Here is a 49,910-nt window from a genome sequence, read left to right on the forward strand (position 1 = left end):
ATCCGGGGGTCGCGGGGGATCCGGGGGTCGCGGGGGATCCGGGGGTCGCGGGGGATCCGGGGGTCGCGGGGGCATGCGTTCGCTGTTCCATGGCGGGAGTCTCGGACCCTGCCCCCAGGGGCAAGGTCAAGCGGCGGGCATCCGGAGGGCGGTCGTCCGGCTGCGGAATCCGGCGAGGAAACCCGGCCGGGAATTCCGGTCACGGGTGTCCGGGCAGCCGTCAAACCTGTGCCGCATGGATGGGGACGGCGAGATGACCGGGGAGTCGCCCAGGTGCGGGGCAGGGACGGGGCCGGCAGGAGGACGGCGGAGCACGCGTCGCGGCCCTTGCGGATACGCGAGATGACGGAGGCCGATATCGACGCGGTCGCGGGGGTCCGGGTGCGCGGCCGGCAGGCGGCATACCAGGGGCTGATGCCGCGGGCGTACCTGGACGCGATGAGCGTGGCGGAGGACGCCCGGCAGCGGCGGGAGCGGTTCCGGCGACGGCGGCCCGGCGTCTTCGAGCTGGTGGCGGAGCGGTGCGGGGAGGTAATCGGCCGGGTCGCGGTCGGTCCGGTCCGGGATCCCGATGTCGCCCTGGAGGGGGGCGAGTTGCGCACATCCCCGCCCGCGGGCGAGCTCCTGGCCCTCTGTGTGGAGCCCGGTCCGATCGGCACCGGCGTCGGCCGCGCACTGCCGGCCGACGGGACGGACCGCGCCCGGGCGGGCGGATTCGGCACGCTGTACGTCTGGGTGGTGCACGGCAACCCGCACGCCCGGCGGTTCTACGAACGAGCCGGTTTCGCGCCGGACGGGGCGGAGGAGGCGTACGACGTGGCTGGCCGGCGCGTCGCGGAACTGCGCTACCGGCGTCGGCCGGCACCGGCCGCCTGAGCCACCGGGACGCTGCGCCGGCATCGTCCGCCCGGGCCCCTATGGCGCATCCGCCGACGTGCCGCCCCGCGGTCCGGCGTCGGCCGGAGCCCCCTCCCCCGGCGCGCCGCCGCCCGGCGCCCCCGCCGCGTCCTCATGGACGCCGAGTCGCGCCAGTGAGGCCGCGGCGGCTGCGGCGAGCCGGGGGTGGGCGGTGGCGGCCGTGAGTGCGGGGACCGCGCGCCGGTCGCCCAGGGCGCCGAGGCCCTCGACGCAGGCCAGGGCCACCCGCCAGTACGGGTTGTGCGGGGTCAGCAGCCGCTCCAGGGTGGCGATCAGCGCGGGGACGGACTGCGGGGCGCGGAGTTCGGCGAGCAGCCGTACCGGGTGCAGGGCGTAGGCGGTGCGCAGCGGGTTGGTGGCGAGGGCCGCGGCGGCGCGGGCGGTGCGCGGGTCGCCGAGCTTGCCGAGGGCGTGTGCGGCGGTGGCGCAGCGGACCGGTTCGCGGTAGTTCAGGAGCAGGACGAGGGTTTCGAAGGCGCGTTTGTCGCCGGCGCAGCCGAGGATGAAGGCGGCGATCTCGCGGGCCCACAGGGGGCGCTCCACGGCGACCAGCATGCGGGCCAGTTCCTCGCGCCCCGCGGGGGTGTTCTTGCGGGCCAGCCCGAGCAGCCGCTCGTAGGCGACCAGATCCTGTGGGGAGCGGAGTTCGGCCCGCACCCGGTCCGTCAACTCGTGGAATTCTTCTTCCATTTGTCGCTCCCCTCCCGCCTGGCCGCCCGGTTCCGCGCGACGTGGCCTGCACCACAGCCTAATGACCCGCATTACCCCTGGCGCTTCGGTTACCCACCGGTTAACCTGGCGGAACGAGCAGCACCCCTGCTCGGGCGGCCTGGTGACGCAGCCGCCGAAGAGTGAAGTCGGTTCGGCACCGCACAGCACGACGCGTACGCACGCTCCATCGCTACGCACCGCACGACACGTTCGGAGAAACGGCACGGCCCCGGGACAGGGCTCGCCGCGCCTCCCGCACCGCCGGCGCTGCCCGCAGTGCTGCGGCCCGCGGCCCCTCGCCGCCCGCCGCTACGCGCTGCTTCTCGCGCTCCGTGCGGCCCGTTCGTCCGCTTCGCGGACACCCCTCAGTCGTCACTTCTCCCCTGCCCCAGGGGAACACCCTCAGGAGTCTCGCGATGGGCCCTCAGTCCACCCCTGACCTCTCAACACCCGCTTCCTCACTGTCCCTTGCGACGATCGCCGTGGTCGGGCTCGGCACCATGGGCACCGGCATCGCCGAGGTGCTCGCCCGCGCCGGCCGTGAGGTCATCGGCATCGACACCGATGACGCCGCGATCCAGCAGGCCCGCGCCACCCTCGAAGCCTCCACCGCCCGCGCCGTGAGCCGCGAGCGCATCACCGAGCGGCAGCGGCAGGACGCGCTGGCCCGCTTCCGCACGTTCGGCGACCTCCAGGCCGCCGCGGACGCCGATCTCGTCATCGAGGTGGTGCCGGAGGACTACGAACTCAAGCGGCAGGTCTTCAACGCGCTGGACGGCATCGTCCGGCCGGAGGCGATCCTCGCCACGGGCACCAACGCGCTGTCCGTGACCCGGCTCGCCGCCGACTCGCAGCGTCCCGAGCGGGTGCTCGGTGTCCACTTCTTCAACCCCGCGCCCGCGATGAAGCTGGTCGAGGTGGTCTCGTCGGTGCTCACCGCCCCGACCGCGGTCGCCGCCGTCACGGAACTCGCCCGCGACCTGGGCAAGGACCCGATCGCGGTGGGCGACCGGCCCGGTTTCGTCGCCGACGGGCTGCTGTTCGGCTACCTCAACCAGGCCGCGGCGATGTACGAGTCGAAGTACGCGTCCCGTGAGGACATCGACGCCGCGATGAAGCTCGGCTGCGGTCTGCCGATGGGCCCGCTCGCGCTGCTCGACCTGATCGGGGTGGACACCGCCCGTACGGTCCTGGAGGCGATGTACGCCGAGTCGCACGACCGGCTGCACGCCCCGGCGCCGATCCTGGGCCAGCTGGCGGAGGCCGGGCTGACCGGCCGCAAGGCGGGCCGCGGCTTCTACACCTACGAGGCGCCCGGAAGCGCCACGGCGGTGCCGGACGCGGCGAGCCCCGCGGCCGGCAACGGCGGGCAGCCGGCCGGCCGTACGGTCCGCAGCGTCGGCGTCGCCGGGTCCGGGACGATGGCCAGCGGGATCGCCGAGGTCTTCGCCAAGGCGGGCTACACCGTCGTGCTGGCCGCCCGCAGCGAGGAGAAGGCGGAGCGGGCCAAGGCCCGGATCGCCAAGTCGCTGGGCCGCTCCGTGGAGAAGGGCCGGCTGACCGCCGAGGCGCGCGATGCGGCGCTGGCGGCGATCACCCCGGCCGGTTCGCTGGACGCGTTCGCGGACGTCGATCTGGCAGTGGAGGCGGTGGCCGAGGATCTGGCCGTCAAGCAGCAGCTGTTCACGACGCTGGACAAGATCTGCAAGCCGGGCGCCGTTCTGGCCACCACCACGTCCTCACTGCCGGTCGTCGCCTGCGCCCGCGCCACCTCGCGCCCGCAGGACGTCATCGGGATGCACTTCTTCAACCCGGCGCCCGCGATGAAGCTGGTCGAGGTGGTCCGCACGGTCCTGACCTCCGACGAGGTGCACGCCACCGTGCGCGAGGTCTGCGCCAAGGTCCGCAAGCACCCGGTGGACTGCGGTGACCGGGCCGGCTTCATCGTGAACGCGCTGCTGTTCCCGTACCTGAACAACGCGATCAAGATGGTCCAGGAGCACTACGCGTCGCTGGACGAGATCGACGCCGCGATGAAGCTGGGCGGCGGCTACCCGATGGGCCCGTTCGAGCTGCTGGACGTGGTCGGCCTGGATGTCTCGCTGGCCATCGAGAAGGTGCTGCACGCCGAGTTCCGCGACCCGGGGCTGGCGCCGGCGCCGCTGCTGGAGCACCTCGTCGCGGCGGGCTGCCTGGGCCGGAAGACCGGCCGCGGCTTCCGTGAGTACGCCCGGCGCTGACGCGCGGCGGCGCCCCGGGGCAGGGGGCGGATGGGGCGGACTGCTGGAACCGCCGGACGGTGGTCCCGGCGGTCCGCCCCAGGTCACAGGGCCGGAGCTGGTACCTCATGCCGCAGGCCGCGTGAATATGCAGTACCGTCCCCACATGTCCCAGCCCGCTCGCCCGCAGTCCTCCGACGCCTCCGAGACCTCCACTCCCGGCACCCGCCGGGCCGCCGCCCAGCGGCTCAAAATGCGCCGCGAACTGTCGGCCGCAGCAATGGAACTGTTCGCGACGAAGGGCTACGAGGCGACGACGGTCGACGAGATCGCGGCTGCCGCGGGCGTCGCCCGGCGCACCTTCTTCCGCCACTTCCGCTCCAAGGAAGAGGCGATCTTCCCCGACCACGACGACACTCTCGTACGCGCCGAGGCCGTCCTGGACGCCGCGCCGCCGCACGAGAACCCGCTCGACACGGTGTGCCGCGGCATCAAGGAAGTCATGCGGATGTACGCGTCCGCCCCCGCGGTGTCCGTGGCCCGCTACCGCCTCACCCGCGAGGTACCCACCCTGCGGGAGGCCGAGATCGCCTCGGTGGCCCGCTACGAGCGGCTGTTCACCCGCTATCTCCTGGGCCACTTCGACGAGGGGGCGCACCGCGAGGGCGACGACGACCCGCTGCTCGCCGAGGTGGCCGCGTCCGCGGTGGTCACCGCGCACAACCACGTCCTGCGCCGCTGGCTGCGGGCCGGTGCGGAGGGCGACGTGGAGGCCCAGCTGGACCACGCCTTCGAGATCGTCCGGGAAACCTTCGGCACCGGTATCGGCGCGGGCCGCGCCACCGCGGAGGCGCCCCCGGCGACGGTCTCGCGCGAGGGCGAGGTGCTGGTCGCGGTGGCCCGTACGGACGCCCCGCTGGACGAGGTCATGCGCACCATCCGCAAGGCACTGAAGGCTCACAAGTAACCGGCGTCCGCGCGATGCGGACGATCCGGTGCCGGCCCGGCGGGCCCGTTCCGGGCGCGCCGTCCCTCCCCACGTGGCGGAGGTGACGGCGCGCCCGGAGCGGGCCCGTTTCCGTCTTCCCGCGCCCCGCTGGGCCGGGCATTTCCCGTGCGCCGCCCGGCCCGTGACACGGACGGCCTAATCACATTTCCGGCCACTCGCTGCACGCCATTGACCCCATAACGCGACAAAGCACCCCACGAGCGGGGAGTCTGTTGCTCATGCGTGCCCACCAAATGACATCTGAGAGAAATTCTTGGCACTCAGTGTCTTGTCGAGTGGCACGCGGTGTCATACGTTGAGAGTGTCCGGGCGGCCGGCGCATCGTCCCAACAGTGGTGCGCCGGCTGTCCCCACAAGCACCTTGTGCGCCCGGACGCCTGCGTCACAGGCACCTTGATCCGCGCTCACCCGCGCGATGCCGAGCACCACCGGCCGAACCGACGGCACCGCCCCGCACCACCCCCGACGTTCCCTTGAGCCGTTCCCGTAGACGTTTCCCCAAGCTCTCAACTCCGTTCGAGCAGGGGACACCCCATGCGCCGGAGGCATACCGTGAACCACATTCTTGACGCCATCCTCGCGCCGGACAGTACGCGCGAAGACTTCGCCGCCCTGCCCCTCCCCGACTCTTACCGCGCGGTCACCGTGCACAAGGACGAGGCCGAGATGTTCGCGGGCCTGCCCACCCGCGAGAAGGACCCCCGCAAGTCCCTGCACGTCGACGACGTGCCGGTGCCCGAGCTCGGACCGGGCGAGGCGCTGGTGGCCGTGATGGCCTCCTCGGTGAACTACAACAGCGTGTGGACCTCGATCTTCGAACCGCTGTCGACGTTCGGGTTCCTGGAGCGCTACGGGCGGCTCTCGTCGCTCACCAAGCGCCACGACCTGCCGTACCACGTCATCGGCTCCGACCTGGCGGGCGTGGTGCTGCGCACCGGCCCCGGCGTCAACGCCTGGCACCCCGGCGACGAGGTCGTCGCGCACTGCCTGTCCGTCGAGCTGGAGTCCTCCGACGGCCACAACGACACCATGCTCGACCCCGAGCAGCGCATCTGGGGCTTCGAGACCAACTTCGGCGGCCTGGCCGAGATCGCGCTGGTCAAGTCGAACCAGCTGATGCCCAAGCCCCGGCACCTGAGCTGGGAGGAGGCGGCGGCGCCCGGTCTGGTCAACTCCACCGCCTACCGCCAGCTGGTATCGAAGAACGGCGCGGCCATGAAGCAGGGCGACAACGTCCTGATCTGGGGCGCCAGCGGCGGCCTCGGCTCGTACGCGACGCAGTTCGCGCTGGCCGGCGGCGCCAACCCGATCTGTGTGGTCTCCAGCGACAAGAAGGCCGACATCTGCCGCGCCATGGGCGCCGAGGCGATCATCGACCGCAACGCCGAGGGCTACAAGTTCTGGAAGGACGAGCACAACCAGGACCCCCGGGAGTGGAAGCGCTTCGGCAAGCGGATCCGCGAGCTGACCGGCGGCGAGGACGTCGACATCGTCTTCGAGCACCCGGGCCGGGAGACCTTCGGCGCCTCGGTGTACGTCACCCGCAAGGGCGGCACGATCGTGACCTGCGCCTCGACCTCCGGCTACCAGCACGAGTACGACAACCGCTACCTGTGGATGTCGCTGAAGCGGATCGTCGGCTCGCACTTCGCCAACTACCGGGAGGCCTGGGAGGCCAACCGGCTGATCGCCAAGGGCAAGATCCACCCGACGCTGTCGAAGACGTACACCCTTGAGGAGACCGGTCAGGCGGCGTACGACGTGCACCGCAACCTCCACCAGGGAAAGGTCGGTGTACTGGCCCTCGCACCCGAGGAGGGCATGGGCGTGCGCGACGAGGAGATGCGCGCCAAGCACATCGATGCCATCAACCGCTTCAGGAACGTCTGAGGTCCACTTCATGACAGAGCGTCAGAAGGATCGTCCGTGGCTGATGCGGACGTACGCCGGGCACTCCACCGCCGAGGCGTCCAACGAGCTGTACCGGCGCAACCTCGCCAAGGGCCAGACCGGCCTGTCGGTCGCGTTCGACCTCCCGACGCAGACCGGATACGACCCCGACCACGTCCTCGCCCGCGGCGAGGTCGGCCGGGTCGGGGTCCCGGTGTCCCATCTCGGTGACATGCGGCGGCTGTTCCAGGACATCCCGCTGGAGCAGATGAACACCTCGATGACCATCAACGCCACCGCCATGTGGCTGCTGGCCCTCTACCAGGTGGTCGCGGAGGAGCAGGGCGCCGACATCACCAAGCTGTCCGGCACCACGCAGAACGACATCGTCAAGGAGTACCTGTCGCGCGGGACGCACGTCTTCCCGCCGGGACCGAGCCTCCGGCTGACCACCGACATGATCACGTACACGGTCAACCACATCCCGAAGTGGAACCCGATCAACATCTGTAGCTACCACCTACAGGAGGCGGGGGCCACTCCGGTCCAGGAGATCTCGTACGCGATGTCCACCGCGATCGCGGTACTGGACGCGGTGTTCGCGTCCGGCCAGGTCCCCGAGGAGCGCCGCGGCGATGTCGTCGCCCGGATCTCCTTCTTCGTGAACGCGGGCGTCCGCTTCATCGAGGAGATGTGCAAGATGCGCGCCTTCGGCCGCATCTGGGACAAGATCACCCGCGAGCGCTACGGCATCGAGAACCCCAAGCAGCGCCGCTTCCGCTACGGCGTCCAGGTCAACTCCCTCGGGCTGACCGAGGCACAGCCGGAGAACAACGTCCAGCGGATCGTGCTGGAGATGCTGGCCGTCACGCTCTCCAAGGACGCCCGGGCCCGCGCCGTCCAACTCCCCGCCTGGAACGAGGCGTTGGGGCTGCCGCGGCCGTGGGACCAGCAGTGGTCGCTGCGCATACAGCAGGTGCTGGCGCACGAGAGCGACCTGCTGGAGTACGACGACATCTTCGCCGGGTCGCATGTCATCGAGGCCAAGGTGGAGGCGCTGGTCGAGGAGTGCCTGGCCGAGATCGACCGGATCCAGGAGATGGGCGGCGCGATGGCGGCCGTCGAGTCGGGCTACCTCAAGTCGCAGCTGGTCTCCGCGCACGCCGAGCGGCGGGCCCGGATCGAGGCCGGCGACGAGAAGATCATCGGCGTCAACTGCTACGAGTCGACCGAGCCGAACCCGCTCACCGCGGATCTCGACACCGCGATCATGACGGTCGACCCGGCCAACGAGGCAGGCGTCGTACGGGCGTTGCACGCGTGGCGGGACAACCGGGACGAGGTCCGCGCCCAGGAGGCGCTGTCCGCCCTGAAGAAGACCGCGGCGGGCGACGCCAACCTCTTCCCGGCCACCCTGGAGTGCGCCCGCGCCGGTGTGACGACCGGCGAGTGGGCCTGGGCGCTGCGGGATGTCTTCGGGGAGTTCCGGGCCCCCACGGGCGTCTCCAGTGCTCCGGTGGCGGTCACCGCCGAGGAGGGCTCGCCGCTCGCGGTGGTCCGGGAGAAGGTCGCGCGGACCGCGGCCGATCTCGGCAGCGGCCGGCTGCGCCTGCTGGTCGGCAAGCCCGGCCTGGACGGGCACAGCAACGGCGCCGAGCAGATCGCCGTACGCGCCAGGGACGCCGGGTTCGAGGTGGTCTACCAGGGCATCCGGCTCACCCCGGAGCAGATCGTCACGGCGGCGGTCGCGGAGGACGTGCACTGCGTCGGGCTGTCGATCCTGTCCGGCTCGCATGCCGCGCTGGTGCCGGACGTACTGGCCCGGCTCCGGCGGGCGGGTGTCGACGCTTCCCCTGGGCCTGACGGCCCGGGAGATGCCCCTATCCCGGTGATCGTCGGCGGCATCATCCCGCCGGCGGACGCCGCCGACCTGATCGACGCGGGCGTCGCCGCCGTCTTCACACCCAAGGACTTCGGCATCACGGAGATCATCGGCCGCATCGTCGACGAGATCCGCAGAGCGAACAACCTCGACCCTCTGGAGGTCCCCGCATGACGCCCGCCACGGCCACGGAGGGGCGCCGCCTCCGCCCGCGCCGGTCATGCCTCGCGGTCCCCGGCAGCAACCCGCGCTTCCTGGAGAAGGCCCAGGGCCTGCCGGCCGACCAGGTCTTCCTGGACCTGGAGGACGCCTGCGCCCCGCTGGCCAAGCCGGAGGCCCGGCACACCATCGTCAGGTTCCTCAACGAGGGTGACTGGACGGGCAAGACGCGGGTGGTGCGGGTCAACGACTGGACGACCGAGTGGACTTACCGGGACGTCACCACGGTCGTCGAGGGCGCCGGCCAGAACCTCGACTGCATCATGCTGCCCAAGGTCCAGGACGCCCATCAGATCGTCGCGCTCGACCTGCTGCTGACGCAGATCGAGAAGGCGATGGGCTTCGAGGTCGGCGGGATCGGCATCGAGGCGCAGATCGAGAACGCCAAGGGCCTGGTGAACGTCGACGAGATCGCCGCCGCCTCGCCCCGCCTGGAGACCATCATCTTCGGCCCGGCGGACTTCATGGCGTCGATCAACATGAAGTCCCTGGTGGTCGGCGAGCAGCCCCCGGGCTACCCGGCGGACGCGTACCACTACATCCTGATGCGGATCCTGATGGCGGCGCGCACCCACAACCTCCAGGCGATCGACGGCCCGTACCTCCAGATCAAGAACGTCGACGGCTACCGCGAGGTCGCCGGCCGGGCCGCCGCGCTCGGCTTCGACGGCAAGTGGGTGCTGCACCCGGGCCAGGTGGAGGCCGCCAACGAGGTCTTCTCGCCGTCCCAGGAGGACTACGATCACGCCGAGCTGATCCTCGACGCATATGAATGGTGCACGTCCGAGGCGGGCGGCAAAAAGGGTTCGGCGATGCTCGGCGACGAGATGATCGACGAGGCGAGCCGGAAGATGGCGCTGGTCGTCGCCGGAAAGGGCCGGGCCGCCGGCATGACGCGTACATCCAAGTTCGAAGCCCCGGAGGCATAACCGCGATGCAGTTCGGCCGTACCTACGAAGAGTTCACCATCGGCGATGTGTACAAGCACTGGCCGGGGAAAACCGTCACCGAATACGACGACCACCTCTTCTGCCTGCTGACCATGAACCACCATCCGCTGCACATGGACAGCAACTACGCGGAGAAGACCACCGACTTCGGCAAGAACGTGGTCGTCGGCAACTACATCTACTCGCTGCTGCTGGGCATGTCGGTGCCCGATGTCTCCGGAAAGGCCATCGCCAATCTGGAGATCGAATCGCTGCGGCATGTGGCGCCGACCTTCCACGGCGACACGATCTACGGCGAGACGACGGTGCTCGACAAGACCCCGTCGAAATCCAAGTCGGACCGCGGCATCGTCTACGTGGAGACCAAGGGCTACAAGCAGGACGGCACCCTGGTCTGCGTGTTCCGCCGCAAGGTGATGGTGCCGACCGCCACGTACATCAAGGAGCGCGGCGGCGAGCAGCCCGGCCGCCCCGAGTTGCAGGCCCCCGCGGCCAAGAAGGAGAAGTGACGGGATGGCGCGTCTCGCACAGACCGAGGGTCTGACCGACATCCAGCGGGAAATCCTCTCCACCGTCCGCGATTTCGTGGACAAGGAGATCATCCCGGTCGCCACGGAGCTGGAGCACCGTGACGAATACCCCACGCAGATCGTCGAGGGCCTCAAGGAACTCGGCGTGTTCGGGCTGATGATTCCCGAGGAGTACGGCGGCCTCGGCGAGTCCCTGCTCACCTACGCGCTGACGGTCGAGGAGATCGCCCGCGGCTGGATGAGCGTGTCCGGCATCATCAACACGCACTTCATCGTGGCGTACATGCTCAAGCAGCACGGCACGCAGGAGCAGAAGGACTATTTCCTGCCGAAGATGGCGGCCGGTGAAATCCGGGGCGCTTTCTCGATGTCGGAGCCGGCGCTGGGTTCCGATGTGTCGGCCATTTCGTCCAAGGGCGTGCGGGACGGCGACGCCTACGTCCTCAACGGCCAGAAGATGTGGCTGACCAACGGCGGTTCGTCGACGCTGGTCGCGGTGCTGTGCCGGACCGACGAGGGCCACCCGGAGGGCACGCCTCCGCACAAGTCGATGACGACCTTCCTGGTGGAGAAGGAGGCGGGCTTCGGCGAGGTGCGGCCCGGCCTGACCATCCCCGGCAAGATCGACAAGATGGGCTACAAGGGCGTCGACACCACCGAGCTGATCATGGACGGGCTGCGCATTCCGGCCGACCGGGTCCTCGGCGGCGAGACCGGGCGTGGCTTCTATCACATGATGGACGGCGTCGAGGTCGGCCGGGTCAACGTGGCCGCCCGCGGGTGCGGTGTCGCCCAGCGCGCCTTCGAGCTCGGCGTGTCGTACGCGCAGCAACGGCACACCTTCGGGAAGCCGATCGCCCAGCACCAGGCGATTCAGTTCAAACTTGCCGAAATGGCGACAAAGGTGGAAGCGGCCCATGCCATGATGGTTAATGCCGCACGCAAAAAGGACTCGGGCCAGCGAAACGACCTCGAAGCGGGCATGGCCAAGTACCTGGCCTCCGAGTACTGCAAGGAGGTGGTCGAGGACGCGTTCCGCATCCACGGCGGCTACGGCTTCTCCAAGGAGTACGAGATCGAGCGCCTCTACCGCGAGGCCCCGATGCTCCTCATCGGCGAGGGCACGGCCGAGATCCAGAAAATGATCATCGGGCGGCGGCTACTTGAGGAGTACCGGATCCAGGGGTGAACGTCCCGTTTGGGTCGTTTTCTGCTAGATAAAGATCACACCCTGTCATCGTTCTTCGGCCACGGATTGGCTCTGGCTCTTGGCCAGTTGCCGCTCGCAACCGATAGCATCCCAGGAAAGCCGCGCCGTCCCCCGCATCCATACGCGGCATCCTCCGCTACGAAGGTCATCCATGCCCCACAGCCAATCCTCTGCACAACGCGGTCGCGTCCGCCTCGCGCGCGGAGCGTCGCCGTGGCTCCTCCCGACCGTGGCAACGGCAGCGGTCAGCCTGGCCCGGTCCCGTCGCTCGGGACGCTGGGCTGCCGTCGCCGTGCCCGCCACCGCACTCGCGGCGGGCATGCTGTGGTTCTTCCGCGACCCCGAGCGAGAGATCGCTCAGGGGCGCGTCATTTCTCCGGCCGACGGCGTGGTGCAGAGCATCATGCCGTGGAAGGACGGACGCACCCGCGTCGCGATCTTCATGAGCCCGCTGAATGTTCACGTCAACCGCGCGCCGCTGGCCGGCACGGTGACGTCCGTGGAACACATCCCCGGCGGATTCGTTCCGGCGTTCAACAAGGAGAGCGAGAACAACGAGCGGGTCGTCTGGCACTTCGACACCGAGCTCGGCGACATCGAGATGGTGCAGATCGCCGGCGCGGTGGCCCGCCGCATCGTCCCTTACGTGCCCCGGGGCACCAAGGTCGAGCAAGGCGAGCGCATCGGCCTGATCCGCTTCGGCTCTCGCGTCGACGTCTACCTCCCGGAGGGCGCCGAGGCCGCGGTCGAGGTGGGCCAGGCCACCACCGCGGGGGTGACTCGCCTTGACCGTGATTGATCCTGAGACACAGGCGGGCTGGGCGCCCGAAACCGACGAGGACGAGGACGACATGCCGCTGTCCACGCGGCTGTCAATAGCGGACACCCTCACCCTCGGCAACGCCATCTGCGGCTTCATGGCCGTGTACTTCACCACCACTGGCGTCCTCATCCCGCATCTGACGGGCACCGAGGACGGCGGGATGGCCCGGCACAGCGCCGCGATGGCCGTGATCCTGATGCTGCTCGCCTCGGTCTTCGACCTCTTCGACGGACTGGTGGCGCGCAAGCTGCGGGCCTCGGCGATGGGAGCCGAGCTCGACAACCTCTCCGACCTGATCAGCTTCGGCCTGGCGCCCGCGTACTTCGTCGTGACCTGGGGCATGGTCGCCCAGGACGCGCACCAGCGGGTGTCGGTGGTCGCGGCGGTGGTCGTCCTGCTGGCGGTCGTCCTCCGGCTCGCCCGCTTCTCCTGCGTGACGATCCGCGACGGCATCTTCCAGGGCATGCCGAGCCCGTTCGGCGCCCTGACCGTCGTCGCCATCGTCCTGCTGGAGCTGCCGTTCCTGCCGACGCTGCTGGCGATCATCGGCGTGGCCTGGCTGATGGTGAGCCGGGTCGAGTACCCCAAGCCGCGGGGCCGACTCGCGGTGGCGATGCTCAGCTGGATCGTCCTCAGCATGGGCATGCTCGCCGCCTGGGCACTGGACGCGCCCGGCGGCCAGCTGCTGCTCCAGACCGGCTGCTCGCTCCAGGTGGTCATGGGCGCGATGATCCCGCTGTTCGCGACGGCCCGGAGGGTCAACACCTTCCGCGACAACCGACGCGAGTCCCGCGCCGAGTCGCGCGCCGCGCACCAGCCCTGACGGGCGGCGCCGACACGGCACAGCACGCCGAGAGGCCCCGAGCGGATCTTCCGCTCGGGGCCTCTCGGCATTCCGGGATACGTGGGGCGGAGCGGGAGCCGGTGCCCCCGATACGGGCCGGTGCTCCGGCAGGCGGGCCACCGGAGGCGCGGCTTCTGCCACGCGCGGGCCGGGACCCGCCGGGTCCTCCCCGCCAGGCCCCGGCCCGACGGGCTCAGACCAGGAAGTCGCGGGCCAGGCTCTCCGCCGCGCGCTCCAGCAGCGGCCCGGCCTCGGCCATGCAGCGGGCCGGGTCGGACTCCAGGTCCGTCAGGGCGTACGCCCGCTGGATACCGGCCGCGGCGAGCGCCTCCGGCGGCAGCTGGAGCCGGCCGCAGACCGCGACCACGTCGATGCCCGCAGCGCGCGCCGCCGCCGCGACACCGGCCGGCGCCTTGCCGTGCAGCGTCTGCTCGTCGAGGGAGCCCTCCCCCGTGATCACGAACGTGGCCCGGGCCAGCGCCGGCGCAAAGCCCAGCACGTCCAGCATCACGTCGATACCGGGCCGGAACGTCGCGTCCAGCCCGACCAGCGCGCCGTAGCCGATCCCGCCCGCGGCCCCCGCTCCCGGCGCCAGCGCATGCTCGGCGGCCTTGGCTCCGACGGTCCGCTCCAGCACCTCGGCGTAGTGCGCGAGGGCGGCGTCCAGGGCGGCGACGTCCGCCTCACCGGCGCCCTTCTGGGGGCCGTAGACCGCGGGCGCGCCCTTCGGGCCGGTCAGCGGATTGTCGACATCGCTCGCGAGCACGATCTCCGTACGGGCCAGCCGGGGGTCGAGCCCCGACAGATCCGCGGTGGCCAGCTCGCGCAGCGGCCCGCCACCGGGGCCCACCGGCTCCCCGTCCGCGTCCAGGAACCGCGCGCCCAGCGCCGCCAGCATGCCCGCGCCGCCGTCGGTCGTCGCGCTGCCGCCCACCCCGAAGACGATCGAGGTCGCGCCCGCGTCCAGCGCCGCGAGCAGCAGCTCACCGGTGCCGTAGGTGGTGGCCGTGAGCGGCGCGAACACGCCCTTCGGGAGGTGCTGGAGACCGGACGCCTCCGCCATCTCCACCACCGCCGTACCGTCGCCGCGCAGCGCGAAGGTGGCCGTCACCGGCTCGCCGGTGGGGCCGGTGACGCGGGCTTCGTGGCGGGTGAAACCCGCCGCGAGCGCCGCCGCCGTCGTCCCGTCGCCGCCGTCCGCGACCGGCACGGCCGCCACGTCGAGTCCGGGGACCACGCGCCGCAGACCGGCCGTGACATGCTCGGCGACCTCGACGGCCGTGAGCGAGCCCTTGAACTTGTCCGCGGCGATCAGCACATGTGCTGTGTTTGTCCTTGCTGCGTCCGCCACCGTGTTTCCCCTTGCTTTCGAACTGGCAGTCGCGCCGCTGCGACCTTATCCGGCCAGGGGGCCCGGCGAACAGAGCGGACGGTTCCGGAACGGGCGAAAGGGACGAAGAGGGGAACGGCGGAGCGGCGGGAACACCGCCCCGCACCCGCCCGGCACACCGGGACGGGCCCGCTCACTCCCACGTCGCGGACTCCGGGTCGACGCCGTGGGCCTCGGCATTCGCGAAGAACACATCACGCACCCAGACGGTGAGACCCGGCGCAAAACCCTCGTAGTACCCGGCGAACCGGGGATCGCCGACGAACATCCGCCCCAGGCACGCCTGCATCGCATGCGTGCAGTCGAAATACGTCGACATCAGCGCCCGGTGCCGCTCCGCGAGAGCGTTCGCCGCGTCGGAGCCCGGTACGACACCCGCGCGCTGCGCGGCGGCGAGATCGGCGTTCAGCGTCTCGGTGGCCGTCGCGACGCCCTTCCAGTCCTCGGGTGACATCCCGGCGGCCCGCTCGGCGTACTGCTCCCACTGCACGGTGTCGCCCCAGCGTTCCTCGGCCTCGTCGACCCAGGCGGGCTGCCAGTCGTCGCCGAAGATCTCGACCTGCTCCTCCGGAGTCAGCCGCATCCCGGTACGCGATGCCTCCATCATGCGGTCCACGGCGCCGAGCATCTGCTGCAAACGGGAGATGCGCTCCACGAGTTGCGACCGCTGCCGGCGCAGGTGGTCGCGGGCATCGACGGCCGGGTCGTCGAGGAGCCGGCCGATCTCCGCGAGCGGAAAACCGAGCTCCCGGTAGACGAGGACCCGGTGGATCCGGGCCACGTCATCGGCCGAGTACACCCGGTACCCGGCCCAGGTACGCCCGACCGGCCGCACCAGGCCGATCTCGTCCCAGTGGTGCAGCGTCTTCACGCTGACCCCGACGAGCGCAGCTGTCCGGCCTACGGTCAGCCCGTCCGGACCGATCTCTTCGGCGCCTGCCACAGTGGCTTTCGGTTCCTGCCCGCGGGAATCACTGGTCACCGGCTCAGTGTCGCGCACCTCGCCGGGAACCCGGGCCGCTGCGCGGCGGACAGCACCGGCCGGCACCAGTGCGCAGCGGCCACCGGAATCCGATCGGCACCCCGCCCCACCGGACATGTCCTAGGCTCGCGGCGTGACGACCACGGATTACGCCACCTACATCGCCGGCCTGCCCCGCGTGCTCGCGGGCGCGGCCGTCATCTGCCGGGACGCGGCGGGCCGCATCCTCCTCGTGGAGCCGAACTACCGCGACACCTGGGTCCTGCCCGGCGGCACCATCGAGTCGGACACCGGCGAATCCCCGCGCCAGGCCGCCCGCCGGGAAGCCCTGGAGGAGATCGGCCTGGACGTCGTACCGGGCCAACTGCTCGCCGTCGACTGGGTGCGCGGAGCGGCCCGCCCGCCCGTGGTGTCGTATCTGTTCGACGGCGGTGTGCTGGACGCGGAGCAGTTCGCGGCGATCCGGGTGCAGGAGGAGGAACTGCTGTCCTGGCGCCTGGTCCACTGGGACGAGGCCGAGACGATGCTGGCCGAGAATCTGCGGCTGCGTGTCCGCGGCGCGCTGGACGCGCTGGAGGACGGACGCGGCCCGGTGGAACTGGAGGACGGCCGGCCGCCGGCCGGACGGGCCGCCACCGGCGGGGCCATGGGCGGCCCGCGCGACGCCGCGGAGTCGTAGCACGTCGTACAACCCGGGTGTGGGACCACCGGGTTGACTCCCCCGCCGGACAACGAGAGCCGTGGGTTGGTTGCTCCCTCCCACCCACGATCTAGCCTTTTCCCATGAACGAAAACGCCACCCGCATCGCGCAGGTGCCGGGAGTCGTCGGGGTCATGCTCGGGGGCAGCCGCGCACGAGGAACCCACCGTCCCGATTCCGACTGGGATCTGGGCGTCTACTACCGGGGCGAGCTGGATCTCTCCGCCCTGGAGAGGCTGGCGGCAGAGGTGACCGGCGGCCCCGTCGAGATATTCGCGCCGGGGGCCTGGGGCCCCTGGGTCAACGGCGGGGCATGGCTGGTCATGCCGGACGGCAGCCATGTGGACTGGATCTTCCGGGACATCGACCGGGTGCGGCGCGTGTGGGAGGACTGCCGCGCGGGCCGCTTCGAGACGGGAATGCAGGCCGGGCACCCGCTGGGTTTCTGGTCTCCCGCCTATCCCGGCGAGGTGGCCCTGGGACGCGTACTGGCCGACGGCACCGGGGAGTTGGCCCGCCTCAAGGAGGAGACCCGGAGCTACCCGGAGGCGCTGCGCAAGGCGCTCACCGGCACCGCCGTCTGGGACGCGGGCTTCTCGGTGGCGATGGCCGCCAAATCGTCCTCGACCGCGGACGTCCTGCACGCGTCCCTGTGCCTGTCCCGGGCCGTCGGCGCCCTCGTCCAGAGCCTGCACGCCCACCACGGCATCTGGTGCCTCAACGAAAAGGGCGCCCTGGCCGCCGCCGTGGCACTGCCGCAGACCCCACCCGAATTCGGCCCCCGGGCCACCGCCCTGCTCGGCGAACTGGGCCGTACGGAGGACGAGTTGCGCCGCTCCCTGGCCGTGGCAGAACAACTCGTGGCCGAGGTGCGGGAGGTGGTCGGAGCACAGGGGTGACGATCCGGGGGGGGGCGAAGGGAGGGGTGCCCCCCATGGCCCCCATCGGCATGGCCCCCATCGGCATGGCCCCCATCGGCGAGGCGGGAGGCTCGGTCAGGCATGACGTCGGCGGCGCGTAGAACCCGCGGGGCGCAGGACCGGTGGGGCGCAGGGCCGGTGGGGGTCAGCTGCTCACGCCGACCGCGTGGGCGAAGGTCCGGGGGTCGGGAAGGAAGTCGAGCATGGCGCGGGCCACGTCGGCGCGGGGGATGGTGCTGCCGGCCGGACCGGCCTCGACGGCGTGGCGGTAGCGGCCGGTGCCCGGGGTGTCGAGCAGGCGGGGTGGGCGTACGGAGGTCCAGTCGAGGTCGCTGTCGCGCAGGACGGCTTCCATGCGTTCCAGGTCGGCGTAGACGTCCCTGAGGATCGCCCAGAGCAGGGGGCCGAAGACCCGGTGGGCGAGGAAGGGCTGACCGGCGCCGGTGCGGTTGAGCGGGCCGGCGCTGACCACGAGGAGACGGCGGACGCCGGTGGCCTTCATCGCCTCGGTCACGGCGCGGGCAGAGGTGGACGCGGGGCGGAGCGGGTCGCGCCGGCCGGCCTGCCCGATGCCGGAGACCACCGCGTCGGCACCGTCGATGACGGTCTTGACGGAGGCGGCGTCGAGGGCGTCCGCGCGTACGACCGTGAGGCGTTCATGACGGTCGGTCAGTTTCGCGGGGCTGCGGAGTGCGGCGGTGACCTCGTGCCCGTCGGCCAGGGCGTGCGTGACGAGTTGCCGGCCGACGCCGCCCGAGGCCCCGAGGACGGTGATCTTCATGTCTCCTCCGGTGGATTGCACAGCCGTGGACTGCGCAGCGGTGGATCGCGCAGCCCGCGGAGCGGCACGGCACACGGCCGCGGTGGGTGAGTGCTCACTCACCCACCAGTGTGGGTGAGTGCTCACTCACCTGTCAATGTAGAGTCGTCCCATGAGCCATGACGCCGCCGCTCCGCTGTCCGGGGGCGCGCTGACGCGCTCCCGCATCCTCGACGCCGCAGCCGCGCTGATGACCGGCGTGGGGCTGACGCGTACGACGACGAAGCAGATCGCCAAGGAGGCGGGGTGCTCGGAGGCGGCGCTGTACAAGCACTTCCGGAACAAGGAGGAGATCTTCGTCCGGGTGCTCCACGAGCGGGTGCCGCGGTTCTCGGAGGCGCTGGCGGAGCTGCCGGACCGTGCCGGGGACGAGCGCGGGCCGGCCGGGCTCCTCCAGGAGGTGACGCTGGCCGCCGTGCGTTTCTACCGGCGGACCTTCCCGATCGCGGCGTCGCTGTTCGCCAGTCCGGAGCTGCTGGCGACGCACCGGCGCAAGCTCGACGAGCTGGGGTCGGTGGGCCCGCAGAACGCGAGTCAGCAGCTGGCCGCGTATCTGGAGGCGGAGCAGAAGCTGGGGCGGATCGCGTCCGCGGTCGATCCGCGTGCGGCGGCAAATCTGCTGATCGGGGCGTGTTTCCACCGGGCGTTTCTGGATCTGTTCTTCGACGGGGAGGCGCCCGCGGATGCGCTGTGTCCGGCGAGCGAGGAGGAGTTCGCGGCGGAGACGGTGCGGGCGCTGCTGGGCGGGCTGATGCCGGGTGCCGGGCCGGGGCGCGGGGGAAGAGACCGGTCGTAGGTACCGCTCATGGGGAGCCGCGGAGGAGTGGCGCCGCTCACCCGCACTCGGCTGCCGGGAACAGTCCGTCGTCGGTGCGCTCGAAGGCCAGCAGACGGCGCTTGCGGTCGAGTCCGCCGCCGTAGCCGGTGAGGCTGCCGTCGGCGCCGACGACGCGGTGGCAGGGGACGATGATGCCGACCGGGTTGCGCCCGTTGGCCAGGCCGACGGCGCGGGCCGCGGTGGGGACGCCGAGTCGTTCGGCGAGCCGGCCGTAGGAGACCGTCTCGCCGTACGGGATGGTGCGCAGGGCGGCCCAGACACGGCGCTGGAACGGAGTGCCGTGCAGTGCCAGCGGCAGGTCGAAGGTGGTCAACTCGCCGCGGAAGTAGGCGCGGAGCTGGGTGATGGCCGCGGCGAAGGGCGGGTCGGCGGGGTCGGCCGGCGTGCCGAAGGCTTCCTGGGGCGGGCGGTGGCGCTGCTCGGTCATGTAGAGGCCGGTGAGGGCGTCGCCGCCGGCCACGAGGGTGAGCGGGCCCACGGGGGTGTCGTCGAGGACGGTGTGGGTGATCCGGTCCGTCGGAGTGGTGCGGGCGGCCGGGTCGGTGGTGCCCGCCGGACCCGTGGAGTCGCTCAGGTCGGCCTCGGTCAGGTCGGTGTCGATCGGGTCGGTGGCGGGCCGGGCCGTGGTGGGCCGGTCGGGGTGCGGGGTGGCAGGGGTCATGGCTGCGGCTCGGTTCGTCGGGAGGGGCTGGGGCTCAGTTCGCGGGGAGGTGGTTGATGGGGTGGTCGTCGGTCGCCCAGAGGTACTGGACGGCGTAGGCGCGCCAGGGGCGCCAGCCGGCGGAGTGGCGGATGAGGGCCGCGGGGGTGGCGGGCATGCCGAGACCGGCGGCGGCGCGGCGCAGGCCGAGGTCGGTGGGGGTGAAGGCGTCGGGGTCGCCGAGGGCGCGCATGGCGATGCACTCGACGGTCCAGGGGCCGATGCCGGGCAACGCGGCGAGCCGGGCGCGGGCCTCGTCGCGGTCGCTGCCGACGCCGAGTTGCAGCGTGCCGGAGGCGAGGGCCGCGACGACACCGGTGAGGGTGGCGCGGCGGGTGCGGGGCATCGCGAGGGATTCCGGGTCGAGTCCGGCGAGGGCGGCGGCGGACGGGAAGAGGTGGGTGAGGCCGCCGGCGGGGTCGTCGACGGGCTCGCCGTGGGCGAGGACGAGCCGGCCGGCGTGGGTGCGGGCGGCGGCGGTGGAGACCTGCTGGCCGAGGACGGCGCGGACCGCGAACTCGTCGGCGTCGACGGTGCGCGGCACCCGGCGGCCTGGCGCCTTGTCGACGAGCGGTGCCAGTTGCGGGTCCTCGCGGAGGAGCCCGTCGACGGCTTCCGGGTCGGCGTCGAGGTCGAGCATGCGGCGGCAGCGGGCGATGGCGCCGGCGAGGTCGCGCAGGTCGGTGAGGGAGAGGCGGCAGTCGATGTGGTCGGGGCGCGGGGAGAGGGCGACGATGCCGTGTCCGTAGGGGAGGTCGAGGGTGCGGCGGTAGGCGCCGTCGCGCCATTCCTCGACGCCGGGGACGGCGGTGGCGGCGAGGTGTCCGAAGAGGTTGTCGGGGTTGAGCGGCCGGCGGAAGGGGAGCCGCAGCGCGAGGGTGCCGGGCACGGCGGTGCGCGGGCCGGGGCCGGCGCGTCCGCGGAGTTCGGAGGGGGAGAGCGCGAAGACCTCCCGTACGGTCTCGTTGAAGGTGCGGATACTGGCGAAGCCGGCCGCGAACGCGATCTCGGCCATGGGGAGTTCGGTGGTCTCGACGAGGAGCCGGGCGGTCGGGGCACGCTGGGCGCGGGCGAGTGCCAGCGGTCCGGCACCGAGTTCGGCGAGCAGCTGGCGTTCGATCTGGCGGGTGCTGTAGCCGAGGCGGGCGGCGAGGCCGGGGACGCCTTCGCGGTCGACGATGCCGTCGGCGATCAGCCGCATGGCGCGGGCGACCAGGTCGGCCCGTTCGTTCCACTGCGGGGATCCCGGGCTGGCGTCCGGGCGGCAGCGCTTGCAGGCCCGGAATCCGGCTTGCTGGGCGGCGGCGGCGCTGGGGTAGAAGCGCATGTTCTCGGGCTTGGGGGGCACGACCGGGCAGCTGGGGCGGCAGTAGATGCCGGTGGTGAGGACGGCGGTGTAGAACCAGCCGTCGAAGCGGGCGTCCTTGGACTGCACGGCGCGCAGACAGCGCTCGGTGTCGGTGTGCATGTCTTCAAGGATTGCTCAGGTGGACGGTCCGGGCTGGCGGAAATCCGACATCGACCTCGGCACCAGCTGTATGGACGGTGGATCGCCGCGCATGCGCACCCCGGCGGTCGCGCGGTGGCGCATCCACCGCACGAGCGCTCCGCCGGCCATGGCAAGCTCGGCGGCGATACCCAGGATCAGGCCGATCGGGGCGTCGTGGCCCGTATGGGCGAGGTCATCGCCGGGCTCGCCGGATGCGGGCGTGACGGGTGCCGAGACGTACATGCTTCCGCCGCCCCCACCGATGGGCTGCCGGGCCAACTCCCCTTCCACACAGGATTGTTACGCCCTGCCGGCGGGCTGCGGCATACTCGGCGGCATGACCCCCGTACCTCCCGGAACGCAGGTGAATCCCCTTCACCACGGGCACGCGCATCTGGTCGTCGTCCGACCCCCCTTCGCGGCCCCGCTCCTGCCCGCGGAGCGGCCGGCTGCCGCTCCGCACGACCCGAGGGCGGCCAGGGCCGCGGTGCTGTCCCTCTCCACCGTCTCTGCGATCCGCCATGAGCACGCTCCGTCCCGGCTCGAACATCCGGGAAGCCCGGCCGACCGGGAAGAGCTGGACAGCGTAAGCGCGGCCGCGTGGAGCTCCACGGTGAAGATCAGCGACCCGGCGCTTATTGAAGACGGGGTTCTGGCCGGTGCGTTGGAGGACGAGTTCCAGGCGCAGAAGGACAGGCACCCGGAGGCCCGGATCGTCGCTGTCTGCGAACGCGACTTCGGCGCCTACTACACGAAGATCCTTGTCGCTGTACCCGGTGTGCCGGATCTGATGGTCGAGGGCTTCGAGGAGCTGGACATCACCGGCGACCGGAGTGCCACTCTGGCCGCCGTGGGGATCGCGCCCGACCGGCTGGCCGAGGGATATGACTTCAGTGGTGAAGGTTTCTTCGACTACGACGCGTTCCTCCACACGGTCACCGGCGGCGCCCTGTCCGTCTACGTGGACGAGAAGCGCCTGGAGTCCACATTCGTCGTCGACCGGAGCGAGGAAGGCGACGACAACATCTGCGAGCTCTGGTTTCCGTAGGTGGCGCCCCTGGTGCCACAGCCGGAGACCCTGGAGTGGTGCATCCGGCCGTGGGGGCGGCGAATGCTCCGGCAGGGCACCGGTGTCCCGACCTCGGCTTCGCGAAGGGGATTTCGCCTACAGGATCCACAACCGCCGGCCGGCGGTGTGCTGCTTGCGGTGCCGCCGGAAGACGACGTCCGTCCGGAGCAGGCGAGCCCGCGAACCCGGCACGCGGGTACCACACACGGCGGACGCTTCGGATCTACGGCACCTCGGTATCCCTACGGCACCTCGGCATCAGTCAACCCACGCGGCAAACGCCGCGTAGGCCCGCTCGTCGTGGAGGACGAACCGCACCTCTTCGACGGCTGTGGCCGTGTCGCCGACCGCCTCGACGGCGATCCGCGCGGCGTCCTCAAGAGGCCAGCCGTAGGCACCGGTGGAGATGGCGGGGAAGGCGACCGTCCGCGCGCCCAGCTCGTCAGCAACCCGCAGCGACTCCCGGTAGCAGGAGGCCAGCAGCTCCGACCGGTCCTCCTCACGGGAGAAACGGGGACCCACGGTGTGAAGGATCTACCCACGTCCGCCAGGCCCGGCAGCGCCTGTACGAGACGGTCGACGACTCGTGGTTCACGGCCCGTACGCTGGACGGCTTCCCCATGGCGGCCGTACGCCCGTACCTGCTGGGCAAGGACGCGCCCAGCCTCAACCGCCTGAACACGGCGTGGATCCTCGTTACTCACGGCGAGGACGCCCCGTGGATCGAGCGCCACCTGAATCCGTCCGCCGGCATCACCCGTCTCCTGGCCGATGCCGCCCGACAACGTCAGCGTCAGCGTCACCGACCGACCCGCACCCGAGGATCAGGAGCTGCCGAGCCGGATCGCCTTGATGAGCAGAAGCAGGGCGCTGAGGATCAGACAGCCGCGCAGCGCCATCATGCCCAGGCGGGTGCCGGCCGACCAGCGCACCGGCCGCAGGAGTGCCAGGGGCGGCATGCGACAGGCCATCACGGGGATCTGCCGTACCGGCGCTGCGCCGGGCGACGCGGAGGGCCACTGCCGCGGTGAGCTTCACTTTCCGCGACTCGTCATCAGGCAGCCAGGTGTCTGACGTGGCATGGGGGGTGTTCAGGCGAGGCCGAACCAGCCCAGGACCGTCTGGACGAGCAGGATGGTGGACATGGCGGCCACGCCGACAACCACTGCGGTGGCCGCGATGCGATAGCGCGGGCCGTTGGCCGCCGCGCCGAGCACGGATCGGCGGTTGGTCAGGACCAGCAGGTAGACCAGGACGACGGGGCTGATCAGGCCCTGGAGGACCTGGGTGCCGATGAGGAGCTGGATGACGTCGACCGGGGTCATGGCGACCACCGCGCCGAGGACGATCTGGGCGGTGAACAGGCCCAGGAACAGGGGCGCGTCGCGGAAGCTGCGGGAGACGGAGCGTTCCACGCCGGCGGCCTCGCCTATGGCGTAGCTCGCGGACAGCGGGACCACCGCGCCCGCGAGAGCGGAGGCACCGATCAGGCCGAGGGCGAAGAGGAGTTCGGCGTTCTGGCCGGCCACCGGTTTGAGGGCCTCGGCGGCCTGGGCGGCGGAGTCGAGCGGGCCGGTGCCGCCGATGGCGGAGGCGGTGGCGATGATGATGGTCAGGCTGATGATGCAGGCGAAGACCGCCCCGGTCACCGCGTCCAGCCTGATCAGCCGGTAGTCCTCCGGTTTGGCACCGCGGTCCACGACCCCGGCGGCGGCGTAGAACTGCATGTAGGGGCTGACCGTGGTGCCGATCAGGGCGACCGCGAGGAGGATGAAGTCCTTGCTCGGCTCGACGTGTGGGACGACCAGGTGTTTGCTGACCTCGCCCCAGTGCGGGTGGCCGAGGATCATCGCGATCGGGTAGGCGAAGAACGCCAGCGACATGATCAGGAAGATGCGTTCGGCCCACCGGTAGGAGCCGAACAGAACGAGTGACCACAGCAGGATCGCGGCCGGCGGGATGACCGCCCACTTGGGCACGCCGAGGAGTTCGAACGCGGCGCCGATGCCAGCGAACTCGCTGACGACCAGGCCGGTGTTGGCCAGCAGCAGGCAGAACACCGCGAGTCCGGTCAGGCGCAGGCTGAACTGTTCGCGGATCAGCGCCCCGAGGCCCTTACCGGTGTGCGCGCCCAGGCGTACGGCCATCTCCTGCACCATCACCAGTGCGATGGTGACCAGCACCATGAAGAACAGCGTGCCGTATGTGAATTGCGATCCGGCCGAGGCGTAGGTAGCGATGCCGGCGGCGTCGTTGCCCGCGTTCGCGGCGACCAGGCCGGGGCCGGCGATCGCCGCGATCATGGTGATGCGCCGCCAACCGGTCCGGCGTGCGGGGGTTGTAGTGGCCGTGGGAGCTGCCGGAGTCTCCGCGGTGGTGTCGAGGTCGCGGGTCACTGCAGGAACCTCCGGAAGTGCAGCCGCCCGCGCTCGGGCAGCAGGTTGTCGAGCAGGTCGTCGGCCAGGATCCGGCCGAGCGGGCGGTCGGTGTCGTCGACCACCAGCAGGGAGGAGGCGCGGGCGGCGACCAGCTCATCGGCGGCAGCGGCCAGCGCCGTGTCCGGACGGACGGTGACGGGCGGGCCGAACTGCGCCCGCCAGGCGGCCAGGTCGGCCACCGGGGTGGTGTCCTCCGCTACGGCGAGGTCGAACAGCGCGATGTCGGTGACAAGACGGCCCTCCTCGTCCACGACGGCGACGGCGTCGATCTCGGTGCGGTGCTCGGCCTGCTCGGCCAGCCGGGCCCGCACCTGAGCGACGGTCTCGTCCCGACCGGCGGTGATCAGCAAGGTGGTCATGGCGCCGCCCGCGGTGCCCTCCCGGTGCGCCAGCAGCCGCCGCAGCTCCGCGGCCTCGCCGGACGGCATGCATGTCAGCAGCGCCTCACGCTCCTCACGGGTGAGGTCGCGCAGCGCGTCGGTGGCCTCGTCCGGCTCCATCTCGTCGACCAGCCGGGCCGCGTGCTCCGGCTTCGCCTCGCGCAGCAGGTTCTCCAGTTCGGCCGGTTCCATCTCCTCCAGCGCGTCGGCGGCGTGCTCCGGCTCCAGCCAGCCCAGCAGCTGCTGCCGCTCGGCACGGCCCAGGTCTTCGAGGATGTCGGCCAGATCCGCCGGACGCAGCCGGTGCAGCGCGGCCCGAGAGGCGCGCAGCCGTACCTCCGGCGGGCCCTCGGTCGCCTGCTCGGCGAAGGGGGCCACCGCCTGCCAGTCCAGTACCCGCTCCGGAGTGGGCCGAGCCTGCCACCGGCGCGGGCCGAGCCGGCGCAGCAGCGTGGGCAGGGAGACGTCCACGCCGACCAGCACCACCTTGTCGACCAGCGGCGCCAGATACAGATCGGCGGCCCGGGTGACCTGGACGCCGTCCACGTCGACGAGCTGATGGTCGAGCACGTCCTTGCCCAGCAGCACCTCGCCGGGGCGGCGGGCGAAGTCGCGCAGGTCGACCCGGGCGGTGCTCAGCCGCACGTGCCCTGCATGGACCTTGCCTATGGCGTCCGAGGCGAGGAAGGTACGGCGTCGGCCGATGCGCAGGATCAGGCCGGTGACCGGGGGGTACGAGTCCGCGCCGTAGAGCCGGGCCACGACATCGACGACACGGCCGACCTCGTCGCCGGACTGGTTCGTGACGGGGCCGCCGATCAGGCCAGCGAGCGAGACCAGGGAGGTGCGCACCGCCTTGGAGGCGGTTACACGCCGCTCCAGGTCGACCCGGCGGTCGCGCAGGCGAGCGGTGGTGGACATGAGCAGAGTGTGGGCAGCCAAGGTGAACACCCCCTTGCCCCGGCATGGCGGGGCATCAAGCGGCCCACGGCGGCGCACTTCCTCCCCGAACCGGCGGCGGCAGGCCCGCCGCGCACACGCCGGTGCGCGGCCCGCCGAGGCCGGTGAGCTGGGCGAACCGCCGACTTAGGAGCCGAGCGGTTCAAGGGAGAGCGGGCTGCCTCGGGCCGCGGAAGGACGACGCGGACAACACGAAGAGGGGCCGACTATGGCCCGGACTACTGTCCATGTCACCTCCTCCCGGTCCAGCCGCGCACTGGGCGTCGCGGTCGTGCGGCAAGGGGCAGCCGGGCATGTTCGCTCCCGGCACACCCCAACTCGTCAGAGCTTTGGCACTCCACGGCGTAATCCCCTTGCGGGGGAAGCCACTTGGGATCACCCCTTGGGCCGGGGAGACCTGTCCTGATCCGGAGCGTCTCTCGACGGGTGGGATCAGTGGCCTGTGTCCGTGAAGACGCCTCACCGAACGAGGTGTCCGTTCAAACCGTCCAAAGGATACGCCCGCGCCGCACCGTGTCCCTAATCCATGACCGGTCCTTGACCTACGGCACTAGGCCGTGACGGTCTCGGCCGCCTCCGTCTCCCCGGCATGCGCCGCGAGTGCGCGGTTGCGGCGGACAGAGGACCAGAAGGACAAGGCGATCAGCACGACGCCCACCAGGCCGCTGGTGACCTCGTTGATCTCGTACTGGATGGTGACCATGAGAATCATGGCCAGGGCGCCGATGGCGTAGTGGACGCCGTGCTCCAGGTAGACGTAGTCGTCGGGGGTGCCATTCGAGCCCGCCTCCTGATACTCACTCACCGTCTGCACCTCCTCCCATCTGGCACCCCATCAGAATGAGCGTCAAATAGGCGTCACGAGCGTCACTACAGCGTCAAAGTACCGTCCACAACGCCCACAGCGCACATATCGCACACTCACAAAGGCGCAGGTCAGGACCCCTTCGCGGACGGTTCAAGGATGCGACGCACTCCACATGATGCGTCATCGAGACCGTGTCGACACCGCTGTTCGTACTGGGCACAAAAAGGCCGAATGTGCCGGCATCTCCCGCTCGGACCCGGCACATTCGACGCAACCGGACAGGGGACTCAGGCGAGATGGGTACCAGCCGCAACCGTCGTTACCGGACCTGTCGGGCGAACGCCTCGTACGCCGCCTCGTCGAAGAGGATGAACCTGACCTCCTCGACCGACGTCTGAGCCGCCCGCACCGTCTCCACCGCGATCCGGGCGGCGTCCTCCATCGGCCACCCGTAGATGCCCGCGGAGATCGCCGGAAAGGCAACAGTACGGGCGCCGAGTTCGTCCGCCACCCGCAACGACTCCCGGTAACACGAAGCCAGCAGCTCCGACCGGTCCTCCTGGTGGGTGAAACGCGGACCCACGGTGTGGATCACCCAGCGGGCGGGGAGCCGGCCGGCGGTGGTGGCGACGGCGGCGCCCGTGGGAAGGCCGCGGAAGTAGGTGCCGTCGCGCAGGGCGCGGCACTCTTCGAGGATGTCCGGGCCGCCGCGCCGGTGGATCGCGCCGTCCACTCCCCCGCCGCCGAGCAGGGTGGAGTTGGCGGCGTTGACCACCGCGTCCACGGCCTGTTCGGTGATGTCGCCCCGGGTGAGGGTGAGGGTGGTGCTCATGGGCGTAGAGCGTAGGAGGACGGGGTGGGGCGGCCGGGACGGACGCGCCGGGGGTCAGCGGCGGCTTGCGTGCAGGCGGCGCCAGACCGCCCTGGCGGCGTAGTGGCCGGACATGCCGTGGACGCCGGGGCCGGGTGGGGTGGCCTGGGAGCAGAGGTAGACGGCGGGGTGGGCCGTTTCGTAGGGGACGCGGGCGAGTTTGGGGCGGATGAGGAGGCGCAGGCCGGCCGCGGAGCCGGTGGCGGTGTCGCCGCCTACGTAGTTGGCGTTGCGGGCGGCGAGCTGCGGCGGGCCGGCGACGGCGCGGGCCAGGACGAGGTCGCGGAAGCCGGGGGCGAAGCGCTCGATCTGCCGCTCGACGACCTCGGTGGCGTCGCCTTGCCAGCCGTTGGGGACGTGGCCGTAGGCCCAGAAGGTGTGCTTTCCCTCGGGGGCGCGGGTGGGGTCGATGATGCTGGGCTGGGAGGTGATGAGGAACGGGACGGAGGGATCGCGGCCCTCGGAGGCGGCGTCGAGGGCGGCGGAGATCTCGGCGCCGGTGGGGCCGATGTGGACGGTGCCGGCGCGCTGGGCTTCCTTGGCGGTCCAGGGCACAGGGCCGTCCATCGCGTAGTCGATCTTGAAGACGCTGGGGCCGTAGGTGACGTCGCGGTAGGCGTTGCCGAGGCGGGCGATCCGGGCGAGCGCGGTCGGTGAGGTGTCGAAGATGTAGGCGCGGGCCGGCGGGAGGTCGTCCAGGCGCTTGACCTCGAAGTCGGTGTGCACGGCGCCGCCGTGGGCGCGCAGCAGGCCGGCGAGGGCGTCGGAGATGGCCTGGGAGCCGCCGCGGGGCACCGGCCAGCCGTTGGCGTGCGCGGCGAGTGCGAACATCAGGGCCAGGCCGCTGGTGCCGAAGCCGCGGAGCGGGGCGATGGCGTGGGCGGCGAGGCCGGCCATCAAGGCGCGGGCCTTCTCGTCCTGGAAGCGGCGGTTGAGGAGGGTGACCGGCTGCATCGCGACCAGGCCGAACCGCGCGTAGGTGACCGGGTCGCCGGGCACTCCGAGCCATTGGGTGCGCAGGAAGTCGCGGGACAGGGCGTCCCACTTGCCGACGAACGGGGCGACGAGCCGGCGGTAGGTGCCGGCGTCGCGCGGCCCGAAGGACATGGCGGTCTCGCCGACGGAGTGGGCCAGCACCCCGGCCGTGCCGTCGGGGAAGGGGTGCGCCATGGGGAGGTCGGGGTGCAGCCACTCCAGGCCGTACCGCTCCAGGGGCATGGCGCGGAAGGCGGGTGAGCCGATGCCGAGGGGGTGGACCGCGGAGCAGGGGTCGTGGCGGTAGCCGGGGAGGGTCAGCTCCTCGGTGCGGGCTCCCCCGCCGATGGTGTCGCGCGCCTCGAAGATCTCCACGGACATGCCGCGGCGGGCCAGTTCGACCGCCGCCGTCAGGCCGTTGGGTCCTGCCCCGATCACGACGGCATCGAGCATCCTCGGCACCTGCGCCACTCCCCTCACGTCCGACCCTCGTCGGTGAGGGTCAGTTGGCCGCTGCCAGCAGTCCGAGGATACGCCGCGCCGTCTCGGCGTCCCGTGCGGCGGTGAAGGGGAGCGCGTTGCCGCCTTCTATGCGGAACGGCCGGCCGGCGACCGTGCCGCTGGCGCCGCCCGCTTCGTGGACGAGGAGCAGTCCGGCGGCGTGGTCCCAGGCGTTTTCCCAGCTGAAGGCGGTGGCGTCGATCCGGCCCTGGGCGATGTGGAGGTATTCCAGGCCCGCGGAGCCGCAGGGGCGGGGGGCGATGCCGCCGGTGTCCAGGGCGGCCAGGACGCGCTTCTCGTCGTCGCTGGTGAAGTCGTGGTGGGAGGTGGCGACATCGAGGACGGCGCCGGCGGCGGGGTGGCCGGCGGTGAGCCGTGCGCCGTTCAGCCAGGCGCCGGCGCCGCGGCGGGCGGTGGCCATCAGGCCGAGGGCGGGCGCGTACGTCCAGGAGGCGAGCAGTTCGCCGCGGTGGGCGAGGGTGACCAGGGTGGCGAAGCCGGGGTCGCCGTGGACGAACTGGCGGGTGCCGTCGACGGGGTCGACGATCCATACGGGGGCGTCACCGCGCAGGGCGTCCAGGACGGCCGGGTCGGCGTGGACCGCTTCCTCGCCGACGACGCGGGAGCCGGGCAGCAAGGCCGTCAGGGCGGCGGTGAGCTGCTCCTCGGCGCGGCGGTCGGCGGTGGTGACGAGGTCGTGCGGGCCGTTCTTCTCGACGATGTCATCGGCGGCGAGCTGCCGGAAGCGCGGCATGATCTCGTCTGCGGCGGCCTGGCGGATGGCGTCCTCGACGGCGGCCAGGTCCAGTGCGGAGAGGTCCGGCGACGGGTTCACCGGGGGCGCTGCGGGGGTCGTCGCGAGGTCTTCGGTGATATTCGTGGTATCTCCCGAATCTTGGGTACGAAGTGCTTCGATCATGCGTCCATCGAACCACGTGCCACTGACACGACGACTGGACTCCAGGTGAACTCCCGATGCCGCGGAGGGCACGGGCGGGTGCGGCCGGGCGGGCGGCGGCCGGCCGCGCACCGCCGCTCCCCCGGCTGTACCCGCCCGCGTCTGCGCAGGTCGGCGGGTGGATACCGGTCGGCGGCCCGGCGCCGGCGCCCGTCCGGTGGGTCGGGGCGGGACGGTGCCTAGCGCCCCACCGCGTACCCCTGCATCCCCCGCGGATTCGCCGCCGCCGACAGCACTCCGGTCTCGGGGTCGCGGGCCACCGCGCACAGCCGCCCCTCCGACCAGGCGGCCCCGACGGTGACGTCGTGCCCGCGGCGCCGCAGCTCCTCGATGACGTCGGTGCCGATACGGGACTCGACGGTGACGCTGCCGGGCCGCATCGCGCGCGGGAAGAAGGAGCCGGGGAAGGAGTCGTGGTGCCAGTTCGGGGCGTCGACGGCGCCCTGGAGGTCGGGCCCGCCGCGGACTTCCGGCCGCAGCACCGCGGCGAGGAAGAAGTGCAGCTGCCACTGGTCCTGCTGGTCGCCGCCGGGGGTGCCGAAGGCCATGACGGGGACGCCGTCGCGCAGGGCGAGGGACGGCGTGAGGGTGGTGCGGGGGCGGCGCCCGGGGGTGAGGGTGTTGGGCAGGCCCTCCTCCAACCAGGCCATCTGGAGCCGGGTGCCGAGCGGGAAGCCGAGCGCGGGGACGACGGGGTTGGACTGGAGCCAGCCGCCGGAGGGGGTGGCGGAGACCAGGTTGCCCCAGCGGTCGGCGACGTCGAGGTGGCAGGTGTCGCCGCGGGTGGTGCCGTCCCGGTCGACCCGGGGCTCGGCGGCGGACGGCCCGCCGCGGGCCACGGTCGGCTCCCCCGCCCCGCTCCCCGAGATGCCCAGCGGGTCGAAGCCGACCGCGCCCGAGGCCGCCGCCAGGGCCTGCTTGCCGAGCCGGGGCGGGCGCCCGTCCGGACTGCCGGGCCGCAGGGCGTACGAGGCGTGCCGGTCGATGAGCTTGCGGCGCTCGGCGTTGTAGCCGTCGCCGAGGAGGGCGTGCAGCGGCACCTCGGCGGCGTCGCCGTACCACGCCTCGCGGTCGGCCATCGCGAGTTTGCTGCCCTCGATGAGCAGGTGGACGTATTCGGGGCTGCCGATGGCGGGCAACTCATCGGGAAGCAGGGCGAGTTGCTGGAGGAAGGCGGGGCCCTGGGACCAGCCGGCCGCCTTGGCCACGGTCCAGCCGTGCCAGTCGTAGGTCACCGGGTCCTCGTAGGTGGCGGAGTAGCCCGCCAGGTCGTCCCCGGTCAGGGTGCCGGCGTGGCGCTCGCCCGAGGTGTCCAGGGCCGGGCGGGCCGCGAAGTCGGCCAGCGCCTCGCCGATGAAGCCCTCGCGCCAGATGCGGCGGGCGGCGTCGAGCTGCGCCTCGCGGTCCGCCGACGCGGCCTGCGCCTCCGTGATCAGGCGGCGCCAGGTGGCCGCCAGCGGGCGGTTGGTGAGCAGTCCGCCGGGGGCGACGGACCTGCCGCCCGGGAGGTAGATCTCGGCGGACGAGGTCCACTCGGTGGTGAAGAGCTCCCGCACCGTCTCCACGGTCTCCCCTATCCGCTCGACGGCAGGGTGGCCGTGCTCGGCGTAGCCGATGGCGTAACGCAGCACCTCGGCCAGGGACTTGGTGCCGTGGTCTCGGAGCAGCAGCATCCAGGCGTCGAACGCGCCGGGGACGGCGGCGGCGAGCGGCCCGGTGCCGGGCACCAGGTCGAGGCCGAGGGCGGTGTAGTGGGCGACGCTCGCCCCGGCGGGTGCCGGGCCCTGGCCGCAGAGGACCCGCACCGGCCCGCCGGCGGGCGCCAGGATGACGGGCACCTCGCCCGCCGGCCCGTTCAGGTGCGGTTCCACGACGTGCAGCACGAACCCGGCGGCGACCGCGGCGTCGAAGGCGTTGCCGCCGTCCTCCAGGACGGCCATCGCGGACTGGGAGGCCAGCCAGTGGGTGCTGGAGGCCATCCCGAAGGTGCCTTGGAGGGTGGGGCGGGTGGTGAACACACGGCCTCCTTGCCGTCGGTGGATCGGTTCGCACCGCCTGCGTCAGGGGTTCGCAGGGGTGTACGGATCACCCGTACCCTCCCCACGTGGCCCTGCACCGCACCGCGCTCCCCCGCCACACCGACGGCGCCCGCTGGGAGGGGCTCGCGCTCGCGGCCGACGGGCCGGATCGCCCGCCGCTGCGCTGCGAGACGGCCGACGGGCGGCGGCTGACGGTGGTGCAGGGCGCGGACGTCGTGCTGCCGGCGCGCCGGCGGGCGACGCGCCGCGGGGTGCACTACGCGCGCACGGGGCGGTACGTCTCGCCGCTGCCCGCGCTGCGCGCCGGTACGGCCCGCGCGTACCGGGAGGCGTGCCCGGACGACGACGCGGCCTGGTCCGCCCGCTGAGCGCACCACGTCGCCGGCGCGCTGCGGGAGAGCCCCAACGGGCCGCTGCACGAAGGGAATTGGCTGCTGCTGCCCGGGATGGGCACACATGCCGTCGACGCCTCCTGGTCGACCCTGGCGCGCACGACCCGGACCGCGGGCACATCACCTGGTTCGGTCACGGCGATCCCGTGGCGGACCGCCGCGACATCCTGCCGCCGCGTCCGCTCGCCGCTCCGGAGGCGGCGCGGGTGAAGGCGTACCGCCGCCGGTACCGCGAGGGGATCCTCCCCCCGGTCGTCCTGTCGGGGATCAGCGCCCTCGCCGCGTTCGTGCTGCTGGACGGCCGCGACCGGCTGGCGGCGGCGCTCGCCGAGGGCGGCCGGCCGGAGGTGCTGCGCCTGCGCCGCGCGGACGAGGGCGCGGCGGCGCCCCTGGCCGCCTGGGGGCACCTCCCAGCGGTAGCTGGGGGAACGTCCTGCGGGCGTACGAGGAGCGCATCGCCGCCCTGGAGCGGCGGCGGGACGGCGGCGGGACGCGGAGCTGCGCGCGCTGTTCCCCGGATCCGGTCCCACCCGCGGCCGGCCGCTCCCCGGGGGCGCCACCGGCTGGGACGCGCAGCTGCGGGCCGGGGGCGCCCCCAGCCCGCAGCCATGCGCCGGGCCGGCACCCCGATGTCACCCGCTGACGCCCCGAAACCGGGTCGCCGCGCCCCGCCTCCTTCCGTACGCTCGCGCCATGACCAGCACGGAGGAGCCGGCGGTGTCCGGCCGACCGCGGCACCGCCCGCTCGTCGCGATCCTGAGCGGCGCCGGCATCTCCGCCGACTCCGGGATCCCCGACTACCGCGGTCGAGCACAGCGATGGGGGCGCCCCCGGGCGGAGCCTGGGGGAGGGCTGTGGCGGCGCGACCCGGACGCGGAGAAGCTGGTCACCTACGACGTGTACATGGCCGATCCGGAGATCCGGCGGCGCTCGTGGCGGATGCGGCAGGAGAGCCCGGCCTTCCGGGCCCGGCCCAATGCGGCGCACGAGGCGGTGGCCGCGCTGGCGCGGTCCGGGACGCCGGTGCGGGTGATCACCCAGAACGTGGACGGGCTGCACCAGCTCGCCGGGCTGCCCGAGCGCAAGGTCCTGGAGCTGCACGGCACCGCACGCGCCGTCACCTGCACCCGCTGCCATGCCCGTTCGTCGATGGAGGAGGCGCTGGAGCGGGTGGCGGCGGGCGATCCCGATCCGGCGTGCCTGGTGTGCGGCGGGATCCTGAAGTCGGCGACGGTGATGTTCGGTGAGCGGCTGGATCCGCAGGTGCTCGGTACGGCGCTGGGCGTGGCGAAGGCGGCCGAGGTCTTCGTGGCGGTCGGTACGACGCTCCAGGTGCAGCCGGCCGCCTCGCTCGCCGGGGTGGCCGCGGAGCACGGCGCGCAGTTGATCATCGTCAATGCCCAGCCGACGCCGTACGACGCTCCCCCAGCTACCGCTGGGAGGTGCCCCCAGGCCGCCGAGGTGATCCGCGAACCGATCGGGACCGCGCTGCCCCGTCTGCTGGAGCGGTTCGGCTGAGAGCGGTTCGGCCGAGAGCGGTTCGACTGAGAGCGGGCGGACGGGCCCGGCGCGCCGGGGATCGGCGCGGACGGGTCCGCCGGCCCGGTCCCCGGCGGTTCAGAAGGCCGTGTGGGCGAACCAGTGGTCGAGCACCGCCGCGTCGCCCGAGACGTCGAAGGCGGCCTCCGTGTACGAGCGCCGCCCGTAGAGCAGCAGCAGGAGGTCCGCCGCCTGCCCCCGTACGACGGCGTCCGGCTCGGACGGCGCGTCGTCGGCTGCTGCCGGCAGCAGCCGGAAGCCGTCCGGCTCCAGCCGCACCCGCCACTCGGCGCCGGTGCCGCCGGCCGGGTCCGCGCACCGGAAGGCGAGGGTCTCGCCGGTGCCGTGCAGCTTCTTCACGGCAGGGGCGAAGAGCCCCGCGTAGGGCAGGTTGACGAGGAACTCGTCCACCCCGTCCGCCGCCAGGGTCGCGTCGATCTCCGGCTCGCGGCCGACCGCGTGCTCCGCGTCCACCCGGTGCACCAGCGTTTCGTACAGCATCCGGCGGGCCCAGAACCGTGCGTGCTGGTCCTCGCCCCAGGCCCACATCGCCGCCCGGGGGTCCGTGCCGCGCAGTACTTCGGCGACTCCCGGGACGCCCGCGGCAACCCAGCCGGCATACTCCGCCGCGTCTTCCGGCAGCCCGAGCTCCACGTCGCGGCTGCGCGGCGGCTCCTGCACCAGCCCGGTCAGCAGCGTGCTGAACCAGCGCTGGAGCGCTCCTACGTGGCGGGCAAGTTCGGCCAGCGTCCAGTCGGGGCAGGAGGGCACGGCGGTCGCCGGGTCGGCGCCGTCGACCACCTCGGCGAAGCGCAGGGTCTCCCGCTCGATGGCCTGCCGGTAGGTGTCGTACGGCAGGGGGTGTCCCGGCCGGCTCGTTGTCTCCATCAGCTGCCGCCTTTCCGTCCGCAGCGCGGATCGTCTCGCGGTCAGTGTGGCGGCTGGAGTCCACTCGAAGGCAAATCCGGCCGCCGCGGCCGTTACGGTGGTGACGCGGATCCGGATCTACCCGGATCCGGGCCGACGAGTATCCGGCACCGGTCCGGGTCACGGTGCCGACGAAGCGGAGAGTGCGCAGTGCACGGCGAGTACAAGGTCCCCGGCGGCAAGTTGGTGGTCGTCGATCTGGACGTCGAGGACGCGTATCTGAGGAACGTCCGTGTCGCCGGAGACTTCTTCCTGGAGCCCGACGAAGCCCTCCTGCTGATCAACGCCGCGCTGGAGGGCGCACCGGCCGGCACCGACACCGCGGGGCTCACCGCGCGTGTCGACGCCGCGCTCCCCGAGTCGGCGGTGCTGTTCGGCTTCACCAGCGAGAGCGTCGCCGTCGCGGTACGGCGCGCCCTCGCCCAGGCCACCGACTGGCGCGACTACGACTGGCAGCTCATCCATGAAACGCCCCAGTCGCCGGCCCTCCACATGGCGCTCGACGAGGTCATCACCGCGGAGGTGGCTGCCGGCCGCCGGCCGCCCACGCTCCGCGTCTGGGAATGGGACTCCCCGGCCGTCGTCATCGGCAGCTTCCAGTCCCTCCGCAACGAGGTCGACCCCGCGGGCGCGGCCCGCCACGGCGTCACCGTGGTCCGCAGGATTTCCGGCGGCGGAGCCATGTTCGCGGAGCCGCGGAGCACCATCACCTACTCCCTGTCCGTACCCGAGGCCCTGGTCTCCGGGCTCTCCTTCGCGGACTCCTACGCCTATCTCGACGACTGGGTGCTGGCCGCGCTCGGCGACCTGGGAATCAAGGCGTGGTACCAGCCGCTCAACGACATCGCCACCGAACTCGGGAAGGTCGCCGGCGCCGCACAGAAGCGGATGGTCGGGCCGGAGGGCGGGCCCGGCGCGGTGCTGCACCACGTGACCATGTCCTACGACATCGACGCCGACAAGATGCTGGAGGTGCTGCGGATCGGCAAGGAGAAGCTGTCCGACAAGGGCACCAGGAGCGCAGGGAAGCGCGTCGACCCGCTGCGCCGCCAGACCGGACTCCCCCGCGAAGCGGTCATCGACAAGATGATCGACTCCTTCCGGTCGCGCTACGGCCTCACCCGCGGCGGCGTCACCGCCGAGGAGATGGCCCGCGCCCGGGAACTCGTGAGCACCAAGTTCGGGAACGAGGAGTGGACCACCCGCGTGCCCTGACCCGCTCCTCGGGACCGAACGGACCGTACGGACCGTACGGACCGCGGCGCCGGCGTCAGCTCCGCCGCGTGGCCGGTGCGGGTGCCGCGGCCATGAGGAGTGCGTAGAGCGTGAGGGCGGTGGCCAGGCCGACGGCCCAGCCGTAGTCGGCCAGGGGTTTGAGGAACGGGATCAGGCCGCCGGCGGGGAACGGGCCCTTGCCGGGGCGGGAGTACGAGCCGCCGACGGCGAGCGCGCCGCCGACGGCGAAGGCGAGCACGGCGCGCCAGTTCCAGCCGGCGGTGTACCAGTAGGGGCCGTCGGGCCGGTAGAGGCCGGGGAGGTCGAGGCGGGTGCGGCGGACCAGCCAGTAGTCGGCGATCAGCACGCCGGCGACGGTGCCGAGCAGGCCGCCGACGACGCCGAGCCAGGTGAAGATGTACAGCTCGGGCGTGGCGGTGAGCTTCCACGGCATGATCAGCACACCGACCACCCCGGTGATCAGTGCTCCCCTGCGGAACGTGATGTGTGCGGGCGCCAGGTTGGCCAGGTCGTAGGCGGGTGACACGACGTTGGCGGCGATGTTGACGGAGATGGTCGCGATCAGGACCGTGACCAGGGCGTAGAGCAGGCCGAAGACGCTGTCGGCCTTGGCGGCGAGCGCGACCGGGTCCCAGATCGGTGCGCCGTACACGGCCTGGGAGCCGGAGGTGACCAGGACGGAGAGCAGCGCGAACGCCGTCATGGTGGTCGGCAGGCCGAGCGACTGACCCCAGACCTGGGCGCGTTGGCCGGAGCCGAAGCGGGTGAAGTCGGGGATGTTGAGGGACAGGGTCGACCAGAAGCCGATCATTCCCATGAGGGACGGGAAGAAGACCGGCCAGAAGTCCCGGCCCCAGCCCAGTGCGCTGGGCTGGTCCAGCAGCGGGCCGAAACCGCCGGCCTTGACCGCCATCCAGCCGAGCAGCACCAGCGCGCCGACGAGGACGAAGGGCGCGGCCCAGTTCTCGAAGCGGCGCAGGGTCTCCATCCCCCGGTGGATGATGGCGAGTTCGGCGGCCCAGAAGATGCCGAAGCAGAGCCAGAGGGTCCAGGGGTAGCCGGCGACGACGGTGGCGGCGGACCAGCCGCCGCCGGTCATCCTGCCGAGCAGGATGTAGATGCCCTGGCCGCCGATCCAGGTCTGGATCCCGAACCAGCAGCAGGCGACGACGGCCCGGATCAGCGCCGGGAGGTTGGCGCCGCGCAGCCCGAAGGAGGCGCGGGCCAGGACCGGGAACGGGATGCCGTACTTCGGGCCGGCGTGGCCGGTGAGCAGCATCGGGACGAGGACGACGAGGTTGGCCAGTGCGATGGTGACGACGGCCTGCTTCCAGTCCATGCCGAGTGCGACGAGGCCGGAGGCGAGGGTCCAGGAGGGGATGTTGTGGGCCATGCCGACCCACAGGGCGGCGAAGTTGTAGGTGGTCCAGCGGCGTTCGGCGAGCGGTACCGGGCGCAGATCGGGGTTGGTGTACCGGCCGTGCGGGGCGATGGCGCCGGGGGCCGGCTCGCCCCCGCCGTCAGGGGCGGTGATCCGGCCGGTGGGCGGTATCGGGGGGTCCGGCGGCTCGGCTGCGGAGGTCGCGGGCATGCGGGGACCTTTCGTCCGGAGCGGGCCGCCGGTCACCACAGGGCGCCAACTCGCCCCGCACCGGCGCCCGTTCAGTCGGCGAACGCGGGAATGATCTCTGCTCCGTACGCGTCGATGGTGGCTTCCCTGGCGTCGTGCATGGCGTAGACCGCGAACTGGTCGACGCCCAGCGCCTGGAGGGTGCGCAGCTTGTCGAGATGGGCGGAGGCGGGGCCCAGCAGGCAGAAGCGGTCGACGACGGCGTCGGGGACGAAGGCGGTGTCGGGGTTGTCGGCGCGGCCGTGGTGCGCGTAGTCGTAGCCCTCGCGGGCCTTGATGTAGTCGGTGAGTTCGTCGGGGACCATGCCGGAGTGCTCGCCGTAGCGGGCGACGAGGTCGGCGACGTGGTTGCCGACCATGCCGCCGAACCAGCGGCACTGCTCGCGGGCGTGGCCGAGGTCGTCGCCGACGTAGGCGGGTGCGGCGACGCAGATGGTGATCCCGGCCGGGTCGCGGCCGGCGTCCACCGCGGCCTGCCGGACCGCCTTGACCATCCACTCGGTGAGGAAGGGATCGGCGAGCTGGAGGATGAAGCCGTCCGCCAACTGACCGGTCATGGCAAGGGCCTTGGGGCCGTAGGCCGCCATCCACACCGGCAGCTTGCCGCCCTTGACCCAGGGGATCCGGATCCGGTGCCCGCCGACGTCCGCCTCCCGCCCCTCGGCCAGGTCGCGGATCTGGCCGATCGCCTCGCCCAGCCGGGCCAGGGTGTTCGGTGGCCGGCCGGCCACCCGCATCGCGGAGTCGCCGCGGCCGATGCCGCAGACGGTGCGGTTGCCGTACATGTCGTTGAGGGTGGCGAAGGTGGAGGCGGTGACCTCGGGGGTGCGGGTGGAGGGGTTGGTGACCATCGGGCCGACGATGAGCCGCTCGGTGTGCTCCAGGATGCGGCTGTAGATGACGAACGGTTCCTGCCACAGGACGGCGGAGTCGAAGGTCCAGCCGTAGCGGAAGCCGTTGCGCTCGGCGCGGCGCATCAGCGACACGACGGCGGAGGCGGGCGGATCGGCCTGGAGGACGACTCCGAAGTCCACGGGTGCTCCTTACGCGGTGGGGTACGGGTGGTGCGGGGTGCGGCAGGGCGGCTCAGAGGAGGTACTGGCAGGTGCCGCGCGGGATGTACTGGCCGTGCCCGGCGCGGCCGGTGAACGTCCGCTGGTCGATGACGAGTTCACCGCGGGAGAGGACCGTCTCGACGCGCCCGGTGAGCCGTTTGCCCTCGTACGCCGAGTAGTCGACGTTCATGTGGTGGGTCTTGGCGGAGACGGTCTGCTCTGCGGTGGGGTCGTAGAGGACGAGGTCGGCGTCGGCGCCGGGGGCGATGGTGCCCTTCTTCGGGTAGAGGCCGAACATGCGGGCCGGTGTGGCGCAGGCGATCTCGATCCAGCGGCGGCGGCTGATCCGGCCCTCGACGACGGCCTGGTGGAGCAGGTCCATCCGGTTCTCCACGCCGGGCATCCCGTTGGGGATCTTGGAGAAGTCGCCGCGGCCGAGCTCCTTCTGGCCCCGGAAGCAGAACGGGCAGTGGTCGGTGGAGACCACCTGGAGGTCGTTGGTGCGCAGCCCGCGCCAGAGCGCCGCCTGGTGCTCCCGGGGCCGCAGCGGGGTGGAGCAGACGTACTTGGCGCCCTCGAAGTCCGGCTCGGCGAGGTTGTCGGTGGACAGGAACAGATACTGCGGGCAGGTCTCGCCGAAGACGTTGAGCCCCATCCGGCGGGCCCGGGCGATCTCGTCGACGGCCTGCTCGGCGGAGACATGGACGACGTAGAGGGGCGCGCCGGCGACCCGCGCGAGCTGGATGGTGCGGTGGGTGGCCTCGGCTTCGAGGAGGACGTGGCGGACCTCGCCGTGGTAGCGGGGGTCGGTGTGGCCCGCGGCGAGTGCCTGCTCGACGAGGACGTCGATGGCGATGCCGTTCTCCGCGTGCATCATCACCAACCCGCCGTTGCCGGCGGCCCGTTGCATGGCCCGCAGGATCTGCCCGTCGTCGCTGTAGAAGACGCCGGGGTAGGCGGTGAACAGCTTGAAGGAGGTGACACCCTCGGACACCAGGAGGTCCATCTCCTTGAGGGTGTGCTCGTTGACGTCCGAGAGGATCATGTGGAACGCGTAGTCGATGGCGCACTGGGCATCGGACTTGGCGTGCCACTGGTCGAGGCCTGCGCGCAGGGAGTTGCCGCGGGACTGGACCGCGAAGTCGACGATGGTGGTGGTGCCGCCCCAGGCGGCGGCGCGGGTGCCGATCTCGAAGGTGTCGGAGGCCGCGGTGCCGCCGAAGGGGAGCTCCATGTGGGTGTGGGCGTCGACGCCGCCAGGGATGACGTACTTGCCGGTGGCGTCGAGGGTGCGGTCCGCCGCTTCCTCCCAGCCGGCGGCGGCCCGGCTGCCGTGTGCGGCGAGAGCGGCGATCCGGCCGTCCTCCACCAGGACGTCGGCCTGCATCTCGTCGGCGGCGGTGATGACCAGTCCGCCCTTGATGACCGTACGGCTCACCTATCCCATCTCCCTACCTGATGCCACGTCACAAGCTGGTCTACACCCGTAGATTCCGGTCGAGAAGGAGACACCGTAGAAGCATGTCACCCACCGTGGCAATACCGTGACGGGTAATGGGCCGGGGCGGCCGTGTTGCGCCGACGATCAGCCGGGCGGTTCAACCGGGGCTCGGGGAGCGCCGCGGCAGGGGTGCGGGGGCGGCCCGGTGGGCAGTAAACAGGCTCCGGACCCACAACTTCGAAAGTTATAGCCGAAACACACCTTCACAAGCAGCACCGAGGACGCGAGAAAGCGCACAAACGACGTCAGAAAGGCGATGTGCCATGGAGCAGAGCACACCGTGGGAGTTCTCCGACGACCGCGGGCGCCTGGTGGTGGCCGGAAACCGGCCGGAACGGATCGTCGCGTACATACAGGCGGGCGCGACACTGTGGGACCACGGCATCCGCCCGGTGGGGATCTTCGGGTCCCAGCACGACGGGGCCGCGGCCGACCCGGCCAAGGGCGGCGAGCTGCCGCTCAGGGAGATCCCGTACCTCGGCTCGGGGGCCGCGCTGCACCCGGACACGCTCCTGGAGGCCCGCCCGGACCTCGTGGTGGCGGTGACCTACGACAGCGAGCAGGTCTACGGCCTGGAGGCGAAGACCGCACTGGAGCTGGAGACGCACGTCCCGGTGGCCACCGTCGCGGTGGGTCCCGGGCGCGGCCTCGCCGAGGTGCGGGAACGCTTCGCGGCGCTCGCCGGCTCCCTGGGGCACGGTGAACCACTCACGATGGCAAGGGAGTTGGACGCCGCCGAGGACGTGCTGCGGCAGGCGAGCGGCGGCCCGGTGCGACCGCGGGTGGTGGCGCTGTCGCCCGCCGGGCCGGAGCGGGTGCACCTGGCCCGGCCGGGCGCCTGGCCGGATCTGCGGGCGCTGGCCGAGCAGGGGGTGGAGCTGCCGGAGCCCGCGGCCGGAGCCGGCGCGAACTGGTCGACGGTCGCCTGGGCGGAGGCCGCCGCACTGGCCCCGGACGTCGTCCTGATCGACGTACGGGCCAACGCCGCCCGCGTCGAGGCGCTGCGGACCGACGAGCACTGGCGGGCGATCGAGGGCCGGGCCCGGGTGCTGCCGTGGAATCCGGAGGCTCCGGCGAGCCGGCGCGCGCACACCCGGTTCTTCACCGCGGTGGCCGAGGCGATCCGCGGGGCCGCCGCCCGGCACTAGGGCGGGCTCCCCGCCGCGCTCCCGACACCCCGTCAGTTCGCGTCGGGTGGCGGCCCCGGCGGCAGCCGGGGAAATCCCCCGCCGTCCGCGCACCCCCTTGACGACAACTGGAAACAAACCTAACTTTCACTCCCGTCCCATCCCCCACCACGGGAGTCCGCCATGAAGCGACGTCCAACGCTCCGCATACGATGGGGAGTTGCTCTCGTCACTGGTATCGCGCTGGTCGGCACCTGGACCGCGGTCGCCGAGGAGGCGCCGTCCGCGACCGAGCCGGCCGGCGCCCACCGTGCGGCCCCGCTGTGGCGCGCCGACCCCGCCAAGGGCTCCGCCTCCTTCGAGGGCGTCGAGACCAAGCCGGGCTCGGTCACCGTCGTCGACGACCCGGCCGGGCAGCACGGCAGGTCCTTCGAGCTGCACACCTCGGGCGACAAGATCGACGGCCCCACCCGGGTACGGGTCGAGACCCGCGGGCACCGCACCGCCGGCGGACCGCTGCGCTTCTCCAAGGAGGGCGACGTCTTCTACATCGGCTGGCGCTCCATGTGGGGCCCGCTGCCGACGAAGAAGGGCGACTGGGTGGTCCTGTGGCAGCTCAAGGACTACGGCTCGGGCGCCTCGACCCCGCCGCTGTCGCTGCGCGCGCGGGGTGACGGCACCGTCGACCTGGAGTACTGCGACCCCGAGCTGAAGACCACTCAGCTGTGGCACACCGGGCTGTCCCTGAAGACCTGGCACGACTTCGTCATCGGGATCAAGATCTCCAAGAACCCCGCCGACGGCTGGGTGAAGCTCTGGCACAACGGCACCGCCCAGAAGCTGGCCGGCGGCACCGAGCAGTACGGGGCGGCGACTCTGCGCGCCGACTGGGTGACCGACAAGTGGGGCGTCTACCGCTCCGACGGCGTCAAGGGCCAGGCCACCGCATGGCTCAACAGCCCGGCGGTGGGCCGGAGTTACCTGGACGTCGCACCCGGTCGCTGACCGGCCGCGAGACCGCCCCGGAGCACGTTCCGGGACGGCCCGCCGGGCGCGTGGGGCGGGCTACCCCTCACCCAGCCGCTGCTGCGCCCACCGCAGCGCGTCCTCCAGCAGTTCCGCGCCCTCCTCGGCCTCGGCGACGGTCAGCGTCATCGGCGGCGCGATGCGCAGTGAGGCGCCGCCCTGGCCGCCCTTGCCCACCAGCAGGCCGCGCTCCCGGGCCGCCTCCAGGACCAGCGTCGCCGCCTCGGGCGAGCGCTCGTCGGTCCCCGGGCGGACCAGCTCGACCCCGATCATCAGGCCCCGTCCCCGCACCTCGCGCACCACGTCGAGCCCGGCGGCCACCGCCCGCAGCCGCTCGATGAGCAGCCCGCCGACCCGCCGGGCGTTGCCCTGGAGGTCGTGCTCCAGGAGGTAGGTGAGGTTGGCCAGCCCCGCGGCCATGGTGACCGGGCTGCCGCCGAACGTCGAAATGGAGTTGGCGGGCAGGGAGTTCATGATCTCGGCGCGGGCCACCACGCCGCCGATGGACATCCCGTTGCCGATGCCCTTGGCGAAGGTCAGCAGGTCCGGCGGGCCGTTCTCGCCGTGCGCCTGCCAGCCCCAGAAGTGGTCACCGGTGCGGCCCCAGCCGGTCTGCACCTCGTCGCTGATCCACAGGATCCCCTCGCGGGCGAGCACTTCGCGGAACGCCGCGTAGAGCCCGTCCGGCGGTGCGGTGAACCCGCCGACGCCCTGGACCGGTTCGGCGATCAGCGCGGCCACCCCGCCCGCGGTCTGCTGGAGCATGTCCTCCAGGTCGGCGACGCAGGCCGCGGTGTAGTCGGCGTCGCTCAGCTCCGCGTACGGGCCGCGCGAGCGCACCCCGCCGTGCACATAGAGCGTCTGGAGCGGGGAGAGGCTGGTCGGCGACCAGCTCTGGTTGCCGGTGATGCCGACCGCGGAGAACGACCGGCCGTGGTAGCTGTTGCGCATCGCCAGGATCTGGTTGGAGCGGCGGTAGGAGGTGGCCAGCAGCAGCGCGGTGTCGGTGGCCTCCGTGCCGGAGGTGGTGAAGAAGACCCGGGCGTCGGGGATGCCGGAGAGCGCCGCGATCCGCTCCGCCAACTCGACCATGGGCCGGGAGAGATAGAGGGTCGAGGTGTGCAGGATCCGGCCGGCCTGCTCGCCGACCGCCTTGGTCACCTCGGGCAGTGCGTGCGCCGTCATGGTGGTGAGGATGCCGCCGAAGAAGTCGAGGTAGCGGTTGCCCTCGGCGTCCCAGACGTGCCGGCCCTCCCCGTGGGTGAGTTCGAGGGGCCGCTCGTAGTAGAGGGCGAGCCACTCGGGCATGACGGCGCGGTGGCGGGCGTGCAGTCCGGCGGGGTCGTGGGAGTGCTGGTTCACGGCTTCACCAGCCCGTCGTAGGCGTCGGGGCGCCGGTCGCGGTAGAACGCCCACTGCTGGCGCACCTCGTCGATCATCCCGAAGTCCAGGTCGCGGACGACCAGTTCCTCCTTGGTGTCGCTGGCGACCTCGCCGACGAACCGGCCGCGGGGGTCGACGAAGTAGCTGGTGCCGTAGAAGTCGTTGTCGCCGTACTCCTCGACGCCGACCCGGTTGATGGCGGCGATGAAGTACTCGTTGGCGACCGCGGCGGCCGGCTGCTCCAGCTTCCAGAGGTAGGCGGACAGGCCGCGGGAGGTGGCCGACGGGTTGTAGACCAGCTGGGCGCCGTTGAGGCCCAACTGCCGCCAGCCCTCCGGGAAGTGGCGGTCGTAGCAGATGTAGACGCCGACCTTGCCGACGGCGGTGTCGAAGACCGGCCAGCCGGCGTTCCCCGGCTTGAAGTAGTACTTCTCCCAGAATCCCTTCACCTGCGGGATGTGGTGCTTGCGGTAGCTGCCGAGCACCGTGCCGTCGGCGTCGATGACGGCCGCGGTGTTGTAGTAGAAACCGGACTGCTCGACCTCGAAGACCGGCACCACGATCACCATGCCGGTCTCGCGGGCGAGCTGCTGCATCCGGCGGACGGTCGGGCCGTCGGGCACCGGCTCGGCCCAGCGGTAGTGCTCCGGCTCCTGGACCTGGCAGAAGTACGGGGCGTTGAAGACCTCTTGGAAGCCGATCACCTTCGCGCCCTGCGCAGCCGCCGCTCTGGCGTACTCCTCATGCTTCGCGATCATGGATTCGGTGTCGCCGGTCCAGGTCGCCTGGACCAGAGCGGCACGCACAACATCGGCCATGAGCTGCTCCTTTGTCGGTGCGTCAGCCTGCGGGCACGCGGATCTACGCGTGTGGAGGCGACCGTAAGCCCCGTCACGCACCGTGGCAAGACCATCTCTCAGCGCGGCGCGTCCGCCGGGCGCTCAGCGCGGAGCCGGGTGTCCGGCGGCGCGCAGGGCGCGGGCGACATCGCCGTGCCGGGAGGGGGAGACGGTCCGGGCGGCCTCCAGGAGGAGCGGCCCTAGGGTGACCGGGTCGGCGGCGGCCACCGCCGCCGCGTCGTCGGGCGTACGGGCCCGGACCAGCGCGGCGAGCAGTTCCCCGGCCTGCTCCGGACGCCCGCGGTCGAGCAGCGCCAGCGCGGTCCGGCCCACCTCGGCCACGGGGCGGGCCACGCTCTGCCGGAGCAGTGCCGAGCCGTCCGCGGGGCGGCCCGCGGCGACCAGCGCCTCGGTGGCCGCGGCGAGCCCGTCGGGCGGCAGGCAGGCCACTTCCCAGAGCAGCGTGGGGATGTCGGCGGTGAGTCCGGCAATCTCCAACTCGTCGAGGAGGTAGGGGAGTTCTGCTGCGGGACGGGCCGCTGCGGTGCAGATCTCGACGTACGCGGGGCCGTCCTCGCCGGGCGGCCGATGGTGGGCCAGACGGTAGGCGGTACGGGCGGCACAGCGGCGCACCCCGGGATCGGCCGCACCGCCCGGCGCGTCGCCGCCGGGCCCGTCTTCCGGCCCACCGCCCGGGGCGGCGTACGCGCCGGCGAAGCGGGCGCCGCGGGGGGCCGGGCCGGACGCGGCGGGCGCCGCCGCGGGGCCGTCCGGCGTCGGCCGGTCGTCGGCGGGCGCCGGCTCGTCCGCCACCTCCAGCCCGGCGAAACGCGCTCCGCGCGGGCGGCCGGCGGCCTTGTCCTTACGGGCCGGAGACTTGGCCGTACGGGCGGGGGCGGCACCCTCAGCGGCGAGGGATGCAGCCTCCGCGGCGGGGGCGTCGCCCTCAGGGGCCGGAGGTGCAGCCTCCCCGGCGCGGGTTTCGCCCTCCCGGGCGGGGGATCCGCCGCCACGCGCCGGGGCGTCGCCCGCAGCGGCAGCCGCGTCGCCTCCGGGGGCCGCGGCCCGCGCACCCTCCCCCGCTTCCTCCAGCGACGCCAGCCGCGCCCGCAGCTCGCGCACCCGGGCGCCCGCCCGGAGGTGGTCGTCCTGGGCCCAGGCCAGCTCGCGGGAGAGCCGCTCGCCCTCCGCGGGGTCCTGGGCGAACCGTGCGGCGACGCGGAGTTCGCTGGAGCGCGCCGCCGCCTGCCGCTGCTCGCGGACCATCACCGCCAGCCGGTCGCGGAGCGCGGGCCGGCCGCCCGGCTGGGCGTCGTGGCCGGCGACCGCGCGGGCGTACAGCCGCCGGGCGCGCGGGCCCATGGTGCGCACCGCCGCGTCCCCGTGCTGCGTGGCGAGGTCGTGCAGCAGGGACTCCACCACGTCCCAGTGCGGCACCTCCCGCCCCTCCAGGCAGGCCCGCAGGCCCTCCGGATCGCGCTGCACGAAGACCCCGTACCAGCCGGCGGCCGGATCGAGCAGCCGCCCGAGATCGGTCAGGAATCGGGCGAACTCCTCGGCAGGACTCCGGAGTTGAATAACCGTCATGCCGTGCCTCTCCCCCCGCGGACCGGACTTCTCCGGCCTGCCCGCATTCGACACCCGGCATGTTTCGGGGGCGATAACGACCGTGCTACGGGAGCTTTTCCGAATCCGCACAGGGCGGTGAGCGGCCGGAACGCGAGCAGACGTGAGGAGGCGTACGGGCACCGCCCGCAGGCACAGCAAAATACCGGCAAAACTCGACAGGGAAACTTGCAAGTTTTTCTGTCGAGCTTCTAGGGTCGAGGTATGCCGAACAAGGACCAGGAACGCCTGGCGACCGACCTCGGCGCGACGGTGTCGCTGCTGATGCGCCAGCTGCGCGCCGCGTCGCCGCAGGGCGCCCTCACGCCCACCCAGCGCGCGGTCATCGCCCGTATCGACGCCGACGGGCCGTCCACGATCGCCGCGCTGGCCCGCGCCGAGCTGGTGCGCCCGCAGTCGATGCGGGTGACCGTCGGCGCGCTGGAGGACGGCGGGATCCTCGCCCGCAGCCCGCATCCCACGGACGGGCGCCAGGTCGTCTTCTCCCTCACCGACCAGGGCCACCGGGTACTCGCCGACGTACGGCAGGCCAAGAACAACTGGCTGGCCGTGGCCATCGCCGACCGGCTGACCGCCGACGAGCAGCGGACTCTGGAGGCGGCGACCGCACTCATACGACGGCTGACACGGGAATGAGCGCCCCCGAAGCCCCCGGCGCTCCCGGCCGGACCGGCGCAGCCGCCGGCCGGACCGCCGGCCCCTCCCCCGACCCGGGCTTCGGTGCCCGGCTGATGACCCCGCTGCTGCTGGGGTCCCTCCTCAACCCCATCAACTCGACGATGATCGCCACCGCTCTGGTGGCGATCGGCCAGGACTTCCGCGTCGGGGCCGCCGACACCGCCTGGCTGATCTCCGCGATGTATCTCGCCAGTGCGGTCGGCCAGCCGTCGCTGGGGCGGCTGGCCGACCGCATCGGGCCGCGCCGGGTGTTCGCCGCCGGTGCGGTGGCGGTGGTCGCCGCCGGCCTCATCGGGGCGCTGGCGCCCACTTTCACGCTGCTGATCGTCTCCCGGGTCGTCCTCGGCGTCGGCACCGCCGCCGCCTATCCGGCGGCGATGGCGATGCTGCGCGCCGAGTCGCGCCGGGTGGGGCGGCCGGCACCCCGGGCCGTCTTCGGCCGGATCTCGCTCGCCGCGCTGGCCAGCGCCGCGGTCGGCCCCACCCTCGGCGGGCTGCTGGCCGCGACCTGGGGCTGGCGGGCGGTCTTCGCGGTCAACGTCCCGCTGGCGCTGCTGGCACTGGCCGGTGCGCTCGCCTGGCTCCCGCCCGACCGGGAGACCCGGCGTACGGCCCGCGCCACGGACGGCGCGGACCCGGCCGGGGGCTCCCTCGACCCGCTCGGTATCGCGCTCTTCGCCGCCGCCCTGACCTGCGCGATGTTCTTCCTGCTGCGGCTGGACGCGCCGCGCTGGCCGCTGCTCGCGCCGACCGCCGTCCTCACCGCCGTCCTGGTGTGGTGGCAGCTGCGCCACCCGGAACCGTTCCTCGATCTGCGGATGCTGGCCCGCAATCGCGCGCTGGTGCTCACCTACCTCCGGCACGGGCTGGCGTATCTCGTCATCTACTGCGTGCTCTACGGCTACAGCCAGTGGCTGGAGCAGGCGCACGGGCTGGCGTCGTTCCACGCCGGGCTGATCATGCTGCCGATGTCCGGCGCCGCCGCGGTCTGCTCGCTCGCCGGCGCCCGTACGAAGGGCATCCGCGCCCCGCTGACCGTCGCCGCGGGCTTCCTCGTCGTCGGCAGCGCGGTGCTCCTGCTGCTGCACGGCAGCAGCCCGGTCGCCGTACTGCTCGTCGCCGGTGCGCTGTTCGGCATCCCGCAGGGCCTGGCCTCCACCGGCAATCAGGCCGCCGTCTACGCCCAGGCACCGGCCGACGGCGTGGGCGCCGCCGCCGGACTCCAGCGCACCGCCCAGTACCTCGGCGCGATCTCCGCCTCCAGCCTCATCGGACTGCTGTACGGGCAGCGCGCAACGGACTCCGGGCTGCATGCCATCGCCCTGGCCGGCGGCGTCCTCGCCGTCCTGCTGCTGGCCCTCACCCTGGCCGACCGCTCGCTGCGCACCGGCCCGACCCGCACCAGAACCTGATCTACCGTCAACTCATCACCCCCACAGGAGAATCCATGCCCGTCACCACTCTCGACCCGCGGACCGCACTGGTCCTGATCGACCTTCAGAAGGGCATCGTCGCGCTGCCCACCGTCCACCCCGCCGACGGGATCGTCGCGCGCGGCGCCCGGCTGGCCGCGGCGTTCCGCGAGCGCGGGCTGCCGGTCGTGCTGGTGAACGTGACCGGCGGCGCGCCGGGCCGTACGGAGTCCCCGGCCGGCGGCCACACCCTGCCGGCCGACTGGGCCGAACTGGTCGACGAGGTCGACCGGCAGCCGGGCGACATCACCGTCACCAAGCAGCAGTGGGGCGCCTTCCACGGCACCGCCCTGGACCTGGAGCTGCGCCGCCGCGGGGTGACCCAGATCGTGTTCGCCGGCGTCGCCACCAGCATCGGCGTGGAGTCCAGCGCCCGGGCCGCGCACGAGCACGGCTACCACGTCACCGTCGCCACCGACGCGGTGACCGACCTGGACGAGGCGGCGCACCGCAACAGCCTGGAGAAGATCTTCCCGCGGCTGGGCGAGACCGGCACCACGGACGCGATCCTCACACTCCTGGGCTGAGCCCGTCGCCGGGCCGCCGGTCCTGCCACCGGAGCGCGTCCTGGAGTTGGGCGGCCAGCGAGATCAGCCGCGGCTCGGTATGGGCCGGGCCGAGGAGCTGACCGCCCAGCGGCAGCCCGCCGGCGCTGAAGCCGGCCGGGACGCTGACGCCCGGCCAGCCGAGGACGTTCCACGGCCAGGCGTACGGACAGGCCGCGATCATGGCCCGGTCGGTACGCCAGCCGCTGAGCCTGGCGAGGGAGCCGACACGTGGCGGCGGGGTGGCGGTGGTCGGTGTCAGCAGCACGTCGTAGGGGCCGAACAGCGCGCCGATGCGCTGCTGTTGGCGGCTTTCCACGGCGCGCGCCCGGCGCAGTAAGGGCCCGCCGAGCAACCGCCCCAGCCGCGCCGCGTCCCGGGTCCGGCGGTCCAGCAGCCGGGGGTCGGGGACCCGTGCCGCCCACTCGCCGACGCCGGCCGTGGCGCGCGGCACGAAGGCCAGGCCGACGAGCCCGTAGTCCGGTTCGGCCTCCTCCACGAAGTGGCCGAGGCCGGCCAGCGTACGGGCCAGTGAGGTCACCGCCGCCCGCACGTCGGGGTGCAGCGGTTTGCGGGTGAAGGTGATGGCGGCCTTCCAGGAGAGCGCGATGCGCAGCCGCCCGGGGTCGCGGCCGGCCGCCTCGCGGGCCGCGATGGCCGGCGGCCGGTGCAGGTCTCCGGCGTGGTTGCCGCTGGCCACGTCCAGCAGCAGCGCCGCGTCCTCGACCGTACGGGCCAGCGGCCCGATGCCGGTGATGCCCTGGAACGCCTCGGCCTCCGGCCAGGTCGAGATCCGGCCGCGCTGGGGCTTGATGCCGACGAGATGGGACCAGGCGGCGGGGATCCGGACCGAGCCGGCGCCGTCGGTGCCGAGGGCCGCCGGTACCAGCC

Annotated in this window: 43 protein-coding genes, 3 pseudogenes and 1 riboswitch; of the genes and pseudogenes, 22 read left to right on the forward strand and 24 right to left on the reverse strand. The window is 72.4% G+C overall.

Annotated elements, in window-relative coordinates; translation table 11 throughout:
- Nucleotides 1-342: 342 nt before the first annotated feature.
- Nucleotides 343-876 carry a GNAT family N-acetyltransferase gene (locus tag IEZ17_RS25180; protein WP_189303808.1) on the forward strand — a complete coding sequence of 178 codons (534 nt, stop codon included), beginning with the start codon at nt 343-345 and terminating at the stop codon, nt 874-876.
- 39 nt (nt 877-915) lie between these two features.
- Here IEZ17_RS25180 and IEZ17_RS25185 read toward each other — a convergent pair whose 3' ends face one another.
- A complete protein-coding gene (locus IEZ17_RS25185) occupies nt 916-1,608 on the reverse strand; it encodes a HEAT repeat domain-containing protein (protein ID WP_189303810.1) in 693 nt (230 codons plus the stop codon).
- A gap of 437 nt (nt 1,609-2,045) precedes the next feature.
- On the opposite strand from IEZ17_RS25185, the gene IEZ17_RS25190 reads away from it, so the two are divergent.
- The 9 genes from IEZ17_RS25190 (at nt 2,046) to pssA (ending at nt 13,184) form a co-directional block, all read left to right on the forward strand.
- Nucleotides 2,046-3,869 carry a 3-hydroxyacyl-CoA dehydrogenase family protein gene (locus tag IEZ17_RS25190; RefSeq protein ID WP_189303812.1) on the forward strand — a complete coding sequence of 608 codons (1,824 nt, stop codon included), beginning with the start codon at nt 2,046-2,048 and terminating at the stop codon, nt 3,867-3,869.
- A 145-nt stretch (nt 3,870-4,014) separates the two neighbouring features.
- Entirely contained in the window at nt 4,015-4,815 is an 801-nt protein-coding gene (locus IEZ17_RS25195) for a TetR family transcriptional regulator (protein WP_189303814.1), read from the forward strand.
- A gap of 594 nt (nt 4,816-5,409) precedes the next feature.
- Nucleotides 5,410-6,747, forward strand: a complete 1,338-nt coding sequence (ccrA, locus tag IEZ17_RS25200) for a crotonyl-CoA carboxylase/reductase (RefSeq protein WP_189303823.1) — start codon at nt 5,410-5,412, stop codon at nt 6,745-6,747.
- A gap of 10 nt (nt 6,748-6,757) precedes the next feature.
- A complete protein-coding gene (locus tag IEZ17_RS25205) occupies nt 6,758-8,803 on the forward strand; it encodes an ethylmalonyl-CoA mutase (RefSeq protein ID WP_189303825.1) in 2,046 nt (681 codons plus the stop codon).
- On the forward strand, nt 8,800-9,777 hold the full coding sequence (locus tag IEZ17_RS25210; protein WP_189303827.1) for an HpcH/HpaI aldolase/citrate lyase family protein: 978 nt from the start codon (nt 8,800-8,802) through the stop codon (nt 9,775-9,777). The genes IEZ17_RS25205 and IEZ17_RS25210 overlap by 4 nt, the downstream gene beginning before the upstream one ends.
- Nucleotides 9,778-9,782: 5 nt before the next feature.
- Entirely contained in the window at nt 9,783-10,307 is a 525-nt protein-coding gene (locus IEZ17_RS25215) for a MaoC family dehydratase (protein ID WP_189303829.1), read from the forward strand.
- Between the two features lie 4 nt (nt 10,308-10,311).
- Entirely contained in the window at nt 10,312-11,517 is a 1,206-nt protein-coding gene (locus IEZ17_RS25220) for an acyl-CoA dehydrogenase family protein (protein WP_189303831.1), read from the forward strand.
- 172 nt (nt 11,518-11,689) lie between these two features.
- Nucleotides 11,690-12,337 carry a phosphatidylserine decarboxylase gene (locus IEZ17_RS25225; RefSeq protein ID WP_189303832.1) on the forward strand — a complete coding sequence of 216 codons (648 nt, stop codon included), beginning with the start codon at nt 11,690-11,692 and terminating at the stop codon, nt 12,335-12,337.
- Nucleotides 12,324-13,184 (forward strand): CDP-diacylglycerol--serine O-phosphatidyltransferase, encoded by an 861-nt coding sequence (gene pssA / locus IEZ17_RS25230; protein WP_189303834.1) that lies wholly within the window; start codon nt 12,324-12,326, stop codon nt 13,182-13,184. The genes IEZ17_RS25225 and pssA overlap by 14 nt, the downstream gene beginning before the upstream one ends.
- Nucleotides 13,185-13,398: 214 nt before the next feature.
- Here pssA and IEZ17_RS25235 read toward each other — a convergent pair whose 3' ends face one another.
- Nucleotides 13,399-14,523 carry a glycerate kinase gene (locus IEZ17_RS25235; RefSeq protein WP_189303836.1) on the reverse strand — a complete coding sequence of 375 codons (1,125 nt, stop codon included), beginning with the start codon at nt 14,521-14,523 and terminating at the stop codon, nt 13,399-13,401.
- Between the two features lie 205 nt (nt 14,524-14,728).
- Nucleotides 14,729-15,577 (reverse strand): MerR family transcriptional regulator, encoded by an 849-nt coding sequence (locus IEZ17_RS25240; RefSeq protein WP_373299926.1) that lies wholly within the window; start codon nt 15,575-15,577, stop codon nt 14,729-14,731.
- A gap of 133 nt (nt 15,578-15,710) precedes the next feature.
- Between IEZ17_RS25240 and IEZ17_RS25245 the strand changes: the two genes are divergently transcribed.
- Entirely contained in the window at nt 15,711-16,256 is a 546-nt protein-coding gene (locus tag IEZ17_RS25245; RefSeq protein WP_189303838.1) for an NUDIX domain-containing protein, read from the forward strand.
- A 104-nt stretch (nt 16,257-16,360) separates the two neighbouring features.
- Entirely contained in the window at nt 16,361-17,176 is an 816-nt protein-coding gene (locus IEZ17_RS25250) for a nucleotidyltransferase domain-containing protein (RefSeq protein ID WP_189303840.1), read from the forward strand.
- A 166-nt stretch (nt 17,177-17,342) separates the two neighbouring features.
- On the opposite strand, the gene IEZ17_RS25255 is transcribed toward IEZ17_RS25250, so the two are convergent.
- Complete coding sequence (locus IEZ17_RS25255; protein WP_189303842.1) at nt 17,343-17,978, reverse strand: NAD(P)-dependent oxidoreductase; 636 nt, start codon at nt 17,976-17,978, stop codon at nt 17,343-17,345.
- A gap of 151 nt (nt 17,979-18,129) precedes the next feature.
- Here IEZ17_RS25255 and IEZ17_RS25260 point away from each other — a divergent pair, with 151 nt between their 5' ends.
- Nucleotides 18,130-18,813: a TetR/AcrR family transcriptional regulator gene (locus tag IEZ17_RS25260; RefSeq protein ID WP_189303844.1), complete on the forward strand. Its 684-nt coding sequence runs from the start codon at nt 18,130-18,132 to the stop codon at nt 18,811-18,813.
- A 37-nt stretch (nt 18,814-18,850) separates the two neighbouring features.
- Here IEZ17_RS25260 and IEZ17_RS25265 read toward each other — a convergent pair whose 3' ends face one another.
- The 3 genes from IEZ17_RS25265 to IEZ17_RS25275 all read right to left on the reverse strand — a co-directional run bounded on the left by IEZ17_RS25265 (nt 18,851) and on the right by IEZ17_RS25275 (nt 21,335).
- A complete protein-coding gene (locus tag IEZ17_RS25265; protein WP_229852628.1) occupies nt 18,851-19,363 on the reverse strand; it encodes a methylated-DNA--[protein]-cysteine S-methyltransferase in 513 nt (170 codons plus the stop codon).
- A 187-nt stretch (nt 19,364-19,550) separates the two neighbouring features.
- Nucleotides 19,551-21,023, reverse strand: coding sequence for a DNA-3-methyladenine glycosylase 2 (locus IEZ17_RS25270; protein WP_189303849.1), 1,473 nt, complete (start codon nt 21,021-21,023; stop codon nt 19,551-19,553).
- 15 nt (nt 21,024-21,038) lie between these two features.
- Nucleotides 21,039-21,335, reverse strand: coding sequence for a hypothetical protein (locus IEZ17_RS25275; protein WP_189303851.1), 297 nt, complete (start codon nt 21,333-21,335; stop codon nt 21,039-21,041).
- 46 nt (nt 21,336-21,381) lie between these two features.
- Between IEZ17_RS25275 and IEZ17_RS25280 the strand changes: the two genes are divergently transcribed.
- Entirely contained in the window at nt 21,382-22,092 is a 711-nt protein-coding gene (locus IEZ17_RS25280) for a DUF6333 family protein (RefSeq protein ID WP_189303853.1), read from the forward strand.
- A gap of 279 nt (nt 22,093-22,371) precedes the next feature.
- On the opposite strand, the pseudogene IEZ17_RS25285 reads toward IEZ17_RS25280, so the two are convergent.
- From IEZ17_RS25285 to IEZ17_RS25320, 9 genes and pseudogenes are all read right to left on the reverse strand, one after another.
- Nucleotides 22,372-22,647, reverse strand: a pseudogene (locus IEZ17_RS25285) (macro domain-containing protein); the annotation flags it as partial.
- Nucleotides 22,648-22,937: 290 nt separating this feature from the next.
- Complete coding sequence (locus IEZ17_RS43930; protein WP_268249844.1) at nt 22,938-23,072, reverse strand: hypothetical protein; 135 nt, start codon at nt 23,070-23,072, stop codon at nt 22,938-22,940.
- 132 nt (nt 23,073-23,204) lie between these two features.
- Nucleotides 23,205-24,509: an NRAMP family divalent metal transporter gene (locus IEZ17_RS25290; protein ID WP_229852621.1), complete on the reverse strand. Its 1,305-nt coding sequence runs from the start codon at nt 24,507-24,509 to the stop codon at nt 23,205-23,207.
- Nucleotides 24,506-25,852 (reverse strand): magnesium transporter MgtE N-terminal domain-containing protein, encoded by a 1,347-nt coding sequence (locus IEZ17_RS25295; protein ID WP_189303855.1) that lies wholly within the window; start codon nt 25,850-25,852, stop codon nt 24,506-24,508. Before IEZ17_RS25295 ends, IEZ17_RS25290 begins: the two co-directional genes overlap by 4 nt.
- A 344-nt stretch (nt 25,853-26,196) precedes the next feature.
- A riboswitch (M-box (ykoK) riboswitch) is annotated at nt 26,197-26,369 on the reverse strand.
- Nucleotides 26,370-26,441: 72 nt separating this feature from the next.
- A pseudogene (locus IEZ17_RS25300) lies at nt 26,442-26,666 on the reverse strand (DUF475 domain-containing protein); the annotation flags it as partial.
- 352 nt (nt 26,667-27,018) lie between these two features.
- The gene (locus IEZ17_RS25305; protein ID WP_189303857.1) at nt 27,019-27,531 is read right to left on the reverse strand and encodes an O-acetyl-ADP-ribose deacetylase; all 513 of its coding nucleotides are present in this window, start codon (nt 27,529-27,531) and stop codon (nt 27,019-27,021) included.
- A gap of 54 nt (nt 27,532-27,585) precedes the next feature.
- Nucleotides 27,586-29,007, reverse strand: a complete 1,422-nt coding sequence (locus tag IEZ17_RS25310; protein WP_189303859.1) for a phytoene desaturase family protein — start codon at nt 29,005-29,007, stop codon at nt 27,586-27,588.
- Between the two features lie 40 nt (nt 29,008-29,047).
- A complete protein-coding gene (locus IEZ17_RS25315) occupies nt 29,048-29,965 on the reverse strand; it encodes an inositol monophosphatase family protein (protein WP_189303861.1) in 918 nt (305 codons plus the stop codon).
- A 218-nt stretch (nt 29,966-30,183) separates the two neighbouring features.
- Nucleotides 30,184-32,022 (reverse strand): gamma-glutamyltransferase family protein, encoded by a 1,839-nt coding sequence (locus IEZ17_RS25320; protein ID WP_189303863.1) that lies wholly within the window; start codon nt 32,020-32,022, stop codon nt 30,184-30,186.
- A gap of 86 nt (nt 32,023-32,108) precedes the next feature.
- On the opposite strand from IEZ17_RS25320, the gene IEZ17_RS25325 reads away from it, so the two are divergent.
- Together IEZ17_RS25325 and IEZ17_RS25330 are read left to right on the forward strand one after the other, a co-directional pair.
- The gene (locus tag IEZ17_RS25325) at nt 32,109-32,411 is read left to right on the forward strand and encodes a hypothetical protein (protein ID WP_189303865.1); all 303 of its coding nucleotides are present in this window, start codon (nt 32,109-32,111) and stop codon (nt 32,409-32,411) included.
- A gap of 717 nt (nt 32,412-33,128) precedes the next feature.
- Entirely contained in the window at nt 33,129-33,953 is an 825-nt protein-coding gene (locus IEZ17_RS25330) for an SIR2 family NAD-dependent protein deacylase (protein ID WP_189303866.1), read from the forward strand.
- A 99-nt stretch (nt 33,954-34,052) separates the two neighbouring features.
- Here IEZ17_RS25330 and IEZ17_RS25335 read toward each other — a convergent pair whose 3' ends face one another.
- Entirely contained in the window at nt 34,053-34,862 is an 810-nt protein-coding gene (locus IEZ17_RS25335) for a maleylpyruvate isomerase family mycothiol-dependent enzyme (protein ID WP_189303868.1), read from the reverse strand.
- A 189-nt stretch (nt 34,863-35,051) separates the two neighbouring features.
- Here IEZ17_RS25335 and lplAB point away from each other — a divergent pair, with 189 nt between their 5' ends.
- A complete protein-coding gene (gene lplAB, locus IEZ17_RS25340) occupies nt 35,052-36,116 on the forward strand; it encodes a lipoate-protein ligase LplAB (protein WP_189303870.1) in 1,065 nt (354 codons plus the stop codon).
- Nucleotides 36,117-36,171: 55 nt separating this feature from the next.
- On the opposite strand, the gene IEZ17_RS25345 is transcribed toward lplAB, so the two are convergent.
- From IEZ17_RS25345 to hydA, 3 genes are all read right to left on the reverse strand, one after another.
- Nucleotides 36,172-37,728, reverse strand: a complete 1,557-nt coding sequence (locus tag IEZ17_RS25345) for an NCS1 family nucleobase:cation symporter-1 (protein WP_189303871.1) — start codon at nt 37,726-37,728, stop codon at nt 36,172-36,174.
- A gap of 71 nt (nt 37,729-37,799) precedes the next feature.
- On the reverse strand, nt 37,800-38,801 hold the full coding sequence (locus IEZ17_RS25350) for a TIGR03842 family LLM class F420-dependent oxidoreductase (protein WP_189303873.1): 1,002 nt from the start codon (nt 38,799-38,801) through the stop codon (nt 37,800-37,802).
- 52 nt (nt 38,802-38,853) lie between these two features.
- On the reverse strand, nt 38,854-40,260 hold the full coding sequence (hydA, locus tag IEZ17_RS25355) for a dihydropyrimidinase (protein WP_189303875.1): 1,407 nt from the start codon (nt 40,258-40,260) through the stop codon (nt 38,854-38,856).
- Between the two features lie 326 nt (nt 40,261-40,586).
- Between hydA and IEZ17_RS25360 the strand changes: the two genes are divergently transcribed.
- Nucleotides 40,587-41,471 carry a TroA family protein gene (locus IEZ17_RS25360; protein ID WP_189303877.1) on the forward strand — a complete coding sequence of 295 codons (885 nt, stop codon included), beginning with the start codon at nt 40,587-40,589 and terminating at the stop codon, nt 41,469-41,471.
- Between the two features lie 162 nt (nt 41,472-41,633).
- On the forward strand, nt 41,634-42,455 hold the full coding sequence (locus IEZ17_RS25365) for a heparin lyase I family protein (protein WP_189303886.1): 822 nt from the start codon (nt 41,634-41,636) through the stop codon (nt 42,453-42,455).
- A 60-nt stretch (nt 42,456-42,515) separates the two neighbouring features.
- Here IEZ17_RS25365 and IEZ17_RS25370 read toward each other — a convergent pair whose 3' ends face one another.
- From IEZ17_RS25370 to IEZ17_RS25380, 3 genes are all read right to left on the reverse strand, one after another.
- On the reverse strand, nt 42,516-43,784 hold the full coding sequence (locus IEZ17_RS25370) for an aspartate aminotransferase family protein (RefSeq protein ID WP_189304071.1): 1,269 nt from the start codon (nt 43,782-43,784) through the stop codon (nt 42,516-42,518).
- A 50-nt stretch (nt 43,785-43,834) separates the two neighbouring features.
- On the reverse strand, nt 43,835-44,677 hold the full coding sequence (locus IEZ17_RS25375; protein WP_189303888.1) for a nitrilase-related carbon-nitrogen hydrolase: 843 nt from the start codon (nt 44,675-44,677) through the stop codon (nt 43,835-43,837).
- Between the two features lie 123 nt (nt 44,678-44,800).
- Nucleotides 44,801-46,285: a hypothetical protein gene (locus IEZ17_RS25380; protein WP_189303890.1), complete on the reverse strand. Its 1,485-nt coding sequence runs from the start codon at nt 46,283-46,285 to the stop codon at nt 44,801-44,803.
- Between the two features lie 243 nt (nt 46,286-46,528).
- On the opposite strand from IEZ17_RS25380, the gene IEZ17_RS25385 reads away from it, so the two are divergent.
- The 3 genes from IEZ17_RS25385 to IEZ17_RS25395 are packed head-to-tail and all read left to right on the forward strand — an operon-like array spanning nt 46,529 to nt 49,001.
- The gene (locus tag IEZ17_RS25385) at nt 46,529-46,960 is read left to right on the forward strand and encodes a MarR family winged helix-turn-helix transcriptional regulator (protein WP_189303892.1); all 432 of its coding nucleotides are present in this window, start codon (nt 46,529-46,531) and stop codon (nt 46,958-46,960) included.
- Nucleotides 46,957-48,414, forward strand: coding sequence for an MFS transporter (locus IEZ17_RS25390; protein ID WP_189303894.1), 1,458 nt, complete (start codon nt 46,957-46,959; stop codon nt 48,412-48,414). Before IEZ17_RS25385 ends, IEZ17_RS25390 begins: the two co-directional genes overlap by 4 nt.
- A 35-nt stretch (nt 48,415-48,449) precedes the next feature.
- Complete coding sequence (locus IEZ17_RS25395) at nt 48,450-49,001, forward strand: isochorismatase family protein (RefSeq protein WP_189303895.1); 552 nt, start codon at nt 48,450-48,452, stop codon at nt 48,999-49,001.
- Here the strand turns inward: IEZ17_RS25395 and IEZ17_RS42815 are convergent.
- A pseudogene (locus IEZ17_RS42815) lies at nt 48,985-49,910 on the reverse strand (amidase family protein); the annotation flags it as partial. The gene IEZ17_RS25395 and the pseudogene IEZ17_RS42815 sit on opposite strands and share 17 nt — an antisense overlap.

The sequence above is a fragment of the Streptomyces albospinus genome (assembly GCF_014648695.1).
In the GTDB taxonomy this organism is placed as follows: Bacteria; Actinomycetota; Actinomycetes; order Streptomycetales; family Streptomycetaceae; genus Streptomyces; species Streptomyces albospinus.

What these genes read in the sequence shown, in the direction of transcription:
- IEZ17_RS25280 (WP_189303853.1), top strand. Translation starts at nt 21,382, where the DNA reads ATGACCCCCGTACCTCCCGGAACGCAGGTGAATCCCCTTCACCACGGG.
- IEZ17_RS25185 (WP_189303810.1), bottom strand. Translation starts at nt 1,608, where the DNA reads ATGGAAGAAGAATTCCACGAGTTGACGGACCGGGTGCGGGCCGAACTC.
- IEZ17_RS25295 (WP_189303855.1), bottom strand. Translation starts at nt 25,852, where the DNA reads ATGTCCACCACCGCTCGCCTGCGCGACCGCCGGGTCGACCTGGAGCGG.
- IEZ17_RS25335 (WP_189303868.1), bottom strand. Translation starts at nt 34,862, where the DNA reads ATGGAGACAACGAGCCGGCCGGGACACCCCCTGCCGTACGACACCTAC.
- IEZ17_RS25190 (WP_189303812.1), top strand. Translation starts at nt 2,046, where the DNA reads ATGGGCCCTCAGTCCACCCCTGACCTCTCAACACCCGCTTCCTCACTG.
- IEZ17_RS25195 (WP_189303814.1), top strand. Translation starts at nt 4,015, where the DNA reads ATGTCCCAGCCCGCTCGCCCGCAGTCCTCCGACGCCTCCGAGACCTCC.
- IEZ17_RS25250 (WP_189303840.1), top strand. Translation starts at nt 16,361, where the DNA reads ATGAACGAAAACGCCACCCGCATCGCGCAGGTGCCGGGAGTCGTCGGG.
- IEZ17_RS25315 (WP_189303861.1), bottom strand. Translation starts at nt 29,965, where the DNA reads ATGATCGAAGCACTTCGTACCCAAGATTCGGGAGATACCACGAATATC.
- IEZ17_RS25360 (WP_189303877.1), top strand. Translation starts at nt 40,587, where the DNA reads ATGGAGCAGAGCACACCGTGGGAGTTCTCCGACGACCGCGGGCGCCTG.
- IEZ17_RS43930 (WP_268249844.1), bottom strand. Translation starts at nt 23,072, where the DNA reads ATGCCGCCCCTGGCACTCCTGCGGCCGGTGCGCTGGTCGGCCGGCACC.
- IEZ17_RS25255 (WP_189303842.1), bottom strand. Translation starts at nt 17,978, where the DNA reads ATGAAGATCACCGTCCTCGGGGCCTCGGGCGGCGTCGGCCGGCAACTC.
- IEZ17_RS25220 (WP_189303831.1), top strand. Translation starts at nt 10,312, where the DNA reads ATGGCGCGTCTCGCACAGACCGAGGGTCTGACCGACATCCAGCGGGAA.
- IEZ17_RS25345 (WP_189303871.1), bottom strand. Translation starts at nt 37,728, where the DNA reads ATGCCCGCGACCTCCGCAGCCGAGCCGCCGGACCCCCCGATACCGCCC.
- IEZ17_RS25395 (WP_189303895.1), top strand. Translation starts at nt 48,450, where the DNA reads ATGCCCGTCACCACTCTCGACCCGCGGACCGCACTGGTCCTGATCGAC.
- IEZ17_RS25370 (WP_189304071.1), bottom strand. Translation starts at nt 43,784, where the DNA reads ATGCCCGAGTGGCTCGCCCTCTACTACGAGCGGCCCCTCGAACTCACC.
- IEZ17_RS25215 (WP_189303829.1), top strand. Translation starts at nt 9,783, where the DNA reads ATGCAGTTCGGCCGTACCTACGAAGAGTTCACCATCGGCGATGTGTAC.
- IEZ17_RS25365 (WP_189303886.1), top strand. Translation starts at nt 41,634, where the DNA reads ATGAAGCGACGTCCAACGCTCCGCATACGATGGGGAGTTGCTCTCGTC.
- IEZ17_RS25330 (WP_189303866.1), top strand. Translation starts at nt 33,129, where the DNA reads ATGACCAGCACGGAGGAGCCGGCGGTGTCCGGCCGACCGCGGCACCGC.
- IEZ17_RS25260 (WP_189303844.1), top strand. Translation starts at nt 18,130, where the DNA reads ATGAGCCATGACGCCGCCGCTCCGCTGTCCGGGGGCGCGCTGACGCGC.
- IEZ17_RS25270 (WP_189303849.1), bottom strand. Translation starts at nt 21,023, where the DNA reads ATGCACACCGACACCGAGCGCTGTCTGCGCGCCGTGCAGTCCAAGGAC.
- IEZ17_RS25205 (WP_189303825.1), top strand. Translation starts at nt 6,758, where the DNA reads ATGACAGAGCGTCAGAAGGATCGTCCGTGGCTGATGCGGACGTACGCC.
- IEZ17_RS25390 (WP_189303894.1), top strand. Translation starts at nt 46,957, where the DNA reads ATGAGCGCCCCCGAAGCCCCCGGCGCTCCCGGCCGGACCGGCGCAGCC.
- IEZ17_RS25225 (WP_189303832.1), top strand. Translation starts at nt 11,690, where the DNA reads ATGCCCCACAGCCAATCCTCTGCACAACGCGGTCGCGTCCGCCTCGCG.
- IEZ17_RS25380 (WP_189303890.1), bottom strand. Translation starts at nt 46,285, where the DNA reads ATGACGGTTATTCAACTCCGGAGTCCTGCCGAGGAGTTCGCCCGATTC.
- IEZ17_RS25375 (WP_189303888.1), bottom strand. Translation starts at nt 44,677, where the DNA reads ATGGCCGATGTTGTGCGTGCCGCTCTGGTCCAGGCGACCTGGACCGGC.
- IEZ17_RS25210 (WP_189303827.1), top strand. Translation starts at nt 8,800, where the DNA reads ATGACGCCCGCCACGGCCACGGAGGGGCGCCGCCTCCGCCCGCGCCGG.
- IEZ17_RS25305 (WP_189303857.1), bottom strand. Translation starts at nt 27,531, where the DNA reads ATGAGCACCACCCTCACCCTCACCCGGGGCGACATCACCGAACAGGCC.
- IEZ17_RS25385 (WP_189303892.1), top strand. Translation starts at nt 46,529, where the DNA reads ATGCCGAACAAGGACCAGGAACGCCTGGCGACCGACCTCGGCGCGACG.
- IEZ17_RS25180 (WP_189303808.1), top strand. Translation starts at nt 343, where the DNA reads ATGACGGAGGCCGATATCGACGCGGTCGCGGGGGTCCGGGTGCGCGGC.